Origin of the sequence: Mesorhizobium sp. M0030 (assembly GCF_040323695.1) — a bacterium.
Classification (GTDB): Bacteria; Pseudomonadota; Alphaproteobacteria; order Rhizobiales; family Rhizobiaceae; genus Mesorhizobium.
This window is the reverse complement of sequence record NZ_JAMYVE010000004.1, coordinates 114,619-169,116: the sequence shown is the minus strand read 5'-3', so window position 1 is coordinate 169,116 and position 54,498 is coordinate 114,619. Positions and strand designations below refer to the sequence as shown.

The 54,498-nt window shown below is 63.1% G+C and carries 57 protein-coding genes (2 of these 57 cut by a window edge); 29 read left to right on the top strand and 28 right to left on the bottom strand.

Annotation, left to right across the window (positions count from 1 at the left end; translation table 11 throughout):
- Positions 1–450 carry the 3' portion of a transcription elongation factor GreA gene (gene greA, locus NKJ80_RS10875; protein WP_023683753.1) on the top strand. Its footprint begins 24 nt before the window's first position, so only the last 450 of its 474 coding nucleotides appear in the window; the start codon falls outside the window, past its left edge; its stop codon occupies positions 448–450.
- Positions 451–473: 23 nt separating this feature from the next.
- Here greA and waaC read toward each other — a convergent pair whose 3' ends face one another.
- From waaC to rfaD, 3 genes are read right to left on the bottom strand one after another with little or no spacing between them, the layout of a single operon-like run.
- On the bottom strand, positions 474–1,448 hold the full coding sequence (waaC, locus tag NKJ80_RS10870) for a lipopolysaccharide heptosyltransferase I (protein ID WP_352497559.1): 975 nt from the start codon (positions 1,446–1,448) through the stop codon (positions 474–476).
- Positions 1,445–2,452: a lipopolysaccharide heptosyltransferase II gene (gene waaF / locus NKJ80_RS10865; protein WP_352497558.1), complete on the bottom strand. Its 1,008-nt coding sequence runs from the start codon at positions 2,450–2,452 to the stop codon at positions 1,445–1,447. The genes waaC and waaF overlap by 4 nt, the downstream gene beginning before the upstream one ends.
- A complete protein-coding gene (gene rfaD, locus NKJ80_RS10860) occupies positions 2,425–3,375 on the bottom strand; it encodes an ADP-glyceromanno-heptose 6-epimerase (protein WP_023683756.1) in 951 nt (316 codons plus the stop codon). Before rfaD ends, waaF begins: the two co-directional genes overlap by 28 nt.
- Positions 3,376–3,509: 134 nt before the next feature.
- Here rfaD and NKJ80_RS10855 point away from each other — a divergent pair, with 134 nt between their 5' ends.
- The 5 genes from NKJ80_RS10855 (at position 3,510) to NKJ80_RS10835 (ending at position 8,174) form a co-directional block, all read left to right on the top strand.
- Positions 3,510–4,142: a LysE family translocator gene (locus NKJ80_RS10855; RefSeq protein WP_023671977.1), complete on the top strand. Its 633-nt coding sequence runs from the start codon at positions 3,510–3,512 to the stop codon at positions 4,140–4,142.
- 124 nt (positions 4,143–4,266) lie between these two features.
- Positions 4,267–5,760 (top strand): D-glycero-beta-D-manno-heptose-7-phosphate kinase, encoded by a 1,494-nt coding sequence (gene rfaE1 / locus NKJ80_RS10850; protein ID WP_023671976.1) that lies wholly within the window; start codon positions 4,267–4,269, stop codon positions 5,758–5,760.
- A gap of 8 nt (positions 5,761–5,768) precedes the next feature.
- Positions 5,769–6,341 (top strand): D-sedoheptulose-7-phosphate isomerase, encoded by a 573-nt coding sequence (locus tag NKJ80_RS10845; RefSeq protein ID WP_023671975.1) that lies wholly within the window; start codon positions 5,769–5,771, stop codon positions 6,339–6,341.
- The gene (locus tag NKJ80_RS10840) at positions 6,334–6,987 is read left to right on the top strand and encodes a D-glycero-alpha-D-manno-heptose-1,7-bisphosphate 7-phosphatase (RefSeq protein ID WP_023671974.1); all 654 of its coding nucleotides are present in this window, start codon (positions 6,334–6,336) and stop codon (positions 6,985–6,987) included. The genes NKJ80_RS10845 and NKJ80_RS10840 overlap by 8 nt, the downstream gene beginning before the upstream one ends.
- A gap of 206 nt (positions 6,988–7,193) precedes the next feature.
- Positions 7,194–8,174 carry a phosphodiester glycosidase family protein gene (locus NKJ80_RS10835; RefSeq protein ID WP_245260033.1) on the top strand — a complete coding sequence of 327 codons (981 nt, stop codon included), beginning with the start codon at positions 7,194–7,196 and terminating at the stop codon, positions 8,172–8,174.
- 359 nt (positions 8,175–8,533) lie between these two features.
- On the opposite strand, the gene NKJ80_RS10830 is transcribed toward NKJ80_RS10835, so the two are convergent.
- The gene (locus NKJ80_RS10830) at positions 8,534–9,010 is read right to left on the bottom strand and encodes an Lrp/AsnC family transcriptional regulator (RefSeq protein WP_023689719.1); all 477 of its coding nucleotides are present in this window, start codon (positions 9,008–9,010) and stop codon (positions 8,534–8,536) included.
- Between the two features lie 256 nt (positions 9,011–9,266).
- On the opposite strand from NKJ80_RS10830, the gene trxB reads away from it, so the two are divergent.
- Positions 9,267–10,241, top strand: a complete 975-nt coding sequence (gene trxB, locus NKJ80_RS10825; RefSeq protein ID WP_023689720.1) for a thioredoxin-disulfide reductase — start codon at positions 9,267–9,269, stop codon at positions 10,239–10,241.
- Between the two features lie 80 nt (positions 10,242–10,321).
- The gene (locus tag NKJ80_RS10820) at positions 10,322–11,218 is read left to right on the top strand and encodes a LysR family transcriptional regulator (RefSeq protein ID WP_023671970.1); all 897 of its coding nucleotides are present in this window, start codon (positions 10,322–10,324) and stop codon (positions 11,216–11,218) included.
- A gap of 22 nt (positions 11,219–11,240) precedes the next feature.
- Here the strand turns inward: NKJ80_RS10820 and NKJ80_RS10815 are convergent, their stop codons facing one another.
- From NKJ80_RS10815 to NKJ80_RS10805, 3 genes are all read right to left on the bottom strand, one after another.
- Positions 11,241–11,738 carry a methyltransferase family protein gene (locus NKJ80_RS10815; protein WP_352461926.1) on the bottom strand — a complete coding sequence of 166 codons (498 nt, stop codon included), beginning with the start codon at positions 11,736–11,738 and terminating at the stop codon, positions 11,241–11,243.
- Positions 11,739–12,462: 724 nt separating this feature from the next.
- Positions 12,463–14,514, bottom strand: a complete 2,052-nt coding sequence (locus NKJ80_RS10810) for an elongation factor G (RefSeq protein ID WP_023683761.1) — start codon at positions 14,512–14,514, stop codon at positions 12,463–12,465.
- A 247-nt stretch (positions 14,515–14,761) separates the two neighbouring features.
- Positions 14,762–15,622 carry an alpha/beta fold hydrolase gene (locus tag NKJ80_RS10805; protein WP_023671967.1) on the bottom strand — a complete coding sequence of 287 codons (861 nt, stop codon included), beginning with the start codon at positions 15,620–15,622 and terminating at the stop codon, positions 14,762–14,764.
- A gap of 147 nt (positions 15,623–15,769) precedes the next feature.
- On the opposite strand from NKJ80_RS10805, the gene NKJ80_RS10800 reads away from it, so the two are divergent.
- Positions 15,770–16,321 (top strand): methyltransferase family protein, encoded by a 552-nt coding sequence (locus tag NKJ80_RS10800; RefSeq protein WP_023683763.1) that lies wholly within the window; start codon positions 15,770–15,772, stop codon positions 16,319–16,321.
- Positions 16,322–16,369: 48 nt separating this feature from the next.
- Positions 16,370–16,765 carry a (R)-mandelonitrile lyase gene (locus NKJ80_RS10795; protein ID WP_023683764.1) on the top strand — a complete coding sequence of 132 codons (396 nt, stop codon included), beginning with the start codon at positions 16,370–16,372 and terminating at the stop codon, positions 16,763–16,765.
- Positions 16,766–16,824: 59 nt separating this feature from the next.
- Here the strand turns inward: NKJ80_RS10795 and NKJ80_RS10790 are convergent, their stop codons facing one another.
- On the bottom strand, positions 16,825–18,027 hold the full coding sequence (locus tag NKJ80_RS10790) for a pyridoxal phosphate-dependent aminotransferase (RefSeq protein ID WP_023691539.1): 1,203 nt from the start codon (positions 18,025–18,027) through the stop codon (positions 16,825–16,827).
- Positions 18,028–18,301: 274 nt separating this feature from the next.
- Between NKJ80_RS10790 and NKJ80_RS10785 the strand changes: the two genes are divergently transcribed.
- Both NKJ80_RS10785 and NKJ80_RS10780 read left to right on the top strand, forming a co-directional pair.
- Positions 18,302–19,201 (top strand): EAL domain-containing protein, encoded by a 900-nt coding sequence (locus NKJ80_RS10785; protein WP_352497557.1) that lies wholly within the window; start codon positions 18,302–18,304, stop codon positions 19,199–19,201.
- Complete coding sequence (locus tag NKJ80_RS10780; protein WP_023671962.1) at positions 19,198–20,058, top strand: EAL domain-containing protein; 861 nt, start codon at positions 19,198–19,200, stop codon at positions 20,056–20,058. The genes NKJ80_RS10785 and NKJ80_RS10780 overlap by 4 nt, the downstream gene beginning before the upstream one ends.
- Before the next feature lie 101 nt (positions 20,059–20,159).
- Here NKJ80_RS10780 and NKJ80_RS10775 read toward each other — a convergent pair whose 3' ends face one another.
- Together NKJ80_RS10775 and NKJ80_RS10770 are read right to left on the bottom strand one after the other, a co-directional pair.
- Positions 20,160–20,360, bottom strand: a complete 201-nt coding sequence (locus tag NKJ80_RS10775; protein ID WP_023748189.1) for a hypothetical protein — start codon at positions 20,358–20,360, stop codon at positions 20,160–20,162.
- A gap of 233 nt (positions 20,361–20,593) precedes the next feature.
- Positions 20,594–20,806 carry a cold-shock protein gene (locus NKJ80_RS10770; RefSeq protein WP_015316174.1) on the bottom strand — a complete coding sequence of 71 codons (213 nt, stop codon included), beginning with the start codon at positions 20,804–20,806 and terminating at the stop codon, positions 20,594–20,596.
- 298 nt (positions 20,807–21,104) lie between these two features.
- On the opposite strand from NKJ80_RS10770, the gene NKJ80_RS10765 reads away from it, so the two are divergent.
- On the top strand, positions 21,105–21,431 hold the full coding sequence (locus NKJ80_RS10765) for a hypothetical protein (RefSeq protein ID WP_023748190.1): 327 nt from the start codon (positions 21,105–21,107) through the stop codon (positions 21,429–21,431).
- 163 nt (positions 21,432–21,594) lie between these two features.
- On the opposite strand, the gene NKJ80_RS10760 is transcribed toward NKJ80_RS10765, so the two are convergent.
- On the bottom strand, positions 21,595–22,176 hold the full coding sequence (locus NKJ80_RS10760) for a methylated-DNA--[protein]-cysteine S-methyltransferase (protein ID WP_023828092.1): 582 nt from the start codon (positions 22,174–22,176) through the stop codon (positions 21,595–21,597).
- Between the two features lie 177 nt (positions 22,177–22,353).
- On the opposite strand from NKJ80_RS10760, the gene NKJ80_RS10755 reads away from it, so the two are divergent.
- Both NKJ80_RS10755 and NKJ80_RS10750 read left to right on the top strand, forming a co-directional pair.
- Positions 22,354–23,283 carry a transglycosylase SLT domain-containing protein gene (locus NKJ80_RS10755; RefSeq protein ID WP_352497556.1) on the top strand — a complete coding sequence of 310 codons (930 nt, stop codon included), beginning with the start codon at positions 22,354–22,356 and terminating at the stop codon, positions 23,281–23,283.
- A 5-nt stretch (positions 23,284–23,288) separates the two neighbouring features.
- A complete protein-coding gene (locus NKJ80_RS10750) occupies positions 23,289–23,777 on the top strand; it encodes a GNAT family N-acetyltransferase (RefSeq protein ID WP_023705860.1) in 489 nt (162 codons plus the stop codon).
- A 287-nt stretch (positions 23,778–24,064) separates the two neighbouring features.
- Here NKJ80_RS10750 and NKJ80_RS10745 read toward each other — a convergent pair whose 3' ends face one another.
- Positions 24,065–24,403 carry a hypothetical protein gene (locus tag NKJ80_RS10745; RefSeq protein WP_023672415.1) on the bottom strand — a complete coding sequence of 113 codons (339 nt, stop codon included), beginning with the start codon at positions 24,401–24,403 and terminating at the stop codon, positions 24,065–24,067.
- Positions 24,404–24,732: 329 nt separating this feature from the next.
- Between NKJ80_RS10745 and NKJ80_RS10740 the strand changes: the two genes are divergently transcribed.
- From NKJ80_RS10740 to NKJ80_RS10730, 3 genes are all read left to right on the top strand, one after another.
- A complete protein-coding gene (locus NKJ80_RS10740) occupies positions 24,733–25,284 on the top strand; it encodes a DUF4142 domain-containing protein (RefSeq protein ID WP_023672417.1) in 552 nt (183 codons plus the stop codon).
- Between the two features lie 300 nt (positions 25,285–25,584).
- Complete coding sequence (locus NKJ80_RS10735; RefSeq protein WP_352497555.1) at positions 25,585–26,049, top strand: cupin domain-containing protein; 465 nt, start codon at positions 25,585–25,587, stop codon at positions 26,047–26,049.
- A 74-nt stretch (positions 26,050–26,123) separates the two neighbouring features.
- The gene (locus NKJ80_RS10730) at positions 26,124–26,516 is read left to right on the top strand and encodes a RidA family protein (RefSeq protein ID WP_352497554.1); all 393 of its coding nucleotides are present in this window, start codon (positions 26,124–26,126) and stop codon (positions 26,514–26,516) included.
- A gap of 312 nt (positions 26,517–26,828) precedes the next feature.
- On the opposite strand, the gene NKJ80_RS10725 is transcribed toward NKJ80_RS10730, so the two are convergent.
- The 4 genes from NKJ80_RS10725 to NKJ80_RS10710 all read right to left on the bottom strand — a co-directional run bounded on the left by NKJ80_RS10725 (position 26,829) and on the right by NKJ80_RS10710 (position 34,478).
- Entirely contained in the window at positions 26,829–28,583 is a 1,755-nt protein-coding gene (locus NKJ80_RS10725) for an ATP-binding protein (protein WP_352497553.1), read from the bottom strand.
- A gap of 78 nt (positions 28,584–28,661) precedes the next feature.
- Positions 28,662–32,165: a carbamoyl-phosphate synthase large subunit gene (carB, locus tag NKJ80_RS10720; protein ID WP_023741107.1), complete on the bottom strand. Its 3,504-nt coding sequence runs from the start codon at positions 32,163–32,165 to the stop codon at positions 28,662–28,664.
- Between the two features lie 235 nt (positions 32,166–32,400).
- Entirely contained in the window at positions 32,401–33,453 is a 1,053-nt protein-coding gene (locus tag NKJ80_RS10715; protein WP_352497552.1) for an SH3 domain-containing protein, read from the bottom strand.
- A gap of 248 nt (positions 33,454–33,701) precedes the next feature.
- The gene (locus NKJ80_RS10710; RefSeq protein ID WP_352497551.1) at positions 33,702–34,478 is read right to left on the bottom strand and encodes a metallophosphoesterase family protein; all 777 of its coding nucleotides are present in this window, start codon (positions 34,476–34,478) and stop codon (positions 33,702–33,704) included.
- Between the two features lie 176 nt (positions 34,479–34,654).
- On the opposite strand from NKJ80_RS10710, the gene NKJ80_RS10705 reads away from it, so the two are divergent.
- On the top strand, positions 34,655–35,125 hold the full coding sequence (locus tag NKJ80_RS10705) for a nucleoside deaminase (RefSeq protein ID WP_023724912.1): 471 nt from the start codon (positions 34,655–34,657) through the stop codon (positions 35,123–35,125).
- 23 nt (positions 35,126–35,148) lie between these two features.
- On the opposite strand, the gene NKJ80_RS10700 is transcribed toward NKJ80_RS10705, so the two are convergent.
- Positions 35,149–35,505, bottom strand: a complete 357-nt coding sequence (locus tag NKJ80_RS10700; protein ID WP_023683780.1) for an ArsR/SmtB family transcription factor — start codon at positions 35,503–35,505, stop codon at positions 35,149–35,151.
- Between the two features lie 199 nt (positions 35,506–35,704).
- Between NKJ80_RS10700 and NKJ80_RS10695 the strand changes: the two genes are divergently transcribed.
- Complete coding sequence (locus tag NKJ80_RS10695) at positions 35,705–36,883, top strand: MFS transporter (protein ID WP_023683782.1); 1,179 nt, start codon at positions 35,705–35,707, stop codon at positions 36,881–36,883.
- A gap of 29 nt (positions 36,884–36,912) precedes the next feature.
- Here NKJ80_RS10695 and NKJ80_RS10690 read toward each other — a convergent pair whose 3' ends face one another.
- Positions 36,913–37,377: a MarR family winged helix-turn-helix transcriptional regulator gene (locus tag NKJ80_RS10690; RefSeq protein ID WP_023689742.1), complete on the bottom strand. Its 465-nt coding sequence runs from the start codon at positions 37,375–37,377 to the stop codon at positions 36,913–36,915.
- A gap of 181 nt (positions 37,378–37,558) precedes the next feature.
- Here NKJ80_RS10690 and NKJ80_RS10685 point away from each other — a divergent pair, with 181 nt between their 5' ends.
- Entirely contained in the window at positions 37,559–38,353 is a 795-nt protein-coding gene (locus NKJ80_RS10685; RefSeq protein ID WP_023689743.1) for an SDR family NAD(P)-dependent oxidoreductase, read from the top strand.
- A gap of 162 nt (positions 38,354–38,515) precedes the next feature.
- Here NKJ80_RS10685 and NKJ80_RS10680 read toward each other — a convergent pair whose 3' ends face one another.
- Positions 38,516–39,115: a LysE family translocator gene (locus NKJ80_RS10680; protein WP_023689744.1), complete on the bottom strand. Its 600-nt coding sequence runs from the start codon at positions 39,113–39,115 to the stop codon at positions 38,516–38,518.
- Between the two features lie 87 nt (positions 39,116–39,202).
- On the opposite strand from NKJ80_RS10680, the gene NKJ80_RS10675 reads away from it, so the two are divergent.
- Positions 39,203–40,081 carry a LysR family transcriptional regulator gene (locus NKJ80_RS10675; RefSeq protein WP_502902197.1) on the top strand — a complete coding sequence of 293 codons (879 nt, stop codon included), beginning with the start codon at positions 39,203–39,205 and terminating at the stop codon, positions 40,079–40,081.
- A gap of 190 nt (positions 40,082–40,271) precedes the next feature.
- Here NKJ80_RS10675 and NKJ80_RS10670 read toward each other — a convergent pair whose 3' ends face one another.
- From NKJ80_RS10670 to NKJ80_RS10660, 3 genes are all read right to left on the bottom strand, one after another.
- Positions 40,272–40,922 carry a dihydrofolate reductase family protein gene (locus tag NKJ80_RS10670; protein ID WP_023727458.1) on the bottom strand — a complete coding sequence of 217 codons (651 nt, stop codon included), beginning with the start codon at positions 40,920–40,922 and terminating at the stop codon, positions 40,272–40,274.
- Between the two features lie 117 nt (positions 40,923–41,039).
- Positions 41,040–41,897: a protein-L-isoaspartate O-methyltransferase family protein gene (locus tag NKJ80_RS10665; RefSeq protein WP_352497549.1), complete on the bottom strand. Its 858-nt coding sequence runs from the start codon at positions 41,895–41,897 to the stop codon at positions 41,040–41,042.
- Between the two features lie 53 nt (positions 41,898–41,950).
- Positions 41,951–43,309: an Nramp family divalent metal transporter gene (locus NKJ80_RS10660; RefSeq protein WP_023691522.1), complete on the bottom strand. Its 1,359-nt coding sequence runs from the start codon at positions 43,307–43,309 to the stop codon at positions 41,951–41,953.
- 257 nt (positions 43,310–43,566) lie between these two features.
- On the opposite strand from NKJ80_RS10660, the gene mntR reads away from it, so the two are divergent.
- A complete protein-coding gene (gene mntR, locus NKJ80_RS10655; RefSeq protein ID WP_023672433.1) occupies positions 43,567–44,022 on the top strand; it encodes a manganese-binding transcriptional regulator MntR in 456 nt (151 codons plus the stop codon).
- Positions 44,023–44,113: 91 nt separating this feature from the next.
- The gene (locus tag NKJ80_RS10650) at positions 44,114–44,302 is read left to right on the top strand and encodes a hypothetical protein (protein ID WP_023672434.1); all 189 of its coding nucleotides are present in this window, start codon (positions 44,114–44,116) and stop codon (positions 44,300–44,302) included.
- A 28-nt stretch (positions 44,303–44,330) separates the two neighbouring features.
- On the opposite strand, the gene NKJ80_RS10645 is transcribed toward NKJ80_RS10650, so the two are convergent.
- Positions 44,331–46,328 carry a hypothetical protein gene (locus NKJ80_RS10645; RefSeq protein ID WP_352497548.1) on the bottom strand — a complete coding sequence of 666 codons (1,998 nt, stop codon included), beginning with the start codon at positions 46,326–46,328 and terminating at the stop codon, positions 44,331–44,333.
- A gap of 255 nt (positions 46,329–46,583) precedes the next feature.
- On the opposite strand from NKJ80_RS10645, the gene ypfJ reads away from it, so the two are divergent.
- From ypfJ to NKJ80_RS10630, 3 genes are all read left to right on the top strand, one after another.
- Entirely contained in the window at positions 46,584–47,519 is a 936-nt protein-coding gene (gene ypfJ / locus NKJ80_RS10640) for a KPN_02809 family neutral zinc metallopeptidase (protein WP_023672436.1), read from the top strand.
- A 176-nt stretch (positions 47,520–47,695) separates the two neighbouring features.
- Positions 47,696–48,961 carry a TCR/Tet family MFS transporter gene (locus NKJ80_RS10635; RefSeq protein ID WP_023733296.1) on the top strand — a complete coding sequence of 422 codons (1,266 nt, stop codon included), beginning with the start codon at positions 47,696–47,698 and terminating at the stop codon, positions 48,959–48,961.
- Positions 48,958–49,878, top strand: coding sequence for an aldo/keto reductase (locus tag NKJ80_RS10630; RefSeq protein ID WP_352497547.1), 921 nt, complete (start codon positions 48,958–48,960; stop codon positions 49,876–49,878). Before NKJ80_RS10635 ends, NKJ80_RS10630 begins: the two co-directional genes overlap by 4 nt.
- Before the next feature lie 9 nt (positions 49,879–49,887).
- Here NKJ80_RS10630 and NKJ80_RS10625 read toward each other — a convergent pair whose 3' ends face one another.
- The 3 genes from NKJ80_RS10625 to carA all read right to left on the bottom strand — a co-directional run bounded on the left by NKJ80_RS10625 (position 49,888) and on the right by carA (position 51,820).
- Positions 49,888–50,271, bottom strand: a complete 384-nt coding sequence (locus NKJ80_RS10625; RefSeq protein ID WP_352497546.1) for a helix-turn-helix transcriptional regulator — start codon at positions 50,269–50,271, stop codon at positions 49,888–49,890.
- Between the two features lie 11 nt (positions 50,272–50,282).
- On the bottom strand, positions 50,283–50,534 hold the full coding sequence (locus NKJ80_RS10620) for a type II toxin-antitoxin system RelE family toxin (RefSeq protein ID WP_023711204.1): 252 nt from the start codon (positions 50,532–50,534) through the stop codon (positions 50,283–50,285).
- A 68-nt stretch (positions 50,535–50,602) separates the two neighbouring features.
- Positions 50,603–51,820 (bottom strand): glutamine-hydrolyzing carbamoyl-phosphate synthase small subunit, encoded by a 1,218-nt coding sequence (gene carA, locus NKJ80_RS10615; RefSeq protein ID WP_352497545.1) that lies wholly within the window; start codon positions 51,818–51,820, stop codon positions 50,603–50,605.
- 258 nt (positions 51,821–52,078) lie between these two features.
- Here carA and NKJ80_RS10610 point away from each other — a divergent pair, with 258 nt between their 5' ends.
- A complete protein-coding gene (locus NKJ80_RS10610; RefSeq protein ID WP_031195862.1) occupies positions 52,079–52,528 on the top strand; it encodes a GatB/YqeY domain-containing protein in 450 nt (149 codons plus the stop codon).
- 116 nt (positions 52,529–52,644) lie between these two features.
- The gene (locus NKJ80_RS10605; RefSeq protein ID WP_352497621.1) at positions 52,645–53,202 is read left to right on the top strand and encodes a GNAT family N-acetyltransferase; all 558 of its coding nucleotides are present in this window, start codon (positions 52,645–52,647) and stop codon (positions 53,200–53,202) included.
- Between the two features lie 7 nt (positions 53,203–53,209).
- Here the strand turns inward: NKJ80_RS10605 and NKJ80_RS10600 are convergent, their stop codons facing one another.
- Together NKJ80_RS10600 and NKJ80_RS10595 are read right to left on the bottom strand one after the other, a co-directional pair.
- Positions 53,210–54,391: an MFS transporter gene (locus NKJ80_RS10600; RefSeq protein WP_352497544.1), complete on the bottom strand. Its 1,182-nt coding sequence runs from the start codon at positions 54,389–54,391 to the stop codon at positions 53,210–53,212.
- A gap of 95 nt (positions 54,392–54,486) precedes the next feature.
- Positions 54,487–54,498: the 3' end of a Na/Pi cotransporter family protein gene (locus tag NKJ80_RS10595; RefSeq protein WP_352497543.1), read on the bottom strand. It continues 1,653 nt past the right edge of the window; 12 of the gene's 1,665 nt are visible here — the last part of the coding sequence; its start codon lies off the right edge, out of view; it ends in the stop codon at positions 54,487–54,489.

Below are 54,498 nucleotides of genomic sequence, written 5' to 3'. Positions count from 1 at the left end.
GAGGGGTTCGCGTCATTGAAGGAAGAACTGCGCTGGCGCCAGCAGCAAGAGCGGCCGCGTATCATCGAGGCGATCTCCGAAGCGCGCTCGCATGGCGACCTGTCCGAAAATGCCGAATATCATGCCGCCAAAGAGGCGCAGAGCCTCAATGAGGGCCGTGTCAACGAACTGGAAGACTATATTGCTCGGGCCGAGGTGATCGACGTCACCAAGCTTAGCGGCGACAAGGTCAAGTTCGGCGCCACGGTGGTGCTGGTCGACGAGGACACCGAGGAAAAGAAGACCTACCAGATTGTCGGCGACCAGGAAGCGGATGTGAAATCGGGCCGTATTTCGATCTCCTCGCCGATCGCGCGCGCGCTGATCGGCAAGGAAGTCGGCGACGCCATCGAGGTCAACGCCCCCGGCGGCGCCAGGGGTTATGAGATCGTCCAGGTGCAATTTATCTAGCACCTCAGAATTGCTGGAAGGTCCTATGCCGAAGCTTGGAGCTTAAGGGCTAATAGCTTTTCTGCTTCCGGCACCACCTGTGCCGGCATGAGGCGCTCCCCCGCTGCGGCCAGCAACGTTGAGGCATATTGCCCGCGCGGGCCGGTCAAACCCGGCTCGGTCGCCAGGAACACCGCGACCGTCGGCAGGCCGAAGGCGCTGGCGAGGTGGGTCAGACCGGTGTCGGCGCCGATAACCAGCGTCGAGCGGCCAAGGATCGCGGCAATGTCTGCCAGCGGCGATCTCGGCACCACGATCGTTGACGGCACGGCTTTCGAGATCGCCTTGGCCACCGCCTTCTCACGCTCGTTCGACCAGGTGGTGACCGGCGTCATTCCGCTACCAACCAGCAGGCGAGCCGTTTCGATCCAGTCTTCGGCGGGCCATTTCTTGTCCTCGCGGCTGGTGCCGTGCAGCAGGAAGGCCGTCTTGCCGTCAATGCCGGCCAGGCCGCCGGGAGGCGGCACAATCCCGGATGCGAGCGCCGAAAGATCGGGCTCGTAGCCGAGCGCCAGCCCGAACAGCCGGCGCGTGCGTTCGATGGCGTGCAGGTTGCGCGGCACGGCGTATTTGCGCTGGTAAAACAACGTTGCCGAGGGCTCCCGCGCGCTTGCGCGGTCGAAACCTGCGATTGGTGCCGCTGCCTGTTTCGCAACCAGGGCCGATTTCAGCAGCCCCTGCGCATCGATGACGAGGTCGTACTCGCCTGCTTGCAGAGCGCGGCGCAAGCTTGTCGCCTCCCGCCATGTGCCGGCGTTGAACAGATGCTTGCGCCAGCGCCGGATGGCGACGGTATGGATCTTTGCTATCGCCGGATGCAGCGCGACGATGCCGGCAAAGGCCTCTTCGACGCACCAGTCGAAGGCGATATCGGGGCGCTTGCGGCGTGCATCTTCGACGGCGGGGAAGGTGTGGGTGACGTCGCCCATCGAGGAGGTCTTGACGATCAACACCTTCATGCGGCGGCCGGGAGTTCCAGCAACCTGTCCGCCGCCGCTGCCACTCGGGCAACGTCCAGCGTCTTCAGGCAGTTGAGGTGGCCGAGCGGACAGACCTTCCGGTGGCAGGGCGAACAGGACAGATGCAACCAGATCAGTTCGCGCTGTTCAGCCAACGGCGGCGTGTTTTCCGGCGAGGTCGAACCGTAGACGGCAACGACCGGCGTGCCGACGGCGGCCGCGACATGCATCAGCCCGCTGTCGTTGGACACCGCCAGCCTGGCCGCGGCGATCAGGTCGATGGCGTCCTCCAGCCGTGTCTTTCCTGCCAGATCGACGACACCGGGCGCGAGTGCTGCGATCTCGGCGGTGACGTCGCGATCGTTCCTCGAGCCGAACAACGCGACCTTGAATCCTTTCGCCATCATCTCTCCGGCGAGGCCGGCATAGCTTTCGCTAGGCCAGCGTTTGGCCGGACCGAATTCGGCGCCGGGCATCATGGCGACGAATTTTCCCGGCTGCACTGCGAAGCGAGCGAGCAGATCTTTCTGATTGCCGGCGTCGACGGTGAGCCGCGGCGGCCGGAAATGTCCGCCTTGGGCGAGGCCAAAATAGGCCTGCGCGGTGCGCCGTTTGACGGCATCGGGCAGCGGCACGATGTCGGTCAGCAGGCCGTAGCGCATTTCCCGGAGATTGCCGAAGCGGCGGGGGATGCGGGCAAAGAACGGGATCAGCGCCGATTTCCAGCTGCCCGGCAGGACGTAGGCCATGTCGTAGCGGCCGCGCAGCAGGCGGCCGAAGCGGCGGCGAATGGTGAATTCGAGCGCGCCCGGTTGCAGCGGGAAATCGATCTGCTGGCGAATCTCGGGCATGCGCTTGACCAGCGGGGCCGCCCAGGCCGGGGCCAGCACGTCGATGGCGGCGTTGGGATGGACGTCCTTCAGCGCTGAAAACAGGCACTGCGCCATGACCATATCGCCCACCCAGCGTGGGCCGATCACGAGGATCGTTGGGCTTTCAGCCATTCGACATAGTCTCTGACGCCGGTTTCCACGCTGCGGAATTGCCCATTATAGCCGGCTGCGCGCAAGCGGGACATATCAGCTTGGGTAAAACTCTGGTAGCTGCCCTTGAGGTGATCGGGGAATTCGATGAACTCGATCTCGCCCTGGCCCAGCGTATCGATCACGGTCTCGGCAATGGCGCGGAACGGCTGGGCGCGGCCGGTGCCGCAGTTGAAGATGCCGCTCGAGCCGCGCTTCCACAGCCACAGATTGACGTCGGCGACATCGCCGACGTGAATGAAGTCGCGGCTTTGTTCGCCGGGGCCGAAGCCGTCATGGGCGCCGAACAGCTTTGGGTTTTCGCCGCGCCCGACCTGATTGAACAGATGGAAGGCGACCGAGGCCATGGCGCCCTTGTGCGCCTCGCGCGGGCCATAGACGTTGAAGTAGCGCAGGCCCGCGACCTGCGAATGATCGGTGTCGAACACGGTGCGCCTGACATAGTCGTCGAATAGTTTCTTCGAATAGGCGTAGACGTTGAGCGGCCGCTCAAGTGCGGGATCCTCGCGAAACTCCGAACCGCCGCCGTAGACGGAAGCCGAGGAGGCATAGAGGAACGGTATGCGCAGCGAAAGACAGCCATGCAGCAAGCGCTTTGAGAAGGCGTAGTTCACGTCCATCATGAACTTGCCGTTCCATTCCGTGGTGGTCGAGCAGGCGCCCTGGTGGAAGACGGCCTCGACGCGGCCTAGGTCGCCGGCTTCCAAGGTGGCCAAGAATTCGTCCTTGTCGAGATAGTCGGCTATCTGCAAATCGGCCAGGTTGGCGATCTTGTGGCCGTCGGTGAGGTCGTCGACGACGAGGATGTCATCATGGCCTTCGGCATTGAGTGCGGCGACGATGTTGGAGCCGATCATGCCGGCCCCGCCCGTGACGATGATCATGAAGGCCTCTGGTTGCTTGCGATTCCGGTCCTTATAAGGGAGGCCAAGCGTACTGTCGATGAAGCACCACGACGCCACAGTGAGACCGCGAAGCGGCCCGCTTTATTCGAGGCCCGCAAGCTAGGGGACAAAAAATGCCGTCGACCGAACTGCTCATTGCGTTTTTCGCCACCACGGCGATCTTTGCCTATATTCCAGGACCGGCGATGCTCTATGCCGCCGCGCAGACCATGGCGCGCGGGCGCTGGTCGGGGCTGACGGCGGCACTTGGCATCCATCTTGGCGGTTATTTCCATGTCTTTGCGGCTGCCGCCGGGCTGTCGGTGCTCTTCCATGCGGTGCCGCCGCTCTACATGGCGGTCAAGCTCATCGGCGCGCTCTATCTGATCTGGCTTGGCGTGTCCTTGTTCCGCAAGCGCGGGGACGGTGACACGGCGCTGCCGGCGATCGAGCGCAAATCGGCGCGCCGGGCATTTTTCGAGAGCATCACCGTCGAAGTGCTCAATCCGAAGACGGCGATCTTCTTCATGGCGTTCCTGCCACAGTTCATCGATGCCTCGGCGGGTTTCCCGGTGTGGCTGCAATTCGTCGTGCTGGGCACCATCGTCAATTTAATGTTCTCTTCGGCAGATATTGTCTGCGTGTTGCTGGCAGGCATGGTGATCGCCCGGCTGAAGCGCTCCAGCCGTGCGCAGCGCATCATGCAGAGGGCGGGCGGGGCGGTGCTGGTCGGACTGGGCGTCCACGTCGCGTTGCAGAAGAGCTGACGGCCGCCCTGACGTTGCGCTGCCCGGATTTGCGGTATATCGGCTTCGCCATGAACGATCCGGCCCGTAAATTGACAATTTTCAGCGTGATTGAGGTCGGCCTTTCCCTCGCATTGCCAGTGACATGATCAAGCACAATCCGCCTTCGCCCGAACCTTTGCACCGCGCCATTGCCCGCTTTGGCGACGTTGCCGTGCTGGTGGTCGGCGACTTCATCCTCGACCGTTTCGTCAACGGCGTCATCGAGCGCATCTCGCCGGAAGCGCCGATCCCGGTGCTGCACGGGCGCGGCGAGACCTCGACGATGGGCGGCGCAGGCAACGTTGTCGCCAACATCGTCTCGCTGGGTGCCAGCGCTATTCCCATATCGGTGATCGGCACCGATGTGGCCGGCGACAATCTGGTGCGCATGCTGCGCGAACTCGGCGCCGATACGGCTGATATGGCGCAGGAGCGCGGTCGCATGACGTCGTCGAAGAGCCGCTTCAGCGCGCTCAATCAGCAGGTGCTGCGCTTCGATGAGGAAGAGATCAAGCCGCTCGACGACAAGGAACGGGCGGACCTGGTCCGGCATTTTCGCGCCGCACTCACGCGCGCCGACATCGTCATTCTGTCCGACTATGGCAAGGGCATCTTGCTCGACGGCGTCGCCGCCGACCTGATCGCCATCTGCCGCGAGGCGGGAAAACCGGTGCTGGTCGATCCCAAGGGCCGCGACTATGCGCGCTATGCCGGCGCGACCGCCATCACGCCCAACCGCAAGGAGCTTGGCGAAGCTGTCGGTCGCCCGGTTTTCGCCGACGACGAGATCGTCGCGGCGGCACGCCAGCTGATTTCGGCACATGGCTTCGACTTCGTCGTCGCCACCCGCAGCGAAAAGGGCATGAGCGTCGTCGGCGCGGATGAGGCGCGCCACATCGCCACCCAGGCGCGCGAAGTGTTCGACGTTTCGGGCGCCGGCGATACGGTAATCGCGAGCTTCGCGCTGGCTCTGGCCGCGGGCGCCGACCGCGTCATGGCCGCCTCCATCGCCAATGCCGCCGGCGGTGTGGTGGTGGGCAAACGCGGCACCGCGCGGCTGACCGTGGAGGAACTCACCGGCGCGCTGTTCCGCTCGCACGGCCCCACCGCCCATAAGGACGCCATCCTCGATGCCGCATCGGCCGCGCGCATGGTGGCGGCGTGGAAGGACGAGGGCCTGAGCGTCGGCTTCACCAATGGCTGCTTCGATATATTGCATGCCGGCCATGTCAGTCTTCTCCACGCGGCGCGCAGCCAGTGCGACCGGCTGGTGCTCGGCCTCAACAGCGATGCCTCGGTGCGTCGGCTGAAAGGCGCAGGGCGCCCGGTCAACGATCAGCATGATCGTGCCTGCGTGCTCGCCGCCCTGGCCTCGGTCGATGCGGTCGTGGTGTTCGAAGAGGATACGCCGCTGGCGCTGATCGAGGCGCTTCTGCCCGACATTCTGGTCAAGGGCGCCGACTACACGGTCGAAACCGTTGTCGGCGCCGATGTGGTGCAGAAGGCGGGCGGGCGCGTCGTCCTGGTCGACCTTGTCGCCGGCAAGAGCACCACCGGCACGATCGGCAAATTGCGCGCCGGCGGCGGTACCAACTGAGGGATTTCATGTCCGGACTGAATGACTATCTGGTCCGCTCGGCGGCCGCGATCACCGCGACAGTCGAGCGTGACCTGACCGCCGAGATGGAACGTGCTGTGAGTGCGGTCGTCGCCGCGCTTTCCTCGGGCAAGGCGCTGCTGGTCTGCGGCAATGGCGGCTCGGCCAGCGACGCCATCCACATTGCCACCGAACTGGTCGGCCGCTTCCTTAAGGAGCGCAAGGCCTACAATGTGATTGCGCTGCCGGCCAACGCGGGCATGCTGACCGCCTGGGGCAATGACTATGGCTTCGACACCGTGTTTTCGCGCCAGGTCGAGGCGCATGGCGCGCCCGGCGGCGTGCTGCTTGCCATCTCGACCAGCGGCAATTCGCCGAGCATTCTGGCTGCCGCCGAACAGGCTCGGATGATGGGCATGACGGTGGTCAGCCTCACCGGCGACAGCGGTGGCAAACTCAAGCCGCTCACCGACATACTGCTCAACGTGCCCTCGACCTCGACGCCGATCATCCAGCAGGGACATCTCTGCCTCTACCACTATCTCTGCGAGGTGGTGGAAGACCGTCTGTCGAATGGCTGACACCGGGGCCTACGGTCCATACCCGCTGGCTGAGCCCGGCCTGTGGGTTGAGCGGGTGGGTTCGCGGGTGTTTCCAGCCAACGCGCCGGCGCTGTTCCTCGACCGCGACGGCACCATCAATGTCGACACCGGCTATCCCGACGATCCAGCCAAAATGGCGCTGCGCGACGGCATCGTGCCGGTCATCGCGGCGGCCAACCGGGGCAACATCCCGGTGGTCATCGTCACCAACCAGTCCGGCATCGCGCGCGGCTATTTCGGCTGGAAGGAATTTGCCGCGGTCAACGGCCGGGTTCTCAAGCTGCTTGCCGCCGGCGATGCCTTCGTCGACATGGTTCTGGCCTGCGCCTACCACGAGGCGGGCAGCGGGCCACTGGCGGTCGCCGACCATCCAATGCGCAAGCCCAATCCGGGCATGCTGCTACAGGCCCGGCAGCGTCTCGGCCTCGATCTCAAGCGCTCGCTGATAGTCGGCGACAAGGCCGCGGATATGCAGGCCGGACAACGTGCCGGCCTGCCGCGCGGCTGGCTGGTGGATGGCGAGGGAAGTAATGAGCCGGGCTTCGAGGTTCTGCCGCTGCGCAACCCCGATGATCTGGAACGGCTTTTGAGAGCTGTCGAGTCGCTCGGATCGAGACTGATTTAGCTTTCCGGATCTGTTGCGACGCAATCTCAATGGGTTAGCTTGAGCGTTTCACCGTTTGGCAGAAACGGCGAGCCGATCCATTTCTTTGCTTTGACGCTATTCCCCAGGAAAGCACCACGCTCTTTTGCGGAAAAACTGCAGAGATCAGACATCATTCAAGCAAGAAATTTGCAGATGTCATTCCATCGAAGAACGAGGGGAATTCATTGAAGAAAGCAATCTCTGTTGCCGTTGTCTTGTTGATATTGGCTGTGCTTTCAGCCGTGGGGTATGTCTGGCAAAAACACGGCGTGTATGGGCTCAATGCACTTCTTCGCCGCGGCGGAAGCTACTGGATCGCCGTTGCACCCGACGATGCGCGTCTCTCGCCTGCCATGCAGCTTGCGTTGAAATCGGAAATTCCTGATGTGACCGCTGGAGCCAGCTCATGGAATGAAACCGAGCCTGGATTCCAGGTCAGAGAAATCCCCGTCATGGCGGGCGACCGTGAAATTGACCGGCTCTATCTCAACCGTTTCGATCCAGCCAAATTCCGTTTCGTTGCCCGTAACGAGCCCAGTGGTGCCAAGGACATCGACCAGTGGGAAGCGGCACTCAATCCACAAGGCACAGGCGGCACCGTTCTGATCGTCAATGGCAGTTATTTCGGACTGAAGGGCGAAGCCGACACGCCCTTTGTCAGCATGGGTGCGAGGCTCGGGCCGGATGAATACGATGCGAAGGCCGGCGCCTGGTTCGTGAATGCCTCCGGCACGCATGTGGTCGATCTCAATTCACGTGACTGGCGCGCAGTCACGGAGAATGCCGAAAACGCTATGGTTTCCTATCCATTGCTTGTCGGTGAGGACGGCCGCAACAATGTACGCGCCAAGAGCAACTGGTTGGCCAACCGCACCTTTATCGCGGAAGATCGTCAGGGCTGGATCATCGTCGGTTCGACCAAGGACGCTTTCTTCTCGCTGGACCGGCTAGCAAACTTCCTGTTGCAGACCGACCTCGATCTCAAGACGGCGCTAAACCTCGATGGCGGGCCTGTTGCCTGCCTCAGCGTCCGCTCCGGGAACTACCGGTTGAAACACTATGCCAAGTGGGAAGCCCAGGTCGCGGATGGCGACGTCTCACTGCTTCAAGCACCGCTAGATGTGCCCTGGGGATTGCCTGTTGTTCTCACGGTGGAGCGCAGGTAGCAGATCCTGCCCTTGGCAGGGTGGGTCAAAGTACTCCCGATTCCGTAGCTGAAACCGGATGGCATATTCAACCTTGGCCGCTCATGTTCACGCAATCTGACCCGGAATACCCTACGATTTCGGCGCCAGAATTCGCTTTCTGGCTCATAAATGGTTGCCGCATGTCATCACATTCGTCTGGCTTGCTTGCTCACCTATTTTGCTAGCCTTTTTAGCTTTGCCGGAGATGTCCCCTGGTGAGAGCCCCGGCCCTGGGGACGGCTTCATTCTTTTGCCAGTTGTCGGAGAGGTAGCAGTGTGTCTGTTGGGGTATGTCTTGGTCGGCGTCGCACATGCTTTTTCGAAGTTAATCTCGCTTATCAGGCGCTGAACGCCACCAGCCCTTCGTCCTTGACGCGGCGGATGGTCAGCGCGGTGCGCACCGTGTCGACATTCGGCGCCGAAGCCAGTTCTTCGATGACGAAGGTCTGGAAGGTGCCGAGATCACTCGCCACGCAATGCAGCAGGAAGTCGGATTCGCCCGAGACCATCCAGGCGTCGCGCACGATCGGCCAGCCGCGAGTGCGCTCGGCGAAAGCTTTGAGCTCCGCGTCGGCTTGGTGATGCAGGCCGATCAGGCAGAAGGCGACGACATCCATGCCGAGCGCCGGCGCGTTGAGCAAGGCGCGATAGCCTCTGATGATGCCGGTTTCCTCCAGCCGCCGGACACGGCGCAGGCAGGGCGGGGCGGAAATGCCGACACGGCTCGACAGTTCGACATTGGTCATGCGCCCGTCGGCCTGAAGCTCGCGCAGAATCTTCCAGTCGATGGCATCGAGGTCGGCTTTCAGGGGCATGGCGGTCTCGGCTTAGCGCAAGAATCTTTCGCGCTCTCGTCCTTAAACGACTTTTGTGTCGATGCCAGCCCTTTGGTCGGGCGATTTCGCAACCGTAACGAAAGCGGCCATTGCGCGAATAAGCCTGTAGGCCGAAGCTTTCCGGGGACGACGGCCTGATCGTCTTGCTGGTGTGGTTGGCAACCCTTACATTACCAGCAACATTTCACGTCGTTTTCCAAGGCACACTCGATTGTCTGCCCCGCAGAGGCTTTAGATGACCACCAAGCACGCGCCTGTCCTTATCATCGGTTCCGGCCCGGCCGGCTATACCGCCGCAGTCTACGCCGCGCGCGCCATGCTCAAGCCGATGCTCGTAGCAGGCTTGCAGCAGGGCGGGCAGCTGATGATCACCACCGATGTCGAAAACTATCCGGGCTTCGCCGATCCGATCCAGGGCCCGTGGCTGATGGAGCAGATGCTGAAGCAGGCCGAGCATGTCGGCACTGACATCGTCAACGACATCATCACCGAGGTTGACCTCAATGTGCGGCCGTTCCGCGCCACGGGCGATTCCGGCACCACCTACACGGCCGACGCGCTGATCATTGCCACCGGCGCGCAGGCGAAATGGCTGGGCATCCCCACCGAACAGACCTTCATGGGCTTCGGCGTGTCGGCCTGCGCCACCTGCGATGGTTTTTTCTATCGCGGCAAGGATGTCGCTGTCATCGGCGGCGGCAATTCGGCGGTGGAGGAGGCGCTCTATCTCTCCAATCTGGCGAAGAGCGTGACCGTCATCCACCGGCGCAACGATTTCCGCGCCGAGCGCATCCTGCGTGAGCGGCTGTTGAAAAAGGACAATGTCCGAGTCATCTGGGACACGATCGTCGACGAGATCACCGGCCGGCCCGGCAAGACGCCGCTGCCGCCTTCGGTCGAAGGGCTGAAGCTCAGAAATGCGGTGACCGGCGAGGTCACCCATCTCCAGGTGGACGGCGTGTTCGTGGCGATCGGCCATGCGCCGGCGGTGGAATTGTTTGTCGGCAAGCTGAAGCAGAAGCCGAACGGCTATCTGTGGACGGCGCCGAATTCGACCCGCACCGATGTGCCCGGCGTGTTCGCCGCCGGTGACGTAACCGACGACATCTACCGTCAGGCGGTGACCGCCGCCGGGCTCGGCTGCATGGCCGCGCTCGAGGCGGAAAAATACCTGGCCGGCATCGAGGTGCACCGCGAAGCGGCGGAATAAAATCTATCAAGACGGCGTCGCAAGCCGTTCAAAAGCCTGATTTTTCATTCAGACGCCAAGAACAGAACGAGGGGAATTCAATGGCGTTGGACTGGGACAAGCTTCGCGTGTTTCACGCAGCGGCGGAGGCTGGGTCGTTTACCCATGCCGCCGAGACTTTGCACCTGTCGCAATCGGCGATTTCACGCCAGGTCAGCGCGCTCGAGCATGACGTCGGGGTGCCGCTGTTCAATCGCCATGCCCGCGGCCTAGTGCTGACCGAGCAGGGCGAAATGCTGTTCCGCACGGCGCATGACGTGCTGATGAAGCTGGAGACCATCAAGTCGAAGCTGACCGAGGCAAAGGACCGTCCCTCAGGCGTGCTCAGGGTGACGACGACAGTCGGGCTTGGCGCCGGTTGGCTGACCGAACGGGTGCAGGAGTTCATCGAGCTCTATCCCGAAATCAGCTTGCAGTTGATCCTCGCCAATGAGGAACTCGACCTCACCATGCGTCAGGCGGATTGCGCGATCCGTCTGCGCCAGCCGCAGCAGCCGGACCTGATCCAGCGCCGCCTGTTCACTGTGCATTTCCACCTCTATGCCTCGCCGTCCTATGTCGGCAAGCACGGCAAGCCGACCTCGGTCGCCGATCTGAAGAACCATCGCATCGTCACTTTCGGTGTGCCGGTGCCGTCGCATCTGTCGGAGCTGAACTGGCTGGAAACGATCGGCGATTTCGACGGTGGGCAAAGGGTGCCGACGCTGCAGATCAACGACATCTTGTCGATCAAGCGCGCCGTGCAGGGCGGCGCCGGCATCGCCATGCTGCCCGACTACGTGATCTCCAAGGAATCGGATCTGGTGCAGCTTTTGCCGGAGACCGAGGTGCCGTCCTTCGACACCTATTTCGCCTATCCCGATGCAATGAAGAACCAGGCCAAGCTGCACGTCTTCCGCGACTTCATCATCGCCAAAGCGCGCAGCTGGTCATTTTAAACATGCCCTTGGGAGGTGCTGGTCACCCCCGCCAAGGCGTCAGCCGTGGCAGCCAGCCGGGAACATTGCGGCGGTAGGTCTCGTATTCGCCACCGTAGCGGCGGGCGAGAGTCGGCTCCTCATAGAACCTGACGAAAGAGCCCATGACGATCGCGCCGATGGCGGCATAGGCAGCGACGCTCCAGCTTGAAAACAGCAACGCCTGGCCCAGGATGATCGACAGTACTGTGACATACATCGGGTTGCGGACATGGCGGTACACGCCGCCGATCACCAGTCTCTCGGTGGGCGCGACAGGCGCCGGCGTGCCGAGGCCTTCGAGCGCGAAGCGGGCAAAGGAATGGACGAGCAGGGCGATGGCCGCGACAATCAGGATGGAGCCGGCCGGCACGAAGCCGGGCACCGTCGACAGCGGCAGACGGTAGCGGTCCGTGAGCAGCCAGGGCACCAGCCCGGCGACGACACAAGGTGCGGCGATGAAGAAGACCGCGCTGCCGGCGATCGCCTGGGGTGTCCGCATGTCAGGTCTCCCTTCTTCCGGCCGACCCTTCCCATCCCGCTGCCGCAAAAATAAACGCCTGTTGCCCGATTCAACGTCATTCGGCTTTTTGCCCGCGAGCGCGAGAATCAGCCCGACTTGCGGTTCTGCGAAGGCAACAGCACGGTCGCGCCATTCATTTGGCAACTTTTCGTGGTCCTATGGCCCCTAGACATGGGTTAGACCACAGCCTGTACCTTTTTGCATGCGTGTGTTGCAAAATAGATGCTTGTTTCTTGGGCATGAACAGCACATATATAGATCATCTCCTGGGCGCGTTCTCCTCCCATTAGCGCCCTCGAGTGTTCCCCTCTGGAGGTTAGCCTTAACAGGCACTTCCAATCAAACTCAGCCGGATCTTCATTGATCCGGCTTTTTTGTTTCCGGGCCTGCCGTAGCCAGCGAAAAATCGAGCAAAATCGCCGCGTAACAGTGACATGTAACCTCAGGTAACATGCCGCAGGCGCGATTCATCGTTTAAGCAGATCATAGGACGCGGTGTGGTTCGACCGGGAGATGGGGGCATCACTCGGAAGATCCGGGCTCAGGCGGCTACCGCGTCCGAACTATTCGTCTGCCAGTGCCGTATGGCGCGGCGGATACGTGCGGCGGACCTGCCGTTTTCCTCCCAAGAAGACGGTCCGCAATAAGAGCGGCGTCCGGGTCATCCGGGCGCCGTTTTTTGTGCGGATCATCCTTCGGCCTGTCAGGCAGCCTTGCCGTTGGCGTTCATCGCCTCGTCGGCCAACCGTCCGGTCAGCTCGGCCATGTGATCGAAGGCGCAACGATAGCTGGCGACGCCGGAGGTCGCCGAGCGCAGTTCGATGATCAGGTCGCCGATCTCGGCCTGCGGCATGGTCGCCTCCACGACATCCCATCCCGGCCAGTCAGGCCGCGCGTCGTAGCCAAGGATCTGCCCGCGCCGTTGCGGGATCAGCGCGATGATCTTCGAAGTGGCTTCGGACGGCGTGACGATCTCGACCTTCATGACCGGCTCGAGCAGCACCGGCGAGCAGGCCGCCATGCCTTCCTTCATGGCCAGCTTGGCCGCCATCTGGAAAGCCATGTCGGAGGAATCGACGGCGTGGTAGGAGCCGTCGGAGAGGTTGACGGCGACATCGACCACAGGGAAGCCGAGCGGGCCGGATTTCAGATAATCGCGCACGCCGGTTTCGACCGACTGGATGTAGGTCTTGGGCACGACGCCGCCGGTGATGGTGTCCGAGAACTGAAAGCCGGAGCCGCGCGGCAGCGGCTTGATCTCGATCACCACATCGCCGAACTGGCCATGGCCGCCGGACTGCTTCTTGTGGCGGCCGCGCTGCTGCACCGTCTTTCGGATCGTCTCGCGATAGGGGACGGCAGGCGCATGGCCTTCGACCGGAATCTGATTCTTGCCTTCCAGCCGCTCGCGCACGACCCGCAGATGCATCTCGCCATGGCCGGACAGCACGGTCTCGGCCGAGTCCTGGTTGTGGCGCAAGGTGAGCGAGGGATCTTCCTCGGCCAGGCGCTGGATGGCCGCCGACATTTTGACCTCGTCCTTGCGCTCCTTCGGCCGCAGGGCAAAGGCAAAGACCGGCTGCGGCGGCGTCAGCGTGACCAGCGGCTTGATACCGCCCTTCGTGGAGCTCAACGTCTGGCCGGTCTTGACCTCGTCCAGCTTGCCCAACGCCACCGTGTCGCCGGCCTTGGCAGCGGTGAGCTTGGATTGGTCCTTGCCGAGCATCTTGTAGATGCCGGAGACCTTCGCCGTCTCGCCATTCGACAAATAGAGTTCGGCGGCATCGGCGATTTGGCCGGAGAGTACGCGCGACACGGACAGCTTGCCGCCATGCGCGGTGTGGATGGTCTTCATCACCTGGACCACGGTGTGATTGCCGTCGGGGACGCCGAGCCGTTTGCGCGTCGCCTCGACATCCGGTGCGTCATGGCGGATCGCCTTCAAAAGGCGCAGCACGCCGTTGCCTTTTTCGGCGGTGCCGATAAGCACCGGCGTTATGGCGCCGGCGCGCAGGTCGGCGGACAGATCGTCGAAGACCGCGTCTTTCGGCGGCTCGATCTCCTCCAGCAACTGCTCCATCAACTGGTCGTCATGGTCGGCAAGCGTCTCCAGCATGGAGAAGCGAGCCTCCAGTTCGCGCGCCTTGTCGTCAGTTGGAATTTCGGCAACCTGGCTTTCGGCATATTCGCGGTAGATGTAGGCGCGCTCTAGCGCCAGGTCGATGGAACCGATCACCACATTGTCCTTGCGCAGCGGAATCTGGCGCAGCAACAGCGGCGCCGCGCTCGTCGGCTGCAGCATCTTCAGCGTATCGCGTACGCCGGCGATTGCCTTGTCGACCTTGTTGAGGAACAGGATGCGCGGCACGCCGAGATCGTCGAGCTTGCGCATGATGAGCTGCAAGGCTGGGATCTTCTTCTCGTCGGCCTCGGCGACGACCACCGCGAGATCGCAGGCTGCCAGCACCGGCTCGGCCTCGAAGGAGAATTCGATCGATCCGGGACAGTCGACGAAGGTGATCTGCTCGCCCATGAATTCGGTGGTGGCAAAGGTCGCCTCGACGCTCATGGCGTGCGCCCGCGCCTCGGGCGAATGATCGGAAACGGTGCTTCCCGATGAAACGGGATTTTGGCGGGGGATGGCGCCCGTACGGGCGAGGATGGCTTCGAGAAGTGTCGTCTTACCGCTTGCAAAGGGACCGACTATGGCAATGCATTTCGGTCCCGTGCGTCGTCCTCCGGCGCGAGTACCCATGGCTGACCTCCACTCAGGCTTGGCCCTTGGAGTGCGATCAGCAAAAGTGGAAACGGTTTTGCGCCGATCGCACCCTGTCGTGAGCGGCGGCCGGCCTGTTCGACCGTCGCGGGGCGGGGTTGTTTCTCTTAGCCACCTGCCCAAGCCCATCGTCCCACGGGTTAGCCGGCAGGGCAAGGAAAATAGGAATCCGGTGCGCCGTCAGGCGGCCGAGGCAAGACCCCGGGATCAGAACCGTCCGGCGATTTCAGCTTGCCTGGGTGCGGCGCGTGGGCGTGGCGGCTGCACTCTGCTTCACCACCATCTCGGCGTAGCGCGACAGCAACGGGTTGAACAGGTCTGGGCGTTCCCAGAACGGTGCATGGCCGGCGCCTGATATGACATGGCATTGTTCCCACAGCAAGCCATAGGCCACCGTCTCGAAGTAACTCAGCCGCACCAGCGGATCATGCTCTCCATTGATCACCGCAACCGGGAACGGGGCGTGCTCGACCACCTGTTTCTGGTCGGCGCCCTTGCCGGCAAACATGCTGCGCGCCACGCCGGCGCGAAGCCTGCCGTCGGTGCGCCTTATGGCTTCGCGGAAAGACGGACTGGCGGTATCGCCGAAGCAAAGCGCCTCGAAGCGCTCGATGTCGCGTTCGGAGTAGACCTTCTTGGAGGCCAGCAGCATGTCCCAGTTGGCGTGAAAGCCGCGCAGCATGCCAAGCGGCCCCCGCGACACCGGCGGCGCTCCGGTCAGCACCAGGCCGCTGACCGCATGGTGAAAGCTGGCCAGTTCGACCGCCACATGGCCGCCGAGCGACCAGCCGAAGATGATGGCGTGGCCGATGCCCAAAGCGTCGAGAAGCCGGGCTGTGGTCTGGGCAAGGCCGGTAATCGTATAGGCGGTCGCCGGGTCGCGGGCATCGGAGGACTCGCCGTGGCCGGGAAGGTCGAAGGCGATCAGCCGATGGCCGTCGGCAAGCGGGCTATCGAACTGACGGGCAAACACGGCGCGCGAACTGCCCGACCCATGGATCATGACGATGGGCATGCCGGACCCAGACGACTGGCTGAGGCGCAAGTCGGCCTGCGGCGTGCGGATGGTGCGGTGAGTGATGCTCATGCTGGATTAGACCTTGAGATTTGCCTGACCGCCAACATCGCATCGCTGGCTCTATATGTTCTTTAAACATGTGGTTAAGAAAGGATTTCTAAAGAGATAGCCGGCACGATCGCTGGCTCCATGGCAATCACGCGCGGAATCCCGACAATGGAACCAGTCCTCGATCTTCTTGTCTCGATCTGCAGCATCGCGATGCTTGGCCAATATGTCTGGTCGATGCGGGCGCATTTCCAATCGCAGGCGATGTCTCCAGGCGCCATGGTGATTTCGGCGGCGGTCATCGCCACGGCGCTGTTCTTTCTCGCCACCCTTTGGATCCAATCGCAGCCGGGTTCGGCAAAGCTCACCGGACTTGCCGTCGAACTGGCGAGCTCTGCCCTGTTCTGGTGGGCGATCGTCACGTCGCGCAAGGTGCGGCTGCGCTTCGTCTTCGCACCCGACGATCCGCACAGCCTGCTGACCCACGGCCCCTACGGCCATGTCCGCCACCCCTTCTATACGTCCTACATCGTCTTCTGGATCGGCTGGGGGATCGCGACCTGGTCGGTCTGGGCGTTGGTGCCGGTCGCCGGGATCGCTATCCTCTATGTGTTTGCGGCGCTGGACGAAGAGAAGAAATTTTCGCGCACGCCGCTGGCCGGAGCCTACGCGGACTATCGCGTACGTGCCGGCCTGTTCTGGCCTCGGCTGGGGTGGTAGCGAGCACCGGGGCAGGGTAGGTTCTACTGAACTCAGGGGTCACCAGAGATGAAGATCATTGCCTGCGGCAGCGTGCCGACCATCATCGCACCGGAGAAGTATTTCACCGGCCGCGTGCTGCAGACGCCCATCATCGAGAAGGAAGCGCCGGCGCGGCTGCGGGCCACGCTGGTCAGCTTCGAGCCTGGCGCGCGTACCCACTGGCACACGCATCCGCTCGGCCAAACGCTCTATGTCACGTCGGGCGCCGGCCTTGCGCAGACATGGGGCGGGCCGATCCAGGAGATCAAGGCGGGCGACGTGATCTCGTTCGAGCCGGGCGAGAAGCACTGGCACGGCGCGGGTCCAAAGACGACAATGACCCACGTCGCCATGCAGGAAGCGCTGGACGGCGTCCACGCAGATTGGATGGAAGCGGTCACCAGCGAGCAGTATGGCGGCTGAGGTCTGCTCCTGACAAAAACCCGGCTCGAAGCCGGGTTTCATGTCTCGGTGCCGCCAGTTCAGGTCAGCGATGCCGTGAACCGCTGGATGCGCGTGCAGGCTTCCTCCAGCAGCGTCTCCGACGTGGCGTAGGAGATGCGGAAGTTGGGGCCGAGGCCGAAGGCCGAGCCGAACACCACCGCGACACCCTCGCCTTCGAGCAATTCGGAGCAGAAAGTCTCGTCAGTGTCGATTATCTTGCCGGCCTTGGTCTTCTTGCCAATCAGCTGGGCGCAGGACGGGTAGACATAGAAGGCGCCTTCCGGCGACGGGCAGGTTATGCCGCGCGCCTGGTTGAGCATCGACACGACGAGGTCGCGACGGCCCTGAAAGATCGCCTTGTTCCTGGCGACGAAATCCTGCGGGCCGTTGAGCGCCTCGACCGAGGCCCATTGCGCGATGGTGCAGGCGCCCGAGGTCTGCTGGCCCTGGATCATGTCCATCGCCTTGATCAACTGGACGGGACCCGCGGCATAGCCGATGCGCCAGCCGGTCATGGCGTAGGCTTTCGAGACGCCGTTCATGGTCAGCGTGCGCTCGTAGAGTTTCGGCTCGACCTCGGCGATCGTCCTGAAGACGAAGTCGCCATAGGTCAGGTGTTCGTACATGTCGTCGGTCAGTGTCCAGACATGCGGATGCTTCAAGAGCACGTCGGCCAGCGCGCGCAGCTCGGCTTCCGTGTATGCGGCGCCGGACGGGTTCGACGGCGAGTTCATCAACAGCCATTTGGTCTTCGGCGTGATCGCATTTTCCAGCACGGCGGGAGTGAGCTTGAAACCATTGTCGATCGAAGTATCGGCGAACACCGAGGTGCCGCCGCAGATCGCCACCATTTCGGGATAGCTGACCCAATAGGGGCGGGGGATGATGACCTCATCGCCTGGGTTCAGCGTCGCCATGAAGGCGTTGAACAGGATCTGCTTGCCGCCGGTGCCGACAATGGTCTGCTCGGGCTTGTAGTCGAGATTGTTCTCGCGCTTGAATTTTTTCGCGATCGCCTCACGCAGCGGCGCGATGCCCGAAACCGGCGGGTATTTGGTCTCGCCGCGGCGGATCGCCTCGATCGCCGCATTCTTGATGTTGTCGGGCGTGTCGAAATCCGGTTCGCCGGCGCCGAGGCCGATAATGTCGCGGCCGGCATTTTTCAGCTCGCGGGCTTTCTGCGTCACCGCGATGGTGGCGGAAGGCTTTACGCGGGCAAGGGCGTCGGCAAGAAAGGCCATGGCCAGATATCTCCAGAGGGGTCGGCGCAACCGCAAACAGCTGCGGCGCCTCTCATGTCGCATCGACCCGGCAAGTGCAAGCATTGTCGGATGAGCCAGGGTCAAGGACCCGTGGAGATCGGCTTTTTGGAGCGCGTGCATGACGGTTTCACTCTGCGTTGCGGGCTCTGCAATCGACGCCTATCCCCGGCAAGACTAAATTCATCAACGGCCGCTAAAACCTTTGACGGCAGGATCGCCAGCCATTTCGCCTGTCTCGCGGAGCGAGGGACCCTTGTCGCGCAGCACCGGGCTTGCCCACATCATCCGTCACGATGACGGCACCGCTTCAGGTGTCTGGGGTCCCTACACGCTGCAGAGCGCCTTTCAGCCGATCTTCGCCTTCAAGGAGGGCAAGCTCTCGATCGCAGCATTCGAGGGGCTGATCCGGCCGTTTCGTGACGGCGAGCCGCAATCGCCGATGAACTTCTTCCGCACCTGTCCGGCCGGCGACCGCCTGCATATCGAGGCGCTGACGCGCACGCTGCATTTGCTCAATGCCGGCGCCTGCCTGTCGCAAGAGGCTTCGATCTTCGTCAATTTCGATCCGTCGGTGTTTACCGAGCGCTCCATCGCCGATAACGCGCTGCGCGACATGCGGCTGGTGCTGCACGAAGCCGGGATCGATCCGCGCCGCATCGTGTGCGAGGTGACCGAGCAGAAGTCGGCGTCGCAGGAAACGCTCTACAGCTTTGTCGAGGCGCTGCGGGCCAATGGCTTTCGCATCGCTGTCGACGATTACGGCGCCGATGAATCCGACATCAACCGCATCAAGGAGCTCAAGCCCGACATCGTCAAATTCGATGCGCACTGGATCACGCAACTCATGGAATCGGGGGCCGGCTTTGCCCTGCTGACTGCCATGGTGACGAACTTCGAACTACAGGGCATCCGCACCGTGTTCGAAGGCATCGAGGAAGGCTGGCAGCTTGAATTGGCCGAGAAATCCGGCGCATCGATGGTGCAGGGCTTCGTGCTGGCGAAGCCGGAACTGGCGCCGACCAGCTTTCGCGCTTTCGGCAAGGATGGGCAGCCGTCTGTCGCGGCGGCCGAGCCTGGCAAGACGCCTGCCGGCCCGACTGCAGCGCCTCCGGCGCGGCCGGGCAGGGTGTTCGGGCGCAGGACCGGGCCATGACCGGGCAGCGCGAGAGGCGTCGCGATATCGGCGAAGCGATCTTTGCCGACGAGGTCGGCATCGAATACGGCGTCTACGGCACGTTCCGGCTGAAGAGCGCCTACCAGCCGATCTTTGCGCCACGCGGCGGCGCGTTGGCCGCGGTTGCAGTCGAGGCGCTGATCGAACCGCAGCGCGCTTCCATGCCGGTTGCACCCGCCATGTTCTTCGACAGTGTTGCGCCGGGCGACCGCCTGTTTGTCGAGACGATGTGCCGGATGCTGCATCTGAAAAACTTCCGCAACATCGGCGTCGACGGGCTCGGCCTGTTCTTCAATTACAACCCGATGATCAACGATCATCTCGGGCGGGCGCTGGCCGAGATCCGGCTGATGACGCGGCATCTCGGCGATCTCGACCTGCATGCCGCCATGCTGGTCTGCGAGATCACCGAACAGGCGGCCGACGATAATGTGCTGGCCCCGCTGGTGCGCGAGATGCGGCGCCACGGCATCCGCATCGCCATCGACGATTTCGGCACCGGCCACTCGACCGCGGAGCGGATGAGCCTGCTTCAACCGGATATTGTGAAGATCGACGGCGGCTGGTTCGCCGAATTCTGCCGCCACGCTGCCGCCGAGCGCTTCTTCCGGCCGCTCGTCTCGTCGCTGCACGATCGCGGCGCCAAGGTGCTGGTGGAAGGCATCGAGCAATCCGTGCATCTGCGCGTCGCGCTGGATGGCGGCGTCGACCTGCTACAGGGGTTCCATCTCGGCCGCCCGGCGCTGGCCGGCACGATCTTCAACCGGGAGCCGCTGTCGATCGAGGCGCTGCTTGGCGCCGACAACAAGGTGGTGCCGCTGCATCTGCGGCGCTGATTTTGTCCTCACGCTTGCCGCCGCTTCGCGGCTCGTTCCGGACGGGACGCCAACGGGCGCGATGCCCGGTTGGGCTTGCGGCCTTCGGCCGTAGCGCGCATTCAAAGAGGGCGAACTCGGCCCGCGTGAAGTTCAGCCAAAGCCTGCTCGGCAAACTTATCCAGCCGGCCAGCCTTGGCGTCCGCCTCGATCTGCATATCCCACACCTCTGCCTGATACGCTGCGAACCATTTGGCAAAGGCCTTTAGTTCTGTCGTGTTCAGGGCTGCGATGGATCTTTCAATCTGTTCGAGCTTGGTCATGGGGCGAAACTAATAGCATGGCCATCGTCCAATTCCAGACAAACAAAAAGGCGGGATAAATCCCGCCTTCCCATTTTCGGTAGCCTGATCGGAGCTTTAAGTCCGGGCCGGCAGCTATCTGCTGATCCAGCTTGTCGGGTCTTTCCGCTCCAGCGCGCTTCTCGCGCGACCGTCAGTACATCCGTGACTTGCCGCGCGCCCCGAACTCTCGTCCGGCGCGCGCTATCGCAAAATCAGGCTGCCTTGCTCAGAGAACCAGCGGACGACTTGCCTGTGCGGCGGTCCTGCTCGATCTCGAAGTTGATTTTCTGGCCTTCGACCAGGGTCGACAGTCCAGCGCGCTCGACAGCGGAGATGTGAACGAAAACGTCCGCACCGCCCGAATCAGGCTGAATGAAGCCGAAGCCCTTGGTGGCATTGAACCACTTGACCGTACCAGTTGCCATATGAATAGTCCTCGCATTTGCTTTGGTTTGACCGAACCGAGGTTCAGCCGGTTTGTATCGAGATTTTGGAGATAGACGTCAGCAAACGCGAAGATCGCGAGGCCCGGATCGATCGGCCGAAATATCAATGGAGCTGATATAGGCGGGTTTCGCACCAAAAACAAGATGGCTCGAAAAATGGCGTTGCGGTGGCGCCGCCCAAAGGCCGCCCCAATCGCATGAAAGCGTCGAGCAATCGGGAAGACCGGGACGCCCGACGGCGTTAGTCCGGTTTTGGGAGACTGTCATGAAAACGGTTGTGAAAACCATTCTGCTTGCCGCCTGCCTGACGCTGGCGGCCGCCGAGGCGCAGGCAATTTCGCGCTACGACCCCACTCGTATGAGCTGCGACACGGTGCAAGGCACGATCGCCCGCCAGGGCGCGGTCATCCTGCGCTATCAGTCCAGGCGCGTGCCGGGGCTGCCGCTCTTCGACCGCTATGTGCAGAGCCAGCAATTCTGCAATGTCGGCGAGGTCAGGAAGCGCGCCTATGTACCGAGCGCCGATACCGAATCCTGCCCGGTCTATCTCTGCAAGCGGATCGAGAACGACCATTTTCACCGCCGCTTCCTGCGCCGTCATTAGGGCATATTGATATTCGGGTGAGGCCGGCCTGCGAACGATGGTCTTCTGCGCTTCCGGCGCCCACGTACATTAAGTACGCTCCGCTCCGGTTCTCGAAGACCATAGTTCTCGGTGCGGCCTGACCTGAATCTCAACATACCCAGCCGGCATACCATTCAAGCTCTTAGAACCCGAACGAGACCTGCGCCGCCGGCGGCGGGCCGACGCGCACGCCTTCCATGGCCAGCATCTTTTCCTTGGTGGCCGAGCCGCCGGGCGCCGAGAAGCCGCCGATCTTGCCGCCCGCGGCTAGAATCCGATGGCAGGGGATGACCAGCGGCACCGGGTTGGCGCCCAGCGCTGCCCCGGTTTCGCGCGGCAGGCCGGCTTGGCCAGCGCGCTTGGCCAGTTCGCCATAGGTGGTGGTTTCGCCATAATGCAGTTTCCGCGCCGCCTCGTAGATGGCGAGACGGAAGTCGTCGACGCCGTCGAGATCGACCGGCACGCCGGAGAAATCGACGTCCTCGCCTGACGCATACGCCTTGATCGAGGCGATCAGCTCGACCACCCATTGCGGCTGCCCAATGTTCGCAGTGGTATTGGCGGCAACACCGGCATGCCGCATCAGCCGGCGCTCCACCGCTTCGCGGCTCCTTTCGGGCAGGCAGAGCCGGATCAGGCCCTTTTCGCTCCAGGCGATGCCCATGAAGCCGATCACTGTTTCTAACACTGCGTGGCCGGCTGTGATCGAAGATGCCGTTTCCATGATGCGCTCCTTTCCGCAAAGCGGCGAAAACCGGGATGCCAACCGGTACATATGCAGAACAATATGGCATCTGATCCCGGCTCTCGCCACCCGAAAACCACCAGATGGTCCCGATTGCCCACCAGGAATCGCTGGTGTAAGGACTTCTTAACAACCGACAAATCGGACCCGCGCGGCTTGCCAGCAAAATTCAACCTTTTCGCGATCTCTGTGATCGTCGGCGCAGCTGCCCTCAGCGGCTGCCAATCGACCTCGCAGATGAAGGCCACGCCTGCGCTGACCGAAACCGCGACCGCTGCCGGCAGCGATGCCGGCTTTACCGTGCCGCTGCCCGATACGGTTTCGGTGCTGCCGCAATCCTCGGGCATAACACCCGTCCAGGCGGCCGAAGCGGCGCCGGCCACGCCAGCGCTCGATGCCGCTGCGCAGCCGGTTGCCGCGACCGCGGCCTTTGCCGGCGCGACGCCCACGGCCCCGGCCGTGCCTGCGGTGATGGCCGCCAATGCTTGGCAGGCGCCTGCGCCCGCCAACGCCGGACAGCCGGTCGCGGCGCAATATACGACCGCCAGCCTTGTCATGCCGGCGACCGCCAAGGGCGGCCAGAACGCCATGCCCGGCGTGCAGCAGGTAGCCTCTGTCGTGCCGCAGAACCCGGCTTCCTTGGGCCTGTTCCCCGCCGCGCCGCTCGGTCTCCCGGAAGAAGAGCATGCGACCGGCATGCGCGGCGACGTCGACCGGCTGATCCAGAAATACGCCGCTCTCTACGAGGTGCCGGTCGATCTGGTGCGCCACGTCGTCAACCGCGAAAGCACCTACAATCCGAAGGCTTACAATAACGGCCATTGGGGCCTGATGCAGATCAAGCACGCGACGGCGCGCGGCATGGGCTATGACGGGCCGGCCAAGGGCTTGTTCGACGCCGAAACCAATCTGAAATACGCGGTCAAATATCTGCGTGGCGCCTGGCTGGTGGCGGGTGGCAACGCCAAGAAGGCCGATTGGCTCTACCAGACCGGCTATTATTTCGACGCCAAGCGCAAAGGCCTGCTCGAGGCCACCGGCCTCGGTGTCGACCGCAAGCGCCGCCGGCTGCAGCCCGACGCCTGAGCGCGATGCCTGAACCGCGCCCGCCGGCTCCAAACGACATCCGGCTGCGCAAGATCCTCGACGAGACGCTCGTTGCGCCGCACTGGCCGGACGGCTTTGCCATGCGCTGCTTCGAACATGGTGACGCGCAGCCCCTGCACGCGCTTTTGACCGAGGTGTTCGACGACGGCACCGACGGCCCGTTCGACGAATGGTGGCCGCGCATATCCAGCGATGCCGAATTCGACCCGGCGCTGTGTTTCCTGGTCATCGACGCCAAGGGACGGCTGGCGGCGGCAGCGCTGTGCTGGACGAGGGCCTTCGTCAAGGACCTCGCGGTCCATCCCGGAGCGCGCGGCAAAGGAATTGGCGAAGCGCTGATGTGGCAGGCCTTCAACGCCTTTCGCGATCGAGGCGCGGCCCATGTCGACCTCAAGACCAACACGGTCGAGAACGCCGCCGCGCTCCGGCTCTACGAGCGGCTGGGAATGATGCCTGTCGCCTGGGAAGGGTAAGGGCTTTTTTCTTGCCGCAATTCCCTGGGGAAAACGCTACGCGCTTTTCCCGGGAAAACCGGTTCCCACCTTTCCTGGAATTGCTCGAGCGCTGTTGAAAACCTCCGGATTGTGAACTGCTTCACATTGGCCGCCGCAACCGGATGCTACCTCACCATCCATGCCTTTCGACCGATGGCGGATCGACGACTGGCAGATGTGGAGGGGCTGCACCGGCATGTGTTCAGCCGCTCCTTGGCGGGTCCCAGGCGGGGGTTTGGGGCCCGCCAGTCGTTTTACGGTCGCCCTCAGATATCGGGCGCATTGCCGATCTTCTTTTTGAGCTCAATCGCCCAGGCGCGGCCCTCGTCGCCGCCCCACAACAGCCAGGCGATATGGCCGGCCGAAGGATTGTCTTCATTGCCGTAATTCTTGCCGCGCTTGTCGACCTCGTGGCGGGCGAAGTAGCTGACCATGCGGCGGATGGTGGATGGCGCCAGCTTTTCGCGGTTCTTGAGTTCCGTCGCCCGCGCGACGCCGATCTCGGTGCCGCCACGGCCGAACTGCTTGCGCAGCCTCAACCCCTTGGCGGCATTGTCGGCCACCACTTGCGGGCAGCGCAGATCGATCTCTTCATCCTCTTGCATGTGTCTCCCCAGCTCCGGAAGCCTAGCCTGCGGACCCAATGCGGGAAAAGCAACCGGTTCCCAATGCCGCGCCGTCCATCAGGACCAGGATCCGCGCGCCATCGGCGCGTGCGAGATCCTGTGGAACCTTATGGATGTCACGCCTGAGGTCGGCCGAACTGGACCGAACAGCTGCAATATGGCGAGGCGTGCTGTCCTGAGGTTTGTCCGCCAGGGGCTCGGGACGGCTCTTCGGCAGATGGTCGCTGACGAATAGTTCTCCGGACGCAACCCTGCCGCCAATGCCGCGTTTGATTAGCCGAGGGAAATTTTCAAATCGGAGAACTCAGATGAAAACGCTTCTCACCATTGCCGCCGTCGCCTTGTTCGCCGGTGCCCCTGCCGCCTTTGCGGCCAACTCGACTGCGGTCGCGCCTGCCATGGCCGCCAGCAAGGTCGATACCCCAACCTTCGTCAAGACGGTGCCTAGCTCCAACGAATTCGAAATCCAGTCGAGCAAGCTCGCCGAGGAAAAATCCAAGGCGGCTGACGTCAGGAAATTCGCCAAGCAGATGGTCAAGGACCACACCAAAGCCGGCAAGGAGTTCAAGGCGGCGCTGAGCCAGGGCCAGACCACCGGTTCGACCAAAGCCGCGGGGCCGGCCCTGCAGCCGAAGGAGCAGGCAATGCTCGACGAGTTGAAGAGCGCAAGCGGCAAGGATTTTGACGCCAAGTACATCCAGATGCAGACGGACGCGCACAAGGAGGCCGTAGCCCTGTTCAGCAGCTATGCCAACTCGGGCGACGACCCGGCGATGAAGGAATTCGCCAAGAAGACGCTGCCGACGCTGCAGATGCACGAGAAGCACGTGAAGGAACTCGCGGCCGCGCATCAGGGTTGAGGACGGGTGACTGGCCAGCAATAGCATTCTACGGCGCCCCCCTCTGTCCTGCCGGACATCTCCCCCACGAGTGGGGAGATCAGCAGCGTCGGCGCCGTGCTTTTCTTGCGACGGTGAAAATTGGCGAAGGCTGAGGCGACAGCCAATCTCCCTGCTTGTGGGGAGATGTCCGGCAGGACAGAGGGGGCGCCGTAGAGTGCGACGGCCGATGCCTGCCGTTGGCAAGGCATTGCGGCAAAGTGGCTCTGTGGCTGCGGCGGCAGTGGCATACACTGCCGCCACCAATTCAATGGAGCTCCCATGCCCAAGCTCGACCTGTCCACCGTGCCTGTCCGCAAGGGCTCCGGCTACCCCGCACCCTTCGACGCCCCTTGCGCCGAGCGCACACGCCACCGCCTCGGCGATGCCGGCGGCCTCACCGATTTCGGCGTCAACCTGATGACATTGCCATCAGGCGGCTGGTCCAGCCAGCGCCACTGGCACAGCCATGAGGACGAGCTCGTCTATGTGCTGGAAGGCGAACTGGTGCTGGTCGAGGATGGCGGCGAGACGCTGCTCAAGGCCGGCGATAGTGCTGCCTTCGCCAAGAACAGCGGCAACGGCCACCACATGATCAACCGCTCGTCCACAACGGCGCGCTATCTCGAAGTCGGCTCGCGCAATCCGGATGATCTCATCACTTGCTCCGACATCGACATGATGAGCCCGAGTTCCGATGGCAGGTTCCTGCACAAGGACGGCATGCCCTATCCGGGGCAGGGGTGACGGCTGGACTATGGTCCGGCGCTGGCATCCGGCAACCGGCAGGATAAGCTCCCGGCAAACCCAGGGAGGACCCAGTGAAAAAAGAAGTCATCGAAGTGCCTGTCATGTCGGCCAAGGTGCGGGCGCTCGGGCTGCCCTGCTCGACCGCGGTCAGGGCCAATGGCTTCGTGTTCATCTCGGCAACGCCGCCGGTGGACATGGCGACCGGCGAGATGGTGCGCGGCGACATCGAGACACAGACCGAGGCGTCGCTGAAGGCGCTGAGACACTGCCTGGAGGCGGCAGGCACCTCGCTGGACAATGTGGTGATGGTGCGCATCTACGCCGTCAATTCCGGCTTCTACAACGCCATCAACCGGGTCTATGCCAAGTATTTCAGCGTCAACCCGCCGGCGCGGAGTTTCGTGCCGGTGGCGTCTTGGCCCATGGAGTTCGATATCGAGATCGAGTGTGTCGCGGTGGCGTGAGGGGTTCGCGTGATAATGGGCCTGAAAACAGTAAAGGCAGATGTGGAGCCTATATGAGGGACGACCTATGCGCCATTCGGTGCCGGTAGCGCTAACCGATCGAAAAAAGCCTTGTGTCGACGTCTCGCATCGCGCCCAACACGCTCAAAAGGTACAAATTCGATATATGCGTTGAGCGTTGGGTTAAATATGAAATAACCCTCCGCGCCACCAAACATTGGGTGAAACTGGTATTCGTCTACTATTGCCTGTGTCAATTTATCGCTTATATCGCATATAATATATGCGTAAAACCTTGTTGGTTGATTGGCCCTAATTTTTTGGGCCGTTTTCTGACCATTTACCCTCGCGTATATTCCTTATGTACCGAATTACTTGTGTGTAAGGATGCTCCTCTCTAGACGGTAGAGGGCCAGGCCGCTTTAGCTCCACAATGACGACTTCTCGGAGGTCATCGAGACTATCGTCAGTAGAAAAAGCAAAACTGAAATAGCACGCGATATCAGGCTCATTTCCGCTGCTCACTTCAAAAAGCGCAGCATGCTTGGAAATATCGCGATCAGAGTCGATGAAATTCGCAAACGTCAACCGCTCGTCGATTAGCCACAAATTGTTGTCATCGAAGTCGCGATGTCCGCTCACGGAGCTATGTCGCGGAAAAATCAGACTATGTACTGCAGCCTCTCTCTCGAATTTGTCGCCGGATCTTCCGATGACTTTCTCATAGAGCTCGATTATTTTTTTTCTAAAGAGAAGATATCCAATTAGAGAAGATTGGTGCGCCTTTATAGATTCGAGGTATACCGCATCAAATTCCTGAACAATTTTTTTAGAATCTATTTCTCCAGAGTGCTCGAATTTCTGGAGTGTCGCTTCCAGTCTAGCTCTGCCGTGGCTTAGCCGTCGGGCGTGAGCGATGGCCAAGTGATCCACTATATCTTTCGCGCTTGAGCCTAGCGGAATATTCTCTGTCTCGTCATTAGTCCCGGTAACAAGATATCGATACTCTGGATATTCACGTTTTATAACTAGTTCGACCTCAGAGGCGCGTATAAGTCTTGCTTCCTCTATATAGGGACGGAGATGGTTTTGGACTAAGCCATCGATTTCGTCGTCGAGCGCTTGGTAGCTTATTGGCTCAATTAAGCTTGGTTCATCGGGAAGGTCGATAGATGTCCTTTGACCGCTTACGCGTTGATCCAGGTAGGAACCTGTTACATAGCAGTGATAGTAAAAATCTCCGTATTCATCCTTAAGCCTGTGATTGGGTATCGAATCAATTTTCTTAGTTCGAACGGCTCTGCCATCTGCGCAAATAGATACCGCATGCGCTCGTTCGTAAGGCGAGCGGATTCGAATATGGTGCGCGGTAAATTTAACCTCTCCGATTTCGAACGGTTCATTGGCGACAGAGCTGTAGTCACTTAGATTTATCTCTAGCCGATCGGCCCCGTCGACCAAGGTAATTTTGGGGGGGCTTGGCGATATGAGAACGGGCATAAAATGCCTGCAAATTTCTCGTGCCAGGTTGTCAATTTTTCGGGGTATTCGGTCTCGAAATTTTGGGAGTGACTTCAGCAGATTTACAGCAGTGCCGGTCACTGGAAGGCTAATTTGCCGAGACGTTTCGCTATGGATCCCTGAAGGCAATGAGAATTGAAACTGTCGTTCAAAGATTTTGTCGTCTTGCTTAAATTTGGAATCGACGGTTACCTCTTCGAACGCTTTGAGCCACGAGAGTCGTCCAACCCCCTTGCCACCGATCCCTATATTTTCTTTGTAAGACGAGGCAATTTCGTTGAAAGCCTTCATATGCGCGTTGGTAAAACCGACGCCATTGTCTGTGATTTTAAAGGATAAGATGGGACTTTGCCCCTGAAATTCATCACCAGATAAAACCGCTTGTTCCTCGTCTCGTTGGAGAATTACCTCTATTCGAGGATCGGAATTATGGCTCTCTTTAAGCGCATGTATCGCGTTTGAAATAGCTTCAAATAGCGGAAATAGCGCGCCCCCTATCGGGGAGAGCGGCCAGTGTTCGACTAACCTTTGAAAATTCGTTTCCATTTAACTGCTCCGGTCAAAGCATTGACCTTTGCACAACCTATGTCTCGGTTAGCGAAATAATCAATGGTTACAGGTTCGTCAGGCAAAATACTCCTGCAGTGGCCTCACCTCCAGGCTCCCCGCCTTCAGCGCCGCAATCGCCTCAGCCACAGCCGCCGCCCCCGACAGCGTCGTATAGTACGGCACCTTCTGCATCAGCGTTGCCCGCCGCAGTGACTTCGAGTCCGACACCGCCTTCTGGCCATCCGTGGTGTTGAACACGATCTGGACCTGGCGGTTGCGGATGGCGTCTTCGATGTGGGGGCGGCCTTCGAGGACCTTGTTGATCTTCTGGGCGTCGACGCCGTTTTCGGCGAGGAAGCGGGCGGTTCCGGATGTGGCGAGCACCTTGAAACCCTGGCCGGCGAGGCGCTTCACGGCCGGCAGGATGCCGGCCTTGTCCTCGTCGCGCACCGAGACGAACAGCGTGCCGGAGCGCGGCAGGTCGACGCCGGCGCCGAGCTGGCTCTTGGCGAAGGCCAGCGCAAAGTCGCGGTCGAGGCCCATGACCTCGCCGGTCGAGCGCATTTCGGGGCCGAGCAGGATGTCGACGCCGGGGAAACGGGCGAAGGGGAAGACGGCTTCCTTGACCGCGATGTGGCCGGGGTTTCTCGGGTCGGGCATCGCGCCGTAATGGGCGAAGGCGTCTTCCAGCTTCTCGCCGGCCATGATGCGGGCGGCGATCTTGGCGATCGGACGGCCGATGGTCTTGGCAACGAAGGGCACGGTGCGTGACGCCCGCGGATTGACCTCCAGCACATAGACCGTGCCGTCCTTGATCGCATACTGCACGTTCATCAGGCCGCCGACGTTGAGCGCGCGGGCAAGCGCCGCCGTCTGGCGCTCCAGCTCGTCGACCAGTTCGGAAGGCAGCGAGTGAACGGGGAGCGAGCAGGCACTATCGCCCGAATGGATGCCGGCCTCTTCGATGTGTTCCAGAATGCCCGACACAAAGGTCGACGTGCCGTCGCACAGGCAGTCGACATCGACCTCGATGGCGCCCGAGAGATAGGTGTCGAACAGCAGCGGGTTCTTGCCCAGCAGCGTGTTGATCTGGCCGGTCTTGTCGTTGGGGTATTTCTGCTTGATGTCCTCCGGCACCAGGCCGGGCACGGTGTCGAGCAGGTAGCTCTGCAGCATGCCCTCGTCATGGATGATCTGCATGGCGCGGCCGCCGAGCACATAGGAGGGGCGCACCACCAGCGGGAAGCCGAGTTCGCCGGCCACAAGGCGGGCCTGCTCGACAGAATAGGCGATGCCGTTCTTCGGCTGGCTGAGGTTGAGCTTGTGAAGCAGCTTCTGGAAGCGGTCGCGGTCTTCGGCGAGATCGATCATGTCGGGTGACGTGCCGAGGATCGGGATGCCGGCCTTCTCCAGCGCGTCGGCCAGCTTCAGCGGCGTCTGGCCGCCGAACTGGACGATGACGCCGACCAGTTCGCCCGAGGCCTGTTCGGCGCGCAGGATCTCCAGCACGTCCTCGGCCGTCAACGGCTCGAAGTAGAGCCGGTCCGACGTGTCGTAGTCGGTCGACACTGTCTCGGGATTGCAGTTGATCATGATCGCTTCATAGCCGGCGTCGCGCAGTGCGAAGGCAGCATGGCAGCAGCAATAGTCGAACTCGATGCCCTGGCCGATGCGATTGGGACCGCCGCCGAGGATGACGACTTTTTTTCGCGACGACACTTGCGCTTCATTGGCCAGCGCGCCGGCGAAGGGCACTTCATAGGTCGAGTACATGTAGGCGGTGGGCGAGGCGAACTCGGCGGCGCACGTGTCGATGCGCTTATAAACCGGATGAACGTCGAGCTTTTCACGAATCTTCGCAATCACTTCGGCGTCGTTCTTCGTCAGCGAGGCGAGGCGGGCATCGGAGAAGCCCATCGCCTTCAGCATGCGCAGATTGACGGCGTCCTGTGGGATGCCGTGCTCGCGGATGCGGGCTTCCATGGATACGATGCCGGCGATCTGTTCGAGGAACCACGGGTCGATCTTGCACATTGCGTGCACGTCTTCCAGCGAGGTGCCCATGCGGATCGCCTGCGCCACCATGCGCAGCCGGTCGGGCGTCGGCGTGCCGAGTGCGGCGCGAATGGCGTTGCGGTCGTCGGCGTGGTTGGCAGCTACGGCGCCGTGGCCGAGGCCGGGGATTTCGATTTCGTCGAGACCAGTCAGGCCGGTTTCCAGCCCACGCAGCGCCTTTTGCAAGGACTCCTGGAACGTGCGGCCGATGGCCATGACTTCACCGACCGACTTCATGGCGGTGGTCAGCACCGGCTCCGCGCCGGGGAATTTCTCGAAGGCAAAGCGCGGGATTTTTGTGACGACGTAATCGATGCTTGGCTCGAAGGAGGCGGGCGTGGCGCCGCCGGTGATGTCGTTCTCCAGCTCGTCCAGCGTGTAGCCGACGGCGAGCTTGGCCGCGATCTTGGCGATCGGGAAGCCGGTCGCCTTCGAAGCCAAAGCGGAACTGCGCGAGACGCGCGGGTTCATCTCGATGACGACCAGCCGACCATCGGCCGGGTTGACGGCGAACTGCACATTGGAGCCGCCGGTCTCGACGCCGATCTCGCGCAGCACCGCGATCGAGGCGTTGCGCATCATCTGGTATTCCTTGTCGGTCAAGGTCAGCGCGGGGGCGACGGTGATCGAGTCACCGGTGTGTACGCCCATCGGGTCGATGTTCTCGATCGAGCAGACGATGATGCAATTGTCCGCCTTGTCGCGGACGACCTCCATCTCATACTCCTTCCAGCCGAGCACGCTTTCCTCGATCAGCACTTCGGTGGTCGGCGAGGCGTCGAGGCCGGACTGGACGATGTCGTAGAATTCGGCGCGGTTGTAGGCGATGCCGCCGCCGGTGCCGCCCATGGTGAAGGACGGGCGGATGATGGCGGGCAGGCCGACATGGTCGAGCGCCTGGGCGGCAATCGCCATGCCATGGCTGATGTAGCGCTGCTTGCGGTCGCCTTCGCCGAGGTTCCAGCGGGTTTCCAGCGCGTCGAGCGCGGCGTCGAGATCGGCAGGGGCCTCGGCCTTGACGGCGGCGCGCTCGGCCTCATGCGTCTTGCGGTCGGCGTTCTTGACATCGGTGGCATTGGCCAGCATCGACTTCGGCGTTTCCAGGCCGATCTTCTTCATCGCCTCGCGAAACAGCGCCCGGTCCTCGGCCTTGTCGATGGCCGTGGCGTCGGCGCCGATCATCTCGACATTGTAGCGCTCGAGCACGCCCATGCGGCGCAGCGACAGAGCGGTGTTTAGCGCGGTCTGGCCGCCCATGGTTGGCAGCAGCGCGTCGGGCCGCTCCTTGGCGATGATCTTGGCGACGACTTCAGGCGTGATCGGCTCGATATAGGTGGCGTCGGCCAGTTCCGGGTCGGTCATTATGGTGGCCGGGTTGGAATTGACCAGGATGACGCGAAAGCCCTCTTCCTTCAGCGCCTTGCAGGCCTGTGTGCCGGAATAATCGAACTCACAGGCCTGGCCGATGACGATGGGGCCGGCCCCGATGATCAGGATCGACTTGATGTCGGTGCGTCTTGGCATCGTTGTGAGTTCCGTTCGGCGAGCGGCTTGCACGAAAAACCGGGACGGGAAGACCCGGCCGGTTGTGCTTGCGATTCTGGTATCAGGCTAGGAGGGCCTTATAGGGAAGAGTTTTGGGAGATGTAACCCCGAAAATGAGGCTAGGCAGTAGGGACCAGGCAGTAGGGATCAGGCAGCAGAGATTAGGCAGGAGCGAGGTTAAGGCGCCTGTTGCCCATTCCCTACTGCCTGACACCTAATCCCCCAGCGCGAGCTGATCCGTAATCTCAAACCGCTCGGATACCCCGACGCGGATCATGTTGAGGCTGCCTTCCCTTGTGAAGCGGAAGTCCTTGCCCAAATCCGAGTTGGCCGGCATGCCGGCAGAGAAGGAGATGACGCGCGTGCCGCCATCGGGCCAGGTCACGGTGATGTCTGCCTTGTCAGCGCCATTGTGGACGATGTTGACGGCGCAGCGGGTCATCGGTTGTCCGACATAGCGGGCGCAGGGGATCTCGGCGGTGGCGCCGAGGGCGGGCGGGGGTTCCAGCCGTGCAACGGTTTGCGTAGCGGTCGCAGCTTTGGCCTGGTCTGGCCGTGGCGTCGGGGATAGTACCCCCGGCGCGGACGCTGTATCCGGCGCTGCTCCCGCAGACGCGGCGGCGGCGAGTTCCGGCGTCCCTGTGGCCTCCGTTGCCGGAGCCTCTGTGGCAGGGATTTCATCCGTCGGCGGACTTTCATTCGCTGCGAAGGCAAGGCCGTAAGCATCCTGCATGGCGGTCCTGCCGATCTCGGCGGCGGACTTCGGCGCGCCTGGATTCGTGCCGCCAAGGCGCTCGGTCAGGTCGAGTGGAGCCGGCGCGGGTGCAGCCGGGGTGGGTGGAGCCTGAGTGGGTGCAGCCGGAGCGGCAGAGGCGGCAGGTGCAGTCGTCCGGGGCGCTGCGGCCACGTCGGCCGGCTGCGTCGACATGTCGGGCGCGAGCGCGGGGCCGCCGGCTTCAGCGCTGGCGGTCACCTGGGGCGGCGCGGCGTCTACTTCGACCACGGTCGGATTGTCGGGGATAAGATAGCGCGCGGGCGCCCAGCCTTTGACCAGTGGATTGTCGATCTCCTCGACCTTGCACCAGCGGTGGCCGTCCACTTCGTTGCAGCCGAAATTCCTGACGCTCGAGCCGATCGGCAGACGCGCCTGGGTTCTGCCGACCGGCGACGGCGTGGCGCGGATGTTGAGGAGATCGCCTGGGCCGAGCTCGGTCACTATGGAAACGATGTCGGCAGGCGCGTCCTCGGCATTGGCCGGCAAGCTCACCAACAACGGGCCCACCACCAACGGACCCGCCAACAACCGGGCTGCCCGCAGGAGCGGAGCGCCAGTCAGTCGATGCAAAATGGTTCGGATTGTGCGCCTCATCATTTGGCCGTGCGCCGATTACCCTTGCGGCAGCAATCCTGCCGTATGCCAAGGCGGTTTTATAAGGGACGATACGCGGCCATGTAAGTCTGAAAATGCGTCCGATGTTTGGTGCCGCGAGGCCGAGGCAGGACGCAGCCATGCGGTCAAGCAGAGCCTTGCCAAGAGGGTTTGGGCATGAAGCCGGTCCTCAGCGGATGCGCCCATTCCGGACGGCCCGCCTGTTCGGCCTGTCTCGCCGCCGCTTCATGGTCGTAGTCGACGGCGATGGTCTCGAAACGGTCGGGTCCTTCGCCATCCAAGGTGAGGATGCCGTAGCGCGCATGCGGGCTGCCTTGCTCCGAAACATGCGCCGGCGGCGTGTCATCTTCATAGGCGGGAGCGCCGACGCTGCCGGGGTTGAAGAGGATGGGGCCGCCGGGGATACGGAGCAGCTCCGCGCGGTGGCTGTGGCCGCAAAGCACGACGCGGCAGGCCGGGTCCAGCGCCTGCAACCGCCGCTGAATAGCGGCAAGCGGCGCGCGCACCAGTTGGCCATCGACGATCGCGTCGAGCAGGTATTTCTCGTCATGGTCGGGCCGCGCATGGAAAGCGACCACGCCGGGAACAATCTCCAGCGTGAAGGGCAGGGCGAGCAGCGCTTCGCGCTGCGCTGATGTCAGCCGTTCCTGCGCATAGCGGTCTGAAGCCCACATCACATCGTCGGCCGGATCGACCGCGACCCGGCGGTCATGGTTGCCGCGCACCGTCGGCAGGTCGAGCGCTTCGAGCCGCTCGAACGTCTCGCGCGGCCAGAGCGGGCCGGAGACACAGTCGCCAAGGTTGACGGTGAGATCGGCGCCGCCGCGCCGCGCTAGATCGGCGAGCACGGCATCCAGCGCCAGCACATTGCCATGGATATCGGCGAGAACGGCAATGCGCATGCGAGGGCTCCCTTGGTGCAGCCCGTTAAGGCTTGCGGCCCGTCTTCCTATCAAGGCGCTGCCTTCATTATCAAGCCTTTGAGATCGTTCGAGACAGCCGGGAGCTGGCTATCGCGGAAGCACTCCATCTGCTAGCGTCCATGCCGTTCCGAAGTTCATCCGGGGGAAGACAGGCGATGACCCGCGACCAGATGGTTGCCCACCTTCGCGCCGCCAATGATGTCGCGCGCGAGACTGCCGCGCACGGGCACCATCCTTTCGGCTGCGTGCTCGTCGGCCCCGACGATCGCATCCTGATGCGGCAAGGCAACATCAACACCGTGCGCCACGCCGAAACCGAGCTCTCCCGGCGTGCCGCGGACGCCTATCCGCAGGAATTCCTCTGGTCCTGCACGCTGGTCACAACCGGCGAGCCCTGTGCGATGTGCACGGGAACGCTCTACTGGGCCAATATCGGCCGGCTGGTCTACGGCTTCGAGGAGACCAAGCTTCTCGCGCTGACCGGCAATCACGCAGAGAACCCGACGATGAACCTCTCGTCGCGCACAGTCCTCGGCTCCGGGCAGAAGCCGGTCGAGGTCCACGGCCCTTTCCCCGAGATGGACGAGGAACTCCTCGCCCCGCATATCGGTTTTTGGCAGCGCTAGGAGCAGCCTGACTTCGGCACCAGCTACGCCGGCATTTCGATGTCGTGGCCGCCGACGATGGGCAGAGCCGGGTCATCTCCGGCCGCCGCAATCACGCTGTCGAGCAGGCCGGGGAAGCGGGCGTCGAGGTCGGCGCGGCGCAGCGTGATCATCCGGTTGGTGCCGGCCACTTCGGCGCGGGTGACGCCGGCCTCGCGCAGTTTGGCCAGGTGATAGCTGAGATTGGTCTTGGAGCCGAGGTCGAGGAACCGGCTGCAGTTCAGCGGCACGCCTTCCTTGCTGGCGAGATAGCGCACGATGGCGAGCCGGGTCGGGTCGCCAAGCACGCCGAGCACGACCGGCAGGCTGATCTGGTCTGTATTGGGGTGCGGCAAAGTCATGGCCCGAAACTAAGCACAGTCGGTGGCGATTTCAACGCGTCCATGTTTCGCGGGCATGCACAGTCCGCTTCGCGATTGGCCCAATGGCTGTCCTGACACAGGGCTGTCAGCAGGCTTCAGCTATTTTCGCCTGGCTTCATTGACATCACGCCCTGTTATGTCCAATTGTTCAATAAGTTTTGAACTAAGGACACGCCCTATGGACAAGCGCCTCTTCTGGCTTGCGCTCGGATCGTTCACGATCTCGACCGAAGGCTTCGTCATCTCCAGCCTGCTGCCTGACATCGCCACCGACGCCCGCATTTCCATTCCGCTCGCCGGCACGCTGATCACCGCCTTCGCGCTGGCTTACGCCATCGGCACGCCGATCCTGGCAACGCTGACCGGCGAATGGGACCGGCGCCGCGTCATCTTGTGGACGCTGGCGTTCTTCGTCATCGGCAATGTGGTGGCGGCGCTGAGCTCGTCCTTCGAGCTGCTGCTCATTGCCCGCATCATCATGGCGCTGTCGTCAGGCCTGTTTGCCGCTACCGCTCAAGGCACGGCGGTGGCGCTGGTCGATGACCACCACCGGGCGCGGGCCATTGCCGTCGTCGTCGGCGGAACCACGGTGGCGGTTGCGCTGGGTGCACCGCTCGGCGCGCTGGTTGCCACGATAGCCGGCTGGCGCGGGACCTTCTTTGCCATTGCCGGGCTCGGCGCGCTGGTCGGCGCCATCCTGTGGTACCGGCTGCCGCGCGGCATTGTCGGCACCAAGCTGCCGCTCAGGCGGCGGCTGGCCGCGGCGCTGCGCCCCGGCGTCATGCCGATCCTGCTGACCACCGCTCTTGCCCTGATCGGCGCCTTCTCGGTGTTTTCCTATATCGCGCCGCTGGCCATCCAGAGCGGCGGCCTCAGCCCGATTGCGCTGCCCGGCATGCTGCTCGCCTTCGGTGTCGGCGCCGTCATCGGCAACATAGCCGGCGGCCAGGCGGCCGACCGTTTTGGTGCGACGCGCACCGTCGGCTGGTCTCTGGCGCTGAGCGCCGTCATGCTGGTGATGCTCTCGGTCATCCCGACCTTCCTGCCGCAGCATCTCGCCGGGCCGGCATTGATGGCCATGATGGTGCCGTGGGGCATGGTCGGCTGGGCATTTCCGCCGGCGCAGGCCAGCCGCATCATCAAGCTGGCGCCCGACGCCGCCCCGATCGTGCTGTCGCTCAACGCTTCGGCCCTCTATCTCGGCGTGGCGCTGGGTGCTGTGGTCGGCGGCGCCGTGCTGCGCTACGGCGTGCCGGCCGATCTCGGCCTGGTCGCCGCCATCTTCCCGCTGATCGGGCTTGGCGTGGTGCTGGCCGGCCGCTGGGCGGCCCGGCCGGTCGCCATGCCGGCCGAATAGATCTTTGCAAAGGACCGGCGGCCGCTCTTTCAGCTTGAAGGGGCGGCCGCCGGCACGTCGTACTCCAGCGCCGCGACTTCATCCAGCATAGCGCGCAGATCTGCCGCTCGCTGCTGGCCGACCAGCGCCTCGAAGCGCTGCTGGGCAATGGTCCACAATTTCGTCGTCTCCTCGAGCTTGGCCTGGCCTTGCGGCGTCAGCCGCACCCGCTTGACGCGGCGGTCGTCCTTGTCGGCGAAGGTGTCGACATAGCCGTCGCGGATCAGCGGCTTCAGCGTATGGCCGAGCGCCGACAGGTCCATGACCATCGCTTCGGCTATCGTGCCCATCGCCGGCTCGTTGCTGACATGGATCTGGTAGAGCAGGCCGTACTGTGTGCCCTTCAGACCCGAAGGCGAGATTACATCGTCATAAAAGCGGCCGAGCTTGCGCGCGGCGCGCCGCAGCGTGGCGTTGTTGCAAAGGCTGAATCCCGGCAGCGCGGTCTTGCTCATCACGACTCCTTGCCGGCAAAACCGCTGCCGGCCTGTCGCAGAAATAGTTTCTGCCGCCTCCGTTGACAAGATGGTGGTATATGCCTACTTCCCGGAAAGTTGTATATGCCACTAATTGGAGATCAGGGCGGGACAAGGGTTCATCGACCTGTCTCGCCGGGCAGAAAAAAGGAACAGGACAATGAGTGGACAGGACAACAAGGGTACCGCAGTCGTCACCGGCGCATCGGCCGGCATCGGCGCGGTCTATGCCGACCGGCTGGCCGGGCAAGGCTACGATCTGGTGCTGGTAGCGCGGCGCGCCGACCGGCTGGAGGAACTGGCTGAAAAGCTGCGATATGCTTACAAGCGCAAGGTCAGCGTGATATCAGCCGATCTTGCCGACGACAATGATGTGCGCCGCGTCGAGCAGGCGATCGCAGCCGACGACAGCGTCACGCTGCTGGTCAACAATGCCGGCATTGGTGGCCAGGCCGTGGTGGCAACGGCCGACGCCGACGAGGCCGAGCGCATGATCAAGGTCAACGTCATCGCCTTGACCCGCCTGACCCGCGCCGTTCTGCCGGGGCTTCTTGCGCGCAACCGCGGCGCCATCGTCAACATCGCCTCTGTGCTCGCCTATGATACCTCGTTCGGCGGCATCTACAGCGGCACCAAGGCCTATGTCGTCAACTTCACCGAGGCCCTGCACCGCGAAGTCGCCGGCACCAATGTGAAGGTCCAGGCGGTGCTGCCGGGCGCGACCCGCACCGATTTCTGGGAGCTCGCCGGTGGCGATATCGACAATCTGCCGAAGGAGATCATCATGTCCGCCGACGATATGGTCGATGCCGCGCTTGTGGGCCTATCCAGGGGCGAAGCCGTCACCGTGCCGGCACTTGCCGATGCGACCAAGCTCGACGCCTTCCTCGGCGCAAGGCAAGTCTTCTACGGCAGCCTGCACGCCGACAAGCCTGCTGCCCGCTACGCGGTCTGAGGAGAGAGCTGGTTCGCTGCGCTAACCAGGACCCCCACCCCGCTCACTTCGTTCGCGGCCCTCCCCACAAGGGGGAGGGTAAAGTGCGCGCTCCCCTACCTCCCCTTTGTGGGGAGGTCGGACCGCAGGTCCGGGTGGGGGTACTGGCGCCGACCTCTGCGTTTACGCTCCCCGCCACATCGGTATGATCGATGCAGCCAGCACCAGCGCCAGCACGATGTTGAGCGCGCGCCATTGCCATTCGGTCTCGAGCAGCCGTGCCAGCACCATGCCCGCCACGCACCAGATCGACAGCGAGACGGCTGCAGTGAGGCCGAAGGTCGAGCCGAGCAGCAGCGCGAGTTGTCCCGGCCCGTCGGCAAGGGCCGCGAACGAGGCCGCCGCCCCCAGTCCCATCGCCCAGCCCTTCGGGTTCATCCATTGAATGCCGGCGCCGCCGAAGAAGCTGTTGGGTTTTGCCATCGCCACATCGAGATTGGGCGGCCCGGCGCGGCCGATCTTGATTGCCAGCCAGATGAGATAGAGCGAGCCGATGATTTTCATCGCCAGTTGCAGCGAAGGCATGGCCAGCAGCAGACCGGCGAGCCCGGCGGCGGCAGCAGCGGTCACGGTGGCGAGACCGGCGGCGCTGCCGACCAATAGGGGAACGGAACGGCGAAAACCGAACTGTGCACCTGAGGCAGTCGACAGGGTGGTGGCGATGCCGGGCGTGACGGTGGCCACGAAGGCAAACAGGATGAGCGGAAAGATGGGCTGCAACATGAGGCGTCCTTCATCAAAAGCCCAATGGTAGACTTCCGCATACTTCAGTAAATGCAATGTTTGCGATGGTTGGCATTAGCAGATATAATGCCAACCATGATCCGCAACCTCGACACAGCGCTGATCCGCACCTTCGTCACTGTCGCCGACAAGGCCAGCATGACGGCGGCGGCGAACGCGCTGCATCTGACGCAAGGCGCCGTAAGCCAGCAGATCAAGCGGCTGGAAGAAGCGCTCGGCTGCAGCCTGTTCGAGCGCGACCGGCGTGGCTTGCGGCTGACGCGGCCCGGCGAGCGGCTGTTCGGCAAGGGCAAACGGTTGCTTGGCCTCAATGACGAGATCTGGGCCGAGATGGCGGGCACCGAGGTCGCCGGCCAGGTGCGGCTCGGTGTTCCCTATGACCTTGTCGGCACTTTGCTGGCGCCGGTGCTGAAGGCCTATGCCGAGACCTATCCGCAGGTCGAGATTTCACTGCTCTGTGCGGCTTCGCCGGACCTTGCCGCGGCCCTCGCGGCCGGCACCATCGACCTTGCCGTCATCGAGGAACGGGTCGGCCCGTCGGCCGGTGAGTGCCTGGCCATTGACCGGCTGGTCTGGGTGGGGGCCAAGGGCGGCGTCGCCCGCGCCAAGCGGCCGCTGCCGGTGTCGATCGTCGCCGACACCTGCGCCTTCCGCCCGGTGGTGCTGTCGGCGCTGAACGAGCACGGGCTGGAATGGCGCACCGTGTTCGAGAACGGCAACATCGACGCGACGACCGCGACAGTGCGCTCCGACCTTGCCGTCACCGCCTGGCTGGCCTCCACCGTGCCTGCCGATCTTGACATCCTGGCTTTTGATGCCGGGCTGCCGCCGCTGCCGAATTTTTCCATCAATCTGCATTTGCCGAGGTTTGGCGCGGCGCCTGCCGCGCAGGAGTTCGCGCGGTATATCCGGGATGGGCTGGAACGGCGGGCTGTGGCGGCTTGACAGAACTTGGATTTGCTCTCCCCCGTCGATCGGGGGAGAGGTGTCGAGCGAAGCTCGACGGAGTGGGGGTCGCCCTTTACTCGGTGCGGGAAGATTCTTGCGCCTTGGTGGTTCCCCCACTCCGTCGCTGCTTCGCAGCGCCACCTCTCCCCCCTCCGGAGGGAGAGGAAAGGTGCCAAGCCTGTCCCTGTCACTTCCAGTTCTTACGCCGCTCGAGCTCGGCCTCTGACGGCTTCTGCGTAGCGAACGACCCGACCTTGACCTCACCCCCGCGTTCGTAGGTCGCCATGATGACGCCTGTGGTAGTGGCCTGCGACTTGACCAGCTTGAAAGCGGCGGGCATCGCACCACCATCGAACAGCCGCTTGCCCTTGCCCAGCAGCAGCGGGAAGATCATCAACCGGATCTCGTCGATCAGCCCGTTGGCCAGCAAAGTCTGGATCAGCTCGCTCGAACCCTGGATGAGCAGGTCAGGCCCATCTTCCTTCTTGAGGCGGCGCAACGCCGCGACGATATCTTCTCCAAGCCATTGCGTATTTTCCCAGGTGAGCGAATCCGGCCGATGCGTCGCCACATATTTAGTCGCAGGGTTGAAGGCATCTCCGATGGCATCTTTCTGATACGGCCAGTAAGCGGCGAAGATGTCGTAGGTTCTGCGGCCGAGCAGCAGGGCGAAGGGTTTGGAGAACAATTCCTCCATGGCCACCCCCGCCACCTCGTCGAAGTAGTGGAACGTCCAGCCGCCGAATTCGAAGCCGCCAACCGGGTCTTCTTCCGGGCCGCCTGGCGCCTGCATGACGCCGTCGAGGCTGACGAAGGTGGAAGCGATGATCTTTCGCATTGGATTTTCCTTTTCCAGGATCCGCGCCGTCAGGGCCGGATTTCGATCTAAGGACGGACAGGCCGGCGGCCGCCCGACAGGCGTTGGCAAAAAAACGCTGCCGGCCGACAAGGGTACCTACCGCCGTCGCCCGCCGCCAAGCGCCTGCGACGAAAACCAGACGTCGCCGATGATGGCGGTGGCGGTCCGGTCCGGCGCCCTGTCTGACGTCAGCCAGATCGAACGGCTGCGCGCCGCCTTCTGGAGGTCGGGGATTTTGGCCGCCGAACCGGCCGCCGAGGCGCCGACGCAGGGGATGAACCACGAGCGCATGAAGGGGTCGCAGGCAAAGCCCTTGTCGGTGCGGGTTACCATCACGGCCAGGCCGACGCCCTGAGACGGACGCCAGGGAAAGATCATGCGGCCACCGGGTTTCAGCGCCCTCAGCCAGGCAGCCGGCGGTGCGACGACACCGGCATTGACATAGATGATGTCGGACGGCGGCAGATCGCCGGTGACGGCATCGCCGTGGACGACGCTTACATTGCCGTAGGTTTCGAGATTCTTTGTTGCTCTGGCAGCAAGATCTGCCTCTATTTCGAAGGCGGTCACCGGGCCGGGCGCAACCAGCCGCGCCAGCAAGGCGGTGTAGTAGCCGGTGCCGGCGCCGATATGGGTGACGGCCTCGTCCGGTCTGGGGGCGATCCTGCCGATCCACATCGCGTGCAAGGAGGGTTCGCCATTGTTGATGCCCTTGTCGGCATCGAGCGCCACCAGCACGTCCTGATAGATGTGAACAGGATCGGCGCTCGGCGTCATGATCTTGCCGTTGCCGGTGGTGAGCGCCCTGCCGGCGACTACCGCCCAGGGTCCGGGACCGAGAAAGGCCTCGCGCGGAACGGTGGCGAACGCCTCTTCGAGGCGCGGATCGGCCGAGCCGGCATTGGCCGCCATCAGCTGCGCGTAAAATTTCCTGGCGTCTTCGACACTTGTCATGATGGCGAGCAAGATAGCGCAAGCCGCCGGTTTGTCGCGGTCGGGAATGAGAATCAGCCGACGCCGAAGACGGTGTCGTAGAGCAGCTTGAAGTTGAGCACCAGGATGACCGCCGCGACCACCCAGGCGAGGGCCGCCACGCCACGGGGAATGGCAAGGTCGCCCATCTTCTTCTTGTCGGAGACGAACTGCACCAGCGGGATGACCGCGAAGGGCAGCTGCATCGACAGCACCACCTGGCTGAAGACCAGCAACTGGCCGGTGCCCTTTTCACCATAGAGCGCGGTCACGACCACCACCGGGACGATGGCGATGCCGCGCGTCAGCAGCCGGCGCGCCCATTGCGGAATGCGCAGGCGCAAAAAGCCTTCCATGACGATCTGGCCGGCAAGCGTAGCCGTAACCGTCGAGTTGAGGCCGGAGGCCAGCAGCGCCACCGCAAACAGGATGGAGGCGATGCCGAGGCCGAGCAGTGGCGACAAGAGCTCGAAGGCTTGGCCGATCTCGGCGACATCCTGATGGCCGGTGCCATGGAAGGCCACCGCCGAGACGATCAGGATCGAGGCGTTGACGAACAGCGCCAGGACGAGCGCGATGGTCGAGTCCGTCGTCGCCCATTTAATGGCGTCGCGCTTGCCTTTTTCGGTCCGTTCATAGGCGCGTGTCTGTACGATCGAGGAGTGCAGGTAGAGATTGTGCGGCATCACCGTGGCGCCGATGATGCCGATGGCGATGTAGAGCATCGCCGGATTGGTGACGATCTCCGTCGACGGCACGAACATCGAATGCAGGATCGAGCCGACCGGAGGGGCAGCGGCAAAGATCTGGATGGCGAAACAGCCGAAGATGATGATCAAAAGCGCGATGACGAAGGCTTCGAGATAGCGGAAACCCTTGTTCATCAAGAGCAGCACGATGAAGGCGTCGAGCGCCGTCAGCAACGCGCCGCCGATCAGCGGAATGCCGAACAGAAGCTGCAGCGCGATCGCCGTGCCGATCACCTCGGCGAGGTCGCAGGCGATGATGGCGAGTTCGCAGGCGATCCACAGCACGAAACTGACGGGACGCGGATAATAGGCGCGGCAGGCCTGGGCGAGGTCGCGGCCGGTGGCGATGCCAAGCCGGGCGGCAAGCGCCTGCAGCAGGATCGCCATCAGGTTGGACAGCATGATGATGAACAATAGCGTGTAGCCGAACTGGGCGCCGCCGGCGAGGTCGGTGGCCCAGTTGCCCGGATCCATATAGCCGACCGAGACCATGTAGCCCGGTCCCATGAAGGCGAACAGGCGACGGAACCAGACGCCGGACTGCGGCACCGCGATCGTGGAGTTCACCTCGCGCAGGCTGGGAGGATTGTCCTCCGGCCTGTCAAATCGCCAGGATGATCCCAAGGTAGCGTCAGCTTCGGACATGGAGGGCTTTCCACTGGGTGGATCGGTTGACGTCATCCTATCTATGCCAGGGCTCAACATTATGCAATAGGCTATATTTCATTGTATGTGCTTCCTGTTGCGCCGACCGGCAGGCCGGCCGGGGATCGCAAACGCCGGTTGCGCCTACCATGGAATGGAAATAAACGGCTGGAACAGTTAAGCCCGTGCTATGAATGGCAAAGGGCGATTGCTTTGCCCAAAGCCGATTCTTGTCAAAAGATAGGAAGGAGCGCGTGTTGGCGCTGAAGCACAGACCGGTTGGACGCGAGGAGCCGCTGCCTGACGCCGAGATTCATTCGAAAGGGTTCCGGCAGCAGCGCGAAGCGCGCCGCGGCGCGCTGGTCGAGGATTATGTCGAGCTGATCGCCGACCTGATCGAGGACGGCAATGAGGCGCGTCAGGTCGATATTGCTGCGCGGCTCGGTGTCGCCCAGCCGACGGTGGCCAAGATGCTGACCAGGCTGTGCGCCGACGGGCTCGTTTCCAGAAAACCCTATCGCGGTGTGTTCCTGACCGACGCCGGGCGCAAGGTGGCGGAAGAGAGCCGCATCCGCCACCAGACGGTAGAAGCGTTTTTGCGTTCGCTCGGTGTCAGCGCCGAGACGGCGCGCATCGATGCCGAGGGCATCGAGCATCATGTCAGCGCCGAGACGCTGGAAGCCTTTCGCAAGGCGATGATCGCGCCGCGCTGAGGGGTGCCGGGGCCGCACCACTGGAACCTCCGCACGTCAGGCTCGTTGCTCCTGACGTTGCGCGTCATTGTCGCGCGCCAAGGAGGAAAACATGGGCGTCGAACAGGCACCGACCGCGAAGGGCAAGCAGGCGGCCGAGGGTTTGAGGCAGGCAGCGGCAAAGGACGAACGCAAGACCGAGGTCGAAACCGGCCATGCGCTGAAAAAGGGCGCCGCGCGTTTCGAGGAACGCTCCAAAAGCTCGGACGGCAAAAGCGCCGGCACCAAGCAGAAGATCTGAGTTCTGTTCGCAAGCGGCAACCTGCCGCTCATTCCTCGGTGTCCTGCACCCAACTGCGCGGATGGCCGTCGACGCGGAACTGGAATATGAAATAGGGCGGAATGCAGGAGCCCTTGCCAGGCTTGGCTGCGGCCAGATCGTCGTAGCCGGCGGTGCAGATATAGTCCTCGCGGCAGGGATGCGCCTTGTCGCAGGCGCGCAGGCCGGCGGTCTTGGTGAATTCCTTGGTGCAGAATTTGTGGTCCTTGCCCGACGCGATGCAGTCGTTGAAACCGGTCTTGGCGAGGCGGCCGCAAGTCGCCTCGTCGGGAAGCTTGTCGCAGCTTGCCTTGCGCAGCATGCCCCCGGGAAAGCCACCGGTCTTCTGCTCGGGGTTGTCGTAGCGTTGGCGCGCCGCGCCATAGCCGGCGAGCTTGATTACCGGTTTCTTGTCGCGCGCCGGATCGATGGCGCAGGCTTTTGCGGTGGCCGGCGACAGGCGGCAATATTTGTCGCTGCCCCAGCTCGACATCTTAATCTCGCCGAACTCGACGGGGTCGCCGACTGCGGTGGCCGCCTCGCTGACGCAGGTGCCGAAGCCCGGATGGATGTCGCTTTCATGGACGCCGGCGCAGCGCAGGCTTTCGCCGCAGCTCCAGTCCTTGAAGCTGGCATCCTTGCCGCTGTAGCAGATCGAGCCCCAGCCATTGTAGAGATCGGTGCCTTTCAGCGCTTCGGCGAGTTTGGCGTCCGGACGGGCGGCGAAGCCGCGTGAGAAATCCGGATGGCCGCCGGCGGCGAAGTCCTCGACGATGGCGCGGCGGCGAGGCAGGTCGGCGAAGAACACCGCCGAGCCGGGGACGAAGACGGCGTTGCGGCGCGGCTCGCTGGCCGGATCGGCGCCGGTGTAATGGAAGCCGGCAATGCCGTGCGTCTGGTGGCAGCCGGTGCAGGTCATTTCGTTGAGACGCAGATTGAAGCCGGCCACCGATTTCACGCTGCGCAGCTCGTTGCCCTTGGCGACATAGTCCTGCAGTGCCTTGTCGATGTCGGCATCGTCGAGCAGCCCATAGGCGATATTGTTTTGCGACCTGGCCATGCCGCCGGGTGCGACCGAGACGGCGCTGGTCGCCAGGAACTTGTCGTCGATGACCAACCGGCCGCGATCGAGGTCGTAGAGGTTGCGGTCGGTGAGCAGCCATTTGGCGAAGGCCGGCCGGTCGGCCAGAACCACTTTCCGGTCGATCTGGTTCTCCATCTTCGATTCCTGGAAGGTGGACGTCGTTGGGTCCCATTTGAAAATCTTGAGGAGATATTCGGCGTGGCCACCGAAGTCGCGGCGGCTCGAGGCCGACAGCCGGAGAACCTGCATGTTCAGCTCAAGCCGCATGATCTGCGACGAATTCAGCATGGCGTTGGAGAGCGGCCCTTCGTCGGAGCGCAGCCAGGCTGCCAGTTGCTCGGGCGCAAGGTTCTTCTGGCCGGCGGCGAGCCAGCGCTTGGCGATTTCGGCACAGGAAACGGCGGTGGCGCTTGGACGGTCTCTCGAAGCGCGGGGGCGAGCCTCGCCGGGCCTGGCGTTGAAGACCAGACCCATGGTCAGCGGCAGCCGCGACGAGATGCGTTGCGCTGTCTTTCCCTTCGTGGGCTTCTCCGCCACCGAATAGTGGAAGCGGTAGATCAGCCTGATCTCGCCGCATTCGGTGTGGCCGAGATAGCCGCGGTCCATGCGGTTGACGACGCCGGTCAGGTCGAGCGTCGAGCCGTCATCGTCGATGTATTTCGGGTTGAATTTCTGGCTGGTGTCCTTCGACTTGGCCATGGCCGCGACGTAAGGATCGGGGCTATTGGCAGGCTCGTCGGCGATCTCCTGCTTGACGGCGTTGCGCACAGGGGTCAGCGCGCGCACCGAAAACAGGCCCCGATTGTCGACCTCGCGCGTGAGACCCAGCGCCGGGCCGAGCAGGCGGCTGATCGAGAGGCCGCCACGCTCAAGCGCCTGCAATGTCTCGGGATCGGTTACGGCGACGCTGGAATCGAGCGTCACGGCGCGCGCCGGCGACGGGCCGAGGCATAGCACCACCGCCAGCAGCAGAAATCAACCGATCGTCCGCAAGTCCCCGACACCCCCGTTCGAACCGGATGCTACAGCGCGCATGCCGCCTCGACCAGAGTGCGAACACGATGCCGCCGCCACGAAAAATACTGTGACTTGGCGCAACCATTGCGATAATTGTCTGTTGGGTCGGACTGGGCCACGACATCGGCCACGCCAGCCGAAATTTGCATACGGGGAGTTGCCATGCTCTGGAAGGGCCGCCGTCAGAGTGACAATGTCGAGGACGAGCGCAGCGACAGCGGCGGCGGTGGTGGTTTCGGCGGCGGCAGCCCTGGCCAGTTCCGCATCCCGATCGGCGGCCGCACCGGCGGCGGCGGCAGCATATTGCTGGTCGTCCTCGTGGTGCTGGCCGGATGGTATTTCGGCTTCGACCCGTCGCAGATCCTGGGCAGCGGCGACGGCGGCGGCGTGCTGCCGGGTGGCGGTGGCCAGATTACCGACAACAGCGGCGGCCAGGACGACGGCGCCGGCACGCCTGCTTCCGACGAGATGAAGCAGTTCGTGGCGACCGTGCTGGCCGAGACCGAAGAGACCTGGACCGGCATCTTCCAGTCGCAGGGCCTGAAATACGAGGACCCGAAGCTTGTGCTGTTCAGCGGCCAGATCCGCTCGGCCTGCGGCTCCGCCTCGACGGCAGCCGGACCGTTCTATTGTCCCGGCGACCACAAGGTCTACCTCGACACCACCTTCTTCCAGCAGCTCGACCAGCAGTTCGGCGCCTCGGGGGATTTCGCCCAGGCATATGTGATCGCCCATGAAGTCGGTCACCATGTGCAGAACCTCACCGGCATCCTGCCCAAGTTCAACCAGATGCGGCAGTCGATGGGTGAGGCGGAAGCCAACCAGATGTCGGTGCGCATCGAGCTGCAGGCCGACTGCTTCGCCGGCGTTTGGGCGCATTTCACCGCGCAGAAGGGCATTCTGGAACAGGGCGACATCGAAGAGGCGCTCAACGCCGCCAAGCAGATCGGCGACGATACGCTGCAGAAGAAGATGCAGGGCTATGTCGTTCCGGAAAGCTTCAACCACGGGACGTCGCAGCAAAGGCAGACCTGGCTGGCGCGCGGCTACAAGAGCGGCAAGCTGTCGGATTGCAACACGCTGACCGGTCCGGTTTGAGGCGCTCGCAAGTTCCAGCCGACCGCGGTTCAAAGCGCATCCGTCGGCGGGCCGATTCACCACCGGCAACAGATGTCAGGAGGAGAACGCCTGAGGCGTTCTCCTCCTGTTCCAAAGTGGCGCCTCGCCTATAACGGGCGCCCGCCCAAGGGCGGTCTCAGGGAGCAGACGCCATCATGATCGACCCCAAAACCGCCAGGCGGGGCCTTGCGCTCGTCTTCACCACGCTGCTGCTCGACATTATCGGCTTCGGCATGATCATGCCGGTGTTGCCGGCCTTTCTCAGGGAGCTTTCCGGCGTCGGCATCAGCGAAGCGGCGATCGAAGGCGGCTGGCTGTTCTTCGTCTATGCGGCGATGCAGTTCTTCTTCGCGCCAATCATGGGCGGGTTGAGCGACCGCTTCGGGCGGCGGCCGATCCTGCTTGCCTCGGTGCTTACATTCTCGATCGACAATCTGATCTGCGCCATCGCCTGGTCCTATCCGATGCTGTTCATCGGCCGCGTGCTGGCCGGCGTTTCGGGCGCCAGCTATTCGACGACGTCGGCCTTCATTGCCGACATCTCGAACGACGACAACCGGGCGAAGAATTTCGGTCTGCTCGGCATCGCCTTCGGCGTCGGCTTCGTCATTGGGCCGGTGCTGGGCGGGCTGCTCGGCACGTTCGGGCCGCGAGTGCCGTTTTACTTTGCCGCCGGGCTTGCCTTCGTGAACTTCCTCATCGCCATGTTCTTCCTGCCTGAAACGCTCGATGAAAAGCACCGCCGCCGCTTCGAGTGGAAACGCGCCAACCCGGTCGGCACGCTGCTGCAGATGCGCCAATATCAGGGCATCGGCTGGATCGGGCTCGCCTTCTTCCTGATGACGCTCGGCCACATGATGTATCCTGCGGTGTGGTCGTTCGTGTCCAATTATCGTTATGGCTGGAGCGAGCAGCAGATCGGCTTCTCGCTCGGCGCCTTCGGCCTGTGTGGGGCGATCGTCATGGCGACGGTGCTGCCGCGCGTGATCCCCAAACTTGGCGAATGGAGGACGGCGGTGATCGGCCTGACATTTACTGCGGCCAGCGCCTTCGGCTACGCCTTCGCCTCGCAAGGCTGGATGATCTATGCGGTGATCGTCGTCGGCTGCCTCGAAGCACTGGCCGATCCGCCGCTGAGAAGCCTTGCCGCCGCCAAGGTGCCGCCATCGGCGCAAGGCGAATTGCAGGGTGCGATGACGTCGATCTTCTCGATCACCTCGATCATCACGCCGCTGCTCTACACCGCGATCTTTTCCTGGTTCACCGGACCGAATGCGCCCGTAGTGTTCGGCGGCGCCCCCTATCTGGTTGGCGCGTGCTTCCTGACGCTTGCCGTCATTGTCTTTGTGACGAAAGTTGCGAGGCCGACGGCGGTGAGAAGCGTTGCCACCGGCGCTGCGGAAGATGGAGCCCAGATATGAGCCATGACAGCCGCATAGAGCTAACCAAGGACGGAGTGTCGCTGTCGCGGCTGGTGTTCGGCGCCTGGCGCCTGCTCGACAACGCCGCGCGCCCGGACGCCGACCAGATCGCGCGGCTGATCGGCACTGCGGTCGATCTCGGCCTGACCAGCTTCGACCACGCCGATATTTACGGGCATTACCAGGTGGAAGCTGCCTTTGGCGCCGGCTTGTCGCGCTGGAAGGGCAAGCGCGACAGCATCGAGCTGATCTCGAAATGCGACATCATTCTGGCATCGGCCAACCGGCCTCAGAACCGGCTGAAGCATTACGACACCAGTGCGGCCCACATTGCCGCCTCGGTCGACCGTTCGCTCGCCAATCTCGGCACCGACTATCTCGACCTGTTGCTGCTGCACCGACCGGATCCGCTGATGGATGCCGACGAGACGGCGGCGGCCCTTGCCGGGCTGGTCAAGTCGGGCAAGGTGAGAGCGGTCGGGGTCTCCAATTTCACGCCGTCGCAGTTCGACCTTCTGGCTTCGCGGCTGCCGTTTGCCTTGGCCACCAACCAGATCGAGATGTCGGTGCTGAAGACCAATGCGCTGATGGATGGCAGCCTCGATCACGCGCAACGCCTCGGCTATGCGCCGATGATCTGGTCGCCGCTCGGCGGCGGCTTGCTGTTCACCGGCAAGGAAGGGCGCGAGGCGCGGGTCAGGGCGGCAATCGCGGCGGTGGCTGCCGAGATCGGCGCCGGCGATCTCGCCGCCGTCGCCATCGCCTGGTTGCTGCGCCATCCGGCCCGGCTGGTGCCGGTGCTGGGCACGATGAAGCCCGAGCGGCTGGCCGCCATGGTCAAGGCACTCGATATCGCGCTCGACCGCCAGCAATGGTTCGCCATTTTGGAAGCCAGCGAAGGCCGGCCGGTGCCGTAAGGTTAGATACTAGGCTTCGATCCATTCGCTGGGCACGTCCAATGCCTTCGACAGCATGGTGCTGGTTTGCGCCGATGGCTTGCGGCGATTGGATTCAAGGTCCGACAGGAAGCCCTGGCTGACACCGATGGCATCAGCCAATTCGGCTTGCGTCAGCTTGCGCCAGTTGCGCAGCGCCTTGAGCCGGCTGGAACCTCGCAAAATATCCATGGTCACCTCGGCGGGCAGGGGCTTTTCCGTTTTGAGCTCGGCCTTCCGCTCATCGTAGATCGCCACATCCGCAGCGTCTTCTCTGGCTTCTTCGGCGGCATGCAGCAATGCCTCGTAGTCAGCCTTCGGGATGACGACCAGTTCTTCCCCGGTTGAAGTCCTTATGATTTGCGGAGCGTTCATGATGTCCTGTCCTATGGCCGGCTGTAGGTCGTCGTTTCGCGCTTGCCGATGTAGATCGCGAGGATTGTCGTGCGATCTTCATCGAAGATAACGCGGTAGCGACCGATCCGAAGTCTGTAACCGTCTCGGCCGGCAAGACGTTTCACATCTCCACGCCCGCTGATGGCATAAGTGTTCAAGCCCTCGGTAACCTGCTCGCGGACATCGGCCGGCAGATTATCGAGATCGCGAGCTGCCGACGCCGAGAGGATGATCGTCTTCACGGCAGGAATATCGCAGATTTATCGCTTTATGTTAAGCGATATTATCGCTTAATTCTGCTTGGCAAGGCTCAGGCGCGCTCGGCCAGCAGTTCCTCGCCGCGCTTTTCGCGGATCAGATTGACGAAACGGCGGAACAGATAGTGCGAGTCCTGCGGACCGGGCGAGGCCTCGGGGTGATGCTGGACCGAGAACACCGGACGGCCCGTGAGCGCAATACCGCAGTTGGAGCCATCGAACAGCGAGACATGGGTTTCCTCGACGCCCTCGGGCAACGAGTCGGCATCGACGGCAAAGCCGTGGTTCATCGAGACGATCTCGACCTTGCCGGTGGTATGATCCTTGACCGGGTGGTTGGCGCCGTGATGGCCCTGGTGCATCTTGGCGGTCTTGCCGCCCAGCGCTAGGGCCAGCATCTGGTGGCCGAGGCAGATGCCGAATACCGGGATGTCGGTCTTGAGCAGGTCCTGGATGACCGGCACGGCGTAGTCGCCGGTGGCTTCCGGGTCGCCGGGGCCGTTGGAGAGGAAGATGCCGTCGGGCTGCATGGCCAGGATCTCTTCCGAGCCGGTGCCGGCCGGAACCACGGTGACCTTGGCGCCGAGGCCGGAAAGCAGGCGAAGGATGTTACGCTTGACGCCGTAGTCGATGGCGACGACGTGCATCGACGGCTCGGCCTGTTCGCCAAAGCCTTCGTTCCATACCCAGGGCGTTTCACGCCAGACCGAGGACTGGCCCGAGGTGACTTCCTTGGCGAGGTCAAGCCCGATCAGGCCCGACCAGGCGGCGGCGCGCCGCTTCAAATCGTCGATGTCGAAGATGCCGTCGGGCGCGTGCGCAATGACGGCATTGGGCATGCCCTTTTCGCGGATCAGCGCGGTCAGCGCCCGGGTGTCGATGCCCGACAGCGCGACGATGCCGCGCTTCTTCAGCCACTGGTCCAGCCCGGTGTCGGCGCGGTAGTTGGACGGGTTGGTGACATCGGCCTTGAACACCGCGCCAACGGCGCCTGCACGGGCGACCGGGTTCAAGTCCTCGATGTCCTCGTCATTGGTGCCGATGTTGCCGATATGCGGGAAGGTGAAGGTGACGATCTGGCCGGCATAGGACGGGTCGGTGAGAATTTCCTGGTAGCCGGTGAGCGCGGTGTTGAAGCAGACTTCGGCAACGGCGGAACCGGTGGCGCCGAGGCCGCGACCCTCGATGACGGTGCCGTCGGCCAGCACCAGGACGGCGGTCGGCTTTTCGGTTGCCCAAGGCGGGGTCAGTTCGGGGGTCATCTCGGCCATGGCGACGCTCCTGTCACGCTGCGCGCTTCGATGGCGGGCCATCTGCGCAGCAAACGGCGCGGCCGATCTCTCAAGCCTGCGCGCATCAATTCTTTGTCTTATGCAAGGCCGAGTACATAGGGGAAGGCGCCAGAGCGGTCAATGATGCCGTGCCAAAACGGCGAGCATTTGTTTCGTCAAACGATATCAGGGCTTTGGCGCGTTTGCTTTGCGGATGGGCCGCGGTTATTGTCCGCGCCGTTCGAAGGAGAAAGCATCATGCGCGCAAAAATCGCTGAATCCCTGAAAAGCGCGATGAAGGCGCAGGACAAGCACCGCCTGCCGACGCTCAGGCTGATCCAGGCCGCCATCCACGACCGCGACATCGCCAATCGCGGCTCGGCCAAGGACCCCGCCAGCGACGAGGAGATCCTGCAGATCCTGGCCAAGATGGTGAAGCAGCGCGAGGAATCGGCCAAGGCGTTCGAGGACGGCAAGCGCCCGGAACTGGCGGCGCAGGAGCGTGGCGAGATGGAGATCATCCGCGGCTTCCTGCCGACGCCGTTGGACGACGCCGCCGTAACAGCTGCGGCGCGCGAGGCGATCGTTGCGACCGGTGCCGCCAGCCAAAAGGACATGGGCAAGGTGATCGCCGCGCTGAAGCAGAAATATGCCGGCCAGATGGATTTCGGCAAGGCCAGCGGCATCGTCAAAGGCCTGCTGCAGTAAGAGCCGACACCGCTTCAGTGGCGAAGGAGAGCAGGGGGCGGGACATCACCTCTGGGCAAGAAACGGTCCGCACCGGCTTAAGCGAGCCAAGCCTTGACCTGCCGGAGAGCCCCACCATAATCGAAATCGTCAAACCCACGCTCGAAGATCTGCCCTCCTACAAGGCGGCGCTCGAGCGTGGCTGGTCGCCGGACAATGTCCGGCTGATGGAAGCGACGCGCGAGCAACTTGCGGCGATCGACGAGGATCCCGCGGCGTTCCTTGCCAGCCTCGACGATCCCGAGGCCAAAGGAGGCCCGATTACCTTGCCGGACGGCACGACCGTGCCGCGGCTCCCGGGGTTCCGGCGCTGGATCTGGGACGGCGAGGCCGCCGGCTCGATCGGCTTTCGCTGGCAGCCGGGTACGGCCGCGCTGCCGTCGCATGTGCTCGGCCATATCGGCTATGCCGTGGTGCCGTGGAAGCGCGGACGAGGCTATGCGACCGAGGCGCTGCGGCTGATGCTGGACGAGGCGAGGGCTGTTGGTTTGCCATATGTCGAGATCACCACCGACCTCGACAATCCGGCCTCGCAGAAGGTGGTGCTGGCCAATGGCGGCCGTGTGGTCGGTCCGTTCATCAAGGACGCCGCGTATGGCGGCGCCGAGAGTTTGTTGTTCCGGATCGATTTGTAGTCCGACGCTATTCGGCCGGTGCGGGCAGCGGCGGCGCTGCCTGGCTGCGCCCCTCCCAGATGTAGGAGGCAAGTGCCACCACCACCGCGACCAGCATGGCGGCAGCGCCCACAACCGGCAGGCTGCGGTAGCCGTAGCCGGCATTGAGCATGGCGGCGCCCAGCGACGCGGCGAGCGCGATGCCGACATTGAAGCCGGAGGGGATGAGCGAGGAGGCGAGGTTGGAGGCGTCCGCCGTCCAGGCCAGGATGCGGGTCTGGATCGGCGTGCCTATGGCGAAGTTGAGGCCACCCCAGATAACGATGGCGATGACCATCGGCACGGGGTAGGGGCTGACGGCATAGATCACGCCCAACATCACCGCCTGCAGGGCAAGCATGGTGATCAGCGACGGCATCAGCTTCCAATCGGAAAGCTTGCCGCCGAGAAAGACACCGACGGTGGCGCCGGCGCCGTTGAGCAGCAGCACCCAGGGGATCAGGCTCTGGTCGAGATGGGTCACCTCAAGCAGTGTCGGGGTGATGTAGGTGAACAGGCCGAACTGGCCGATCATCAACGTCAGCATCAGGATCAGCGAGGTCCAGACTTGCTGGCGCGCCAGCACGCGAACCTCGCTGCCAAGACTGGCGGATGGCCTTGATGCGCCTGTCGTGCGCGGCAAAAGCGCAGCCATGGCGGCAAACGCCACCACGCCCAGCGCGCACATCACCCAGAAGGTGGCGCGCCAGCCCCAGAGATTGCCGATTGCGGTGCCGGCCGGCACGCCGATGACATTGGATACTGTGAGGCCGGAGAGGATCACAGCCACGGCCATGCCGCGCTTGTCCTCGGGCACGAGGCCGACAGCCACCACCATGGCGACGCCGAAATAGGCGCCGTGTGCGACGGCGACCGCAATGCGCAAGAGCAGCATCGAGGTAAAATCGGGCGCCAGCGCGCAAGCGGCCTGGCCGATGGTGAAGGCGACGGTCAGGCAAAGCAGCAGCGTCTTGCGGGAAATGCCCTTGGTGGCGAGCGCCAGCAATGGCCCGCCAACCGCGATGCCGCCGGCATAGCCTGAGACGAGATAGCCGGAGGTCGGGATCGAAACGCCAAGGCCGTCGGCCACTTGCGGCAGCACGCCGGCAATGACGAATTCGGTGGTGCCGAAAGCGAAGGCGGCGATGAACAGGGCAATGAGCGGAAGCATGGCGCGGAAGCGATCCTTGAACGAGTTGGCCTCAAATCATGGATGGCGCTTGCCGGCAATGCAGAAATTTTTGCGGCCGGTTTAGGTTTTCTTGATCAGCTCGCCTT

Bases quoted from the DNA above. Each gene is read 5' to 3' on its own strand.
- NKJ80_RS10695 (WP_023683782.1), top strand. From the start codon at position 35,705: ATGGACAAGCGCCTCTTCTGGCTTGCGCTCGGATCGTTCACGATCTCG.
- rfaE1 (WP_023671976.1), top strand. From the start codon at position 4,267: ATGATCAAGCACAATCCGCCTTCGCCCGAACCTTTGCACCGCGCCATT.
- NKJ80_RS10650 (WP_023672434.1), top strand. From the start codon at position 44,114: ATGGGCGTCGAACAGGCACCGACCGCGAAGGGCAAGCAGGCGGCCGAG.
- NKJ80_RS10830 (WP_023689719.1), bottom strand. From the start codon at position 9,010: ATGCCCCTGAAAGCCGACCTCGATGCCATCGACTGGAAGATTCTGCGC.
- rfaD (WP_023683756.1), bottom strand. From the start codon at position 3,375: ATGATCATCGTCACGGGCGGGGCCGGCATGATCGGCTCCAACATCGTC.
- NKJ80_RS10855 (WP_023671977.1), top strand. From the start codon at position 3,510: ATGCCGTCGACCGAACTGCTCATTGCGTTTTTCGCCACCACGGCGATC.
- waaF (WP_352497558.1), bottom strand. From the start codon at position 2,452: ATGGCTGAAAGCCCAACGATCCTCGTGATCGGCCCACGCTGGGTGGGC.
- NKJ80_RS10660 (WP_023691522.1), bottom strand. From the start codon at position 43,309: ATGTCCGAAGCTGACGCTACCTTGGGATCATCCTGGCGATTTGACAGG.
- waaC (WP_352497559.1), bottom strand. From the start codon at position 1,448: ATGAAGGTGTTGATCGTCAAGACCTCCTCGATGGGCGACGTCACCCAC.
- NKJ80_RS10780 (WP_023671962.1), top strand. From the start codon at position 19,198: ATGACCGGGCAGCGCGAGAGGCGTCGCGATATCGGCGAAGCGATCTTT.
- NKJ80_RS10670 (WP_023727458.1), bottom strand. From the start codon at position 40,922: ATGCGAAAGATCATCGCTTCCACCTTCGTCAGCCTCGACGGCGTCATG.
- NKJ80_RS10770 (WP_015316174.1), bottom strand. From the start codon at position 20,806: ATGGCAACTGGTACGGTCAAGTGGTTCAATGCCACCAAGGGCTTCGGC.
- NKJ80_RS10810 (WP_023683761.1), bottom strand. From the start codon at position 14,514: ATGGGTACTCGCGCCGGAGGACGACGCACGGGACCGAAATGCATTGCC.
- ypfJ (WP_023672436.1), top strand. From the start codon at position 46,584: ATGCTCTGGAAGGGCCGCCGTCAGAGTGACAATGTCGAGGACGAGCGC.
- NKJ80_RS10625 (WP_352497546.1), bottom strand. From the start codon at position 50,271: ATGAACGCTCCGCAAATCATAAGGACTTCAACCGGGGAAGAACTGGTC.
- NKJ80_RS10745 (WP_023672415.1), bottom strand. From the start codon at position 24,403: ATGCAAGAGGATGAAGAGATCGATCTGCGCTGCCCGCAAGTGGTGGCC.
- NKJ80_RS10680 (WP_023689744.1), bottom strand. From the start codon at position 39,115: ATGTTGCAGCCCATCTTTCCGCTCATCCTGTTTGCCTTCGTGGCCACC.
- NKJ80_RS10635 (WP_023733296.1), top strand. From the start codon at position 47,696: ATGATCGACCCCAAAACCGCCAGGCGGGGCCTTGCGCTCGTCTTCACC.
- NKJ80_RS10600 (WP_352497544.1), bottom strand. From the start codon at position 54,391: ATGCTTCCGCTCATTGCCCTGTTCATCGCCGCCTTCGCTTTCGGCACC.
- carA (WP_352497545.1), bottom strand. From the start codon at position 51,820: ATGGCCGAGATGACCCCCGAACTGACCCCGCCTTGGGCAACCGAAAAG.
- NKJ80_RS10690 (WP_023689742.1), bottom strand. From the start codon at position 37,377: ATGAGCAAGACCGCGCTGCCGGGATTCAGCCTTTGCAACAACGCCACG.
- NKJ80_RS10675 (WP_502902197.1), top strand. From the start codon at position 39,203: ATGCCAACCATGATCCGCAACCTCGACACAGCGCTGATCCGCACCTTC.
- NKJ80_RS10705 (WP_023724912.1), top strand. From the start codon at position 34,655: ATGACCCGCGACCAGATGGTTGCCCACCTTCGCGCCGCCAATGATGTC.
- NKJ80_RS10775 (WP_023748189.1), bottom strand. From the start codon at position 20,360: ATGACCAAGCTCGAACAGATTGAAAGATCCATCGCAGCCCTGAACACG.
- carB (WP_023741107.1), bottom strand. From the start codon at position 32,165: ATGCCAAGACGCACCGACATCAAGTCGATCCTGATCATCGGGGCCGGC.
- NKJ80_RS10805 (WP_023671967.1), bottom strand. From the start codon at position 15,622: ATGAGCATCACTCACCGCACCATCCGCACGCCGCAGGCCGACTTGCGC.
- NKJ80_RS10820 (WP_023671970.1), top strand. From the start codon at position 10,322: ATGGCGTTGGACTGGGACAAGCTTCGCGTGTTTCACGCAGCGGCGGAG.
- NKJ80_RS10845 (WP_023671975.1), top strand. From the start codon at position 5,769: ATGTCCGGACTGAATGACTATCTGGTCCGCTCGGCGGCCGCGATCACC.
- NKJ80_RS10610 (WP_031195862.1), top strand. From the start codon at position 52,079: ATGCGCGCAAAAATCGCTGAATCCCTGAAAAGCGCGATGAAGGCGCAG.
- NKJ80_RS10795 (WP_023683764.1), top strand. From the start codon at position 16,370: ATGAAGATCATTGCCTGCGGCAGCGTGCCGACCATCATCGCACCGGAG.
- NKJ80_RS10710 (WP_352497551.1), bottom strand. From the start codon at position 34,478: ATGCGCATTGCCGTTCTCGCCGATATCCATGGCAATGTGCTGGCGCTG.
- NKJ80_RS10665 (WP_352497549.1), bottom strand. From the start codon at position 41,897: ATGACAAGTGTCGAAGACGCCAGGAAATTTTACGCGCAGCTGATGGCG.
- trxB (WP_023689720.1), top strand. From the start codon at position 9,267: ATGACCACCAAGCACGCGCCTGTCCTTATCATCGGTTCCGGCCCGGCC.
- NKJ80_RS10800 (WP_023683763.1), top strand. From the start codon at position 15,770: ATGGAACCAGTCCTCGATCTTCTTGTCTCGATCTGCAGCATCGCGATG.
- NKJ80_RS10700 (WP_023683780.1), bottom strand. From the start codon at position 35,505: ATGACTTTGCCGCACCCCAATACAGACCAGATCAGCCTGCCGGTCGTG.
- NKJ80_RS10760 (WP_023828092.1), bottom strand. From the start codon at position 22,176: ATGGAAACGGCATCTTCGATCACAGCCGGCCACGCAGTGTTAGAAACA.
- NKJ80_RS10840 (WP_023671974.1), top strand. From the start codon at position 6,334: ATGGCTGACACCGGGGCCTACGGTCCATACCCGCTGGCTGAGCCCGGC.
- NKJ80_RS10740 (WP_023672417.1), top strand. From the start codon at position 24,733: ATGAAAACGCTTCTCACCATTGCCGCCGTCGCCTTGTTCGCCGGTGCC.
- NKJ80_RS10750 (WP_023705860.1), top strand. From the start codon at position 23,289: ATGCCTGAACCGCGCCCGCCGGCTCCAAACGACATCCGGCTGCGCAAG.
- NKJ80_RS10630 (WP_352497547.1), top strand. From the start codon at position 48,958: ATGAGCCATGACAGCCGCATAGAGCTAACCAAGGACGGAGTGTCGCTG.
- NKJ80_RS10815 (WP_352461926.1), bottom strand. From the start codon at position 11,738: ATGCGGACACCCCAGGCGATCGCCGGCAGCGCGGTCTTCTTCATCGCC.
- NKJ80_RS10685 (WP_023689743.1), top strand. From the start codon at position 37,559: ATGAGTGGACAGGACAACAAGGGTACCGCAGTCGTCACCGGCGCATCG.
- NKJ80_RS10790 (WP_023691539.1), bottom strand. From the start codon at position 18,027: ATGGCCTTTCTTGCCGACGCCCTTGCCCGCGTAAAGCCTTCCGCCACC.
- NKJ80_RS10725 (WP_352497553.1), bottom strand. From the start codon at position 28,583: ATGGAAACGAATTTTCAAAGGTTAGTCGAACACTGGCCGCTCTCCCCG.
- NKJ80_RS10735 (WP_352497555.1), top strand. From the start codon at position 25,585: ATGCCCAAGCTCGACCTGTCCACCGTGCCTGTCCGCAAGGGCTCCGGC.